Annotated in this window: 53 protein-coding genes, 2 tRNA genes and 2 pseudogenes (2 of these 57 only partly in view); 44 read left to right on the top strand and 13 right to left on the bottom strand. The window is 54.3% G+C overall.

Features of this window, described 5'->3' with window-relative positions:
* The 4 genes in view from hslU to PS2015_RS13505 are tightly spaced (at most 59 nt apart) and all read right to left on the bottom strand, a layout consistent with a single transcriptional unit that may run on beyond the window.
* Positions 1 to 750: the 5' portion of an ATP-dependent protease ATPase subunit HslU gene (gene hslU / locus PS2015_RS13520; RefSeq protein WP_058022723.1), read on the bottom strand. The gene continues 591 nt to the left of window position 1, outside the view; the window shows 750 of its 1341 coding nt (coding positions 1-750); the start codon lies at positions 748 to 750; the stop codon falls past the left edge of the window.
* A 4-nt stretch (positions 751 to 754) separates the two neighbouring features.
* Positions 755 to 1312, bottom strand: a complete 558-nt coding sequence (gene hslV / locus PS2015_RS13515) for an ATP-dependent protease subunit HslV (RefSeq protein ID WP_418054911.1) — start codon at positions 1310 to 1312, stop codon at positions 755 to 757.
* A gap of 47 nt (positions 1313 to 1359) precedes the next feature.
* The gene (locus PS2015_RS13510) at positions 1360 to 2064 is read right to left on the bottom strand and encodes an SPOR domain-containing protein (RefSeq protein WP_058022721.1); all 705 of its coding nucleotides are present in this window, start codon (positions 2062 to 2064) and stop codon (positions 1360 to 1362) included.
* Between the two features lie 59 nt (positions 2065 to 2123).
* Positions 2124 to 4157: a primosomal protein N' gene (locus PS2015_RS13505; protein ID WP_237113333.1), complete on the bottom strand. Its 2034-nt coding sequence runs from the start codon at positions 4155 to 4157 to the stop codon at positions 2124 to 2126.
* Positions 4158 to 4285: 128 nt separating this feature from the next.
* On the opposite strand from PS2015_RS13505, the gene PS2015_RS13500 reads away from it, so the two are divergent.
* Together PS2015_RS13500 and rpmE are read left to right on the top strand one after the other, a co-directional pair.
* Positions 4286 to 4651, top strand: a complete 366-nt coding sequence (locus PS2015_RS13500; protein WP_058022720.1) for a chorismate mutase — start codon at positions 4286 to 4288, stop codon at positions 4649 to 4651.
* 167 nt (positions 4652 to 4818) lie between these two features.
* Positions 4819 to 5028 (top strand): 50S ribosomal protein L31, encoded by a 210-nt coding sequence (gene rpmE, locus PS2015_RS13495; RefSeq protein WP_058022719.1) that lies wholly within the window; start codon positions 4819 to 4821, stop codon positions 5026 to 5028.
* A 47-nt stretch (positions 5029 to 5075) separates the two neighbouring features.
* Here the strand turns inward: rpmE and PS2015_RS13490 are convergent, their stop codons facing one another.
* On the bottom strand, positions 5076 to 7412 hold the full coding sequence (locus tag PS2015_RS13490) for a penicillin-binding protein 1A (protein WP_058022718.1): 2337 nt from the start codon (positions 7410 to 7412) through the stop codon (positions 5076 to 5078).
* A 140-nt stretch (positions 7413 to 7552) separates the two neighbouring features.
* Between PS2015_RS13490 and pilM the strand changes: the two genes are divergently transcribed.
* The 9 genes from pilM (at position 7553) to PS2015_RS13445 (ending at position 15067) form a co-directional block, all read left to right on the top strand.
* Complete coding sequence (gene pilM, locus PS2015_RS13485) at positions 7553 to 8404, top strand: pilus assembly protein PilM (protein WP_058022717.1); 852 nt, start codon at positions 7553 to 7555, stop codon at positions 8402 to 8404.
* The gene (locus PS2015_RS13480) at positions 8376 to 8945 is read left to right on the top strand and encodes a hypothetical protein (RefSeq protein WP_058022716.1); all 570 of its coding nucleotides are present in this window, start codon (positions 8376 to 8378) and stop codon (positions 8943 to 8945) included. The genes pilM and PS2015_RS13480 overlap by 29 nt, the downstream gene beginning before the upstream one ends.
* A complete protein-coding gene (locus tag PS2015_RS13475; protein ID WP_156412747.1) occupies positions 8935 to 9612 on the top strand; it encodes a hypothetical protein in 678 nt (225 codons plus the stop codon). Before PS2015_RS13480 ends, PS2015_RS13475 begins: the two co-directional genes overlap by 11 nt.
* Positions 9609 to 10841: a secretin GspD/PilQ domain-containing protein gene (locus PS2015_RS13470; protein ID WP_058022714.1), complete on the top strand. Its 1233-nt coding sequence runs from the start codon at positions 9609 to 9611 to the stop codon at positions 10839 to 10841. The genes PS2015_RS13475 and PS2015_RS13470 overlap by 4 nt, the downstream gene beginning before the upstream one ends.
* 78 nt (positions 10842 to 10919) lie before the next feature.
* Entirely contained in the window at positions 10920 to 11486 is a 567-nt protein-coding gene (gene aroK, locus PS2015_RS13465) for a shikimate kinase AroK (protein WP_058022713.1), read from the top strand.
* The gene (gene aroB, locus PS2015_RS13460) at positions 11479 to 12567 is read left to right on the top strand and encodes a 3-dehydroquinate synthase (RefSeq protein WP_058022712.1); all 1089 of its coding nucleotides are present in this window, start codon (positions 11479 to 11481) and stop codon (positions 12565 to 12567) included. Before aroK ends, aroB begins: the two co-directional genes overlap by 8 nt.
* A gap of 60 nt (positions 12568 to 12627) precedes the next feature.
* Positions 12628 to 13692 carry a uroporphyrinogen decarboxylase gene (gene hemE, locus PS2015_RS13455; RefSeq protein ID WP_082628140.1) on the top strand — a complete coding sequence of 355 codons (1065 nt, stop codon included), beginning with the start codon at positions 12628 to 12630 and terminating at the stop codon, positions 13690 to 13692.
* A complete protein-coding gene (folK, locus tag PS2015_RS13450; RefSeq protein WP_058022711.1) occupies positions 13664 to 14215 on the top strand; it encodes a 2-amino-4-hydroxy-6-hydroxymethyldihydropteridine diphosphokinase in 552 nt (183 codons plus the stop codon). Before hemE ends, folK begins: the two co-directional genes overlap by 29 nt.
* A 66-nt stretch (positions 14216 to 14281) precedes the next feature.
* Positions 14282 to 15067: a TonB-dependent receptor gene (locus PS2015_RS13445; RefSeq protein ID WP_058022710.1), complete on the top strand. Its 786-nt coding sequence runs from the start codon at positions 14282 to 14284 to the stop codon at positions 15065 to 15067.
* 1 nt (position 15068) lies between these two features.
* Here PS2015_RS13445 and bioA read toward each other — a convergent pair whose 3' ends face one another.
* Together bioA and PS2015_RS13435 are read right to left on the bottom strand one after the other, a co-directional pair.
* A complete protein-coding gene (bioA, locus tag PS2015_RS13440) occupies positions 15069 to 16382 on the bottom strand; it encodes an adenosylmethionine--8-amino-7-oxononanoate transaminase (protein ID WP_156412746.1) in 1314 nt (437 codons plus the stop codon).
* A 20-nt stretch (positions 16383 to 16402) separates the two neighbouring features.
* Entirely contained in the window at positions 16403 to 17056 is a 654-nt protein-coding gene (locus PS2015_RS13435) for a ComF family protein (protein WP_058022708.1), read from the bottom strand.
* A 194-nt stretch (positions 17057 to 17250) separates the two neighbouring features.
* On the opposite strand from PS2015_RS13435, the pseudogene bioB reads away from it, so the two are divergent.
* From bioB to PS2015_RS13415, 4 genes and pseudogenes are all read left to right on the top strand, one after another.
* Positions 17251 to 18204, top strand: a pseudogene (gene bioB, locus PS2015_RS13430) (biotin synthase BioB); the annotation flags it as partial.
* A 41-nt stretch (positions 18205 to 18245) separates the two neighbouring features.
* On the top strand, positions 18246 to 19466 hold the full coding sequence (gene bioF, locus PS2015_RS13425) for an 8-amino-7-oxononanoate synthase (protein WP_237113332.1): 1221 nt from the start codon (positions 18246 to 18248) through the stop codon (positions 19464 to 19466).
* A 29-nt stretch (positions 19467 to 19495) separates the two neighbouring features.
* Positions 19496 to 20188 (top strand): dethiobiotin synthase, encoded by a 693-nt coding sequence (gene bioD, locus PS2015_RS13420; protein ID WP_058022706.1) that lies wholly within the window; start codon positions 19496 to 19498, stop codon positions 20186 to 20188.
* Between the two features lie 109 nt (positions 20189 to 20297).
* On the top strand, positions 20298 to 22088 hold the full coding sequence (locus PS2015_RS13415) for an acyl-CoA dehydrogenase C-terminal domain-containing protein (protein ID WP_058023376.1): 1791 nt from the start codon (positions 20298 to 20300) through the stop codon (positions 22086 to 22088).
* Positions 22089 to 22139: 51 nt separating this feature from the next.
* Here the strand turns inward: PS2015_RS13415 and PS2015_RS13410 are convergent, their stop codons facing one another.
* Positions 22140 to 22877 carry a DUF3379 family protein gene (locus tag PS2015_RS13410; protein ID WP_058022705.1) on the bottom strand — a complete coding sequence of 246 codons (738 nt, stop codon included), beginning with the start codon at positions 22875 to 22877 and terminating at the stop codon, positions 22140 to 22142.
* 55 nt (positions 22878 to 22932) lie between these two features.
* A pseudogene (locus tag PS2015_RS13405) lies at positions 22933 to 23505 on the bottom strand (sigma-70 family RNA polymerase sigma factor); the annotation flags it as partial.
* A gap of 120 nt (positions 23506 to 23625) precedes the next feature.
* On the opposite strand from PS2015_RS13405, the gene dapB reads away from it, so the two are divergent.
* The 4 genes from dapB (at position 23626) to greA (ending at position 29641) form a co-directional block, all read left to right on the top strand.
* On the top strand, positions 23626 to 24438 hold the full coding sequence (gene dapB / locus PS2015_RS13400; RefSeq protein ID WP_058022703.1) for a 4-hydroxy-tetrahydrodipicolinate reductase: 813 nt from the start codon (positions 23626 to 23628) through the stop codon (positions 24436 to 24438).
* A gap of 162 nt (positions 24439 to 24600) precedes the next feature.
* The gene (gene carA, locus PS2015_RS13395; protein ID WP_058022702.1) at positions 24601 to 25749 is read left to right on the top strand and encodes a glutamine-hydrolyzing carbamoyl-phosphate synthase small subunit; all 1149 of its coding nucleotides are present in this window, start codon (positions 24601 to 24603) and stop codon (positions 25747 to 25749) included.
* Positions 25750 to 25785: 36 nt separating this feature from the next.
* On the top strand, positions 25786 to 29013 hold the full coding sequence (carB, locus tag PS2015_RS13390; protein ID WP_058022701.1) for a carbamoyl-phosphate synthase large subunit: 3228 nt from the start codon (positions 25786 to 25788) through the stop codon (positions 29011 to 29013).
* 151 nt (positions 29014 to 29164) lie between these two features.
* The gene (gene greA, locus PS2015_RS13385) at positions 29165 to 29641 is read left to right on the top strand and encodes a transcription elongation factor GreA (protein WP_058022700.1); all 477 of its coding nucleotides are present in this window, start codon (positions 29165 to 29167) and stop codon (positions 29639 to 29641) included.
* 51 nt (positions 29642 to 29692) lie between these two features.
* Here the strand turns inward: greA and yhbY are convergent, their stop codons facing one another.
* A complete protein-coding gene (gene yhbY / locus PS2015_RS13380; RefSeq protein ID WP_058022699.1) occupies positions 29693 to 30028 on the bottom strand; it encodes a ribosome assembly RNA-binding protein YhbY in 336 nt (111 codons plus the stop codon).
* Positions 30029 to 30341: 313 nt separating this feature from the next.
* Between yhbY and ftsH the strand changes: the two genes are divergently transcribed.
* The 17 genes from ftsH to PS2015_RS13295 all read left to right on the top strand — a co-directional run bounded on the left by ftsH (position 30342) and on the right by PS2015_RS13295 (position 48460).
* Entirely contained in the window at positions 30342 to 32267 is a 1926-nt protein-coding gene (ftsH, locus tag PS2015_RS13375) for an ATP-dependent zinc metalloprotease FtsH (protein WP_058022698.1), read from the top strand.
* Between the two features lie 19 nt (positions 32268 to 32286).
* Positions 32287 to 33183 (top strand): dihydropteroate synthase, encoded by an 897-nt coding sequence (folP, locus tag PS2015_RS13370; RefSeq protein ID WP_058022697.1) that lies wholly within the window; start codon positions 32287 to 32289, stop codon positions 33181 to 33183.
* A 26-nt stretch (positions 33184 to 33209) separates the two neighbouring features.
* On the top strand, positions 33210 to 34568 hold the full coding sequence (gene glmM, locus PS2015_RS13365; RefSeq protein ID WP_058022696.1) for a phosphoglucosamine mutase: 1359 nt from the start codon (positions 33210 to 33212) through the stop codon (positions 34566 to 34568).
* Between the two features lie 109 nt (positions 34569 to 34677).
* A complete protein-coding gene (gene tpiA, locus PS2015_RS13360; RefSeq protein ID WP_058022695.1) occupies positions 34678 to 35433 on the top strand; it encodes a triose-phosphate isomerase in 756 nt (251 codons plus the stop codon).
* 3 nt (positions 35434 to 35436) lie between these two features.
* Positions 35437 to 35808 carry a preprotein translocase subunit SecG gene (gene secG / locus PS2015_RS13355; protein WP_058022694.1) on the top strand — a complete coding sequence of 124 codons (372 nt, stop codon included), beginning with the start codon at positions 35437 to 35439 and terminating at the stop codon, positions 35806 to 35808.
* 8 nt (positions 35809 to 35816) lie between these two features.
* Positions 35817 to 35903, top strand: a tRNA-Leu gene (locus PS2015_RS13350).
* A gap of 95 nt (positions 35904 to 35998) precedes the next feature.
* Positions 35999 to 36075, top strand: a tRNA-Met gene (locus PS2015_RS13345).
* Positions 36076 to 36268: 193 nt separating this feature from the next.
* Entirely contained in the window at positions 36269 to 36718 is a 450-nt protein-coding gene (gene rimP, locus PS2015_RS13340) for a ribosome maturation factor RimP (RefSeq protein ID WP_058023375.1), read from the top strand.
* 36 nt (positions 36719 to 36754) lie between these two features.
* A complete protein-coding gene (gene nusA, locus PS2015_RS13335) occupies positions 36755 to 38239 on the top strand; it encodes a transcription termination factor NusA (protein WP_058023373.1) in 1485 nt (494 codons plus the stop codon).
* Between the two features lie 32 nt (positions 38240 to 38271).
* A complete protein-coding gene (infB, locus tag PS2015_RS13330) occupies positions 38272 to 40854 on the top strand; it encodes a translation initiation factor IF-2 (protein WP_058022693.1) in 2583 nt (860 codons plus the stop codon).
* On the top strand, positions 40854 to 41312 hold the full coding sequence (rbfA, locus tag PS2015_RS13325) for a 30S ribosome-binding factor RbfA (RefSeq protein ID WP_058022692.1): 459 nt from the start codon (positions 40854 to 40856) through the stop codon (positions 41310 to 41312). The genes infB and rbfA overlap by 1 nt, the downstream gene beginning before the upstream one ends.
* A 4-nt stretch (positions 41313 to 41316) precedes the next feature.
* Positions 41317 to 42237 carry a tRNA pseudouridine(55) synthase TruB gene (gene truB / locus PS2015_RS13320; protein ID WP_257721205.1) on the top strand — a complete coding sequence of 307 codons (921 nt, stop codon included), beginning with the start codon at positions 41317 to 41319 and terminating at the stop codon, positions 42235 to 42237.
* Positions 42238 to 42311: 74 nt separating this feature from the next.
* The gene (gene rpsO, locus PS2015_RS13315; RefSeq protein WP_058022690.1) at positions 42312 to 42581 is read left to right on the top strand and encodes a 30S ribosomal protein S15; all 270 of its coding nucleotides are present in this window, start codon (positions 42312 to 42314) and stop codon (positions 42579 to 42581) included.
* Positions 42582 to 42685: 104 nt separating this feature from the next.
* On the top strand, positions 42686 to 44800 hold the full coding sequence (gene pnp, locus PS2015_RS13310; RefSeq protein WP_156412745.1) for a polyribonucleotide nucleotidyltransferase: 2115 nt from the start codon (positions 42686 to 42688) through the stop codon (positions 44798 to 44800).
* A 92-nt stretch (positions 44801 to 44892) separates the two neighbouring features.
* Positions 44893 to 45489, top strand: a complete 597-nt coding sequence (locus PS2015_RS13305) for a tRNA-uridine aminocarboxypropyltransferase (protein ID WP_058022688.1) — start codon at positions 44893 to 44895, stop codon at positions 45487 to 45489.
* Complete coding sequence (locus PS2015_RS13300) at positions 45489 to 45827, top strand: zinc ribbon domain-containing protein YjdM (RefSeq protein WP_058022687.1); 339 nt, start codon at positions 45489 to 45491, stop codon at positions 45825 to 45827. The genes PS2015_RS13305 and PS2015_RS13300 overlap by 1 nt, the downstream gene beginning before the upstream one ends.
* Before the next feature lie 62 nt (positions 45828 to 45889).
* On the top strand, positions 45890 to 48460 hold the full coding sequence (locus PS2015_RS13295) for an EAL domain-containing protein (RefSeq protein ID WP_058023372.1): 2571 nt from the start codon (positions 45890 to 45892) through the stop codon (positions 48458 to 48460).
* 12 nt (positions 48461 to 48472) lie between these two features.
* Here the strand turns inward: PS2015_RS13295 and PS2015_RS13290 are convergent, their stop codons facing one another.
* Entirely contained in the window at positions 48473 to 49195 is a 723-nt protein-coding gene (locus PS2015_RS13290) for a YebC/PmpR family DNA-binding transcriptional regulator (RefSeq protein ID WP_058022686.1), read from the bottom strand.
* Positions 49196 to 49298: 103 nt separating this feature from the next.
* On the opposite strand from PS2015_RS13290, the gene PS2015_RS13285 reads away from it, so the two are divergent.
* From PS2015_RS13285 to phnE (PS2015_RS13265), 5 genes are all read left to right on the top strand, one after another.
* The gene (locus PS2015_RS13285) at positions 49299 to 49835 is read left to right on the top strand and encodes a gluconokinase (RefSeq protein WP_058022685.1); all 537 of its coding nucleotides are present in this window, start codon (positions 49299 to 49301) and stop codon (positions 49833 to 49835) included.
* 121 nt (positions 49836 to 49956) lie between these two features.
* Positions 49957 to 50877, top strand: coding sequence for a phosphate/phosphite/phosphonate ABC transporter substrate-binding protein (gene phnD / locus PS2015_RS13280; protein WP_237113331.1), 921 nt, complete (start codon positions 49957 to 49959; stop codon positions 50875 to 50877).
* A 9-nt stretch (positions 50878 to 50886) separates the two neighbouring features.
* The gene (gene phnC / locus PS2015_RS13275) at positions 50887 to 51717 is read left to right on the top strand and encodes a phosphonate ABC transporter ATP-binding protein (RefSeq protein WP_058022684.1); all 831 of its coding nucleotides are present in this window, start codon (positions 50887 to 50889) and stop codon (positions 51715 to 51717) included.
* Positions 51714 to 52547: a phosphonate ABC transporter, permease protein PhnE gene (gene phnE, locus PS2015_RS13270; RefSeq protein ID WP_058022683.1), complete on the top strand. Its 834-nt coding sequence runs from the start codon at positions 51714 to 51716 to the stop codon at positions 52545 to 52547. Before phnC ends, phnE (PS2015_RS13270) begins: the two co-directional genes overlap by 4 nt.
* The gene (gene phnE / locus PS2015_RS13265; protein WP_058022682.1) at positions 52547 to 53359 is read left to right on the top strand and encodes a phosphonate ABC transporter, permease protein PhnE; all 813 of its coding nucleotides are present in this window, start codon (positions 52547 to 52549) and stop codon (positions 53357 to 53359) included. Before phnE (PS2015_RS13270) ends, phnE (PS2015_RS13265) begins: the two co-directional genes overlap by 1 nt.
* A 4-nt stretch (positions 53360 to 53363) precedes the next feature.
* Here the strand turns inward: phnE (PS2015_RS13265) and PS2015_RS13260 are convergent, their stop codons facing one another.
* Together PS2015_RS13260 and PS2015_RS13255 are read right to left on the bottom strand one after the other, a co-directional pair.
* On the bottom strand, positions 53364 to 54554 hold the full coding sequence (locus PS2015_RS13260) for a sensor histidine kinase (protein WP_156412743.1): 1191 nt from the start codon (positions 54552 to 54554) through the stop codon (positions 53364 to 53366).
* A gap of 71 nt (positions 54555 to 54625) precedes the next feature.
* A complete protein-coding gene (locus tag PS2015_RS13255; protein ID WP_058022680.1) occupies positions 54626 to 55975 on the bottom strand; it encodes an amidohydrolase family protein in 1350 nt (449 codons plus the stop codon).
* A 162-nt stretch (positions 55976 to 56137) separates the two neighbouring features.
* Between PS2015_RS13255 and PS2015_RS13250 the strand changes: the two genes are divergently transcribed.
* The 3 genes in view from PS2015_RS13250 to PS2015_RS13240 are tightly spaced (at most 43 nt apart) and all read left to right on the top strand, a layout consistent with a single transcriptional unit that may run on beyond the window.
* Positions 56138 to 56965, top strand: a complete 828-nt coding sequence (locus PS2015_RS13250) for a mechanosensitive ion channel family protein (RefSeq protein ID WP_058022679.1) — start codon at positions 56138 to 56140, stop codon at positions 56963 to 56965.
* Between the two features lie 43 nt (positions 56966 to 57008).
* A complete protein-coding gene (locus tag PS2015_RS13245) occupies positions 57009 to 57398 on the top strand; it encodes a PA2779 family protein (RefSeq protein WP_058022678.1) in 390 nt (129 codons plus the stop codon).
* Positions 57398 to 57671 carry the 5' portion of a PA2778 family cysteine peptidase gene (locus PS2015_RS13240; RefSeq protein ID WP_058022677.1) on the top strand. Its footprint extends 584 nt past the window's final position, so 274 of the gene's 858 nt are visible here — the first part of the coding sequence; its start codon is at positions 57398 to 57400; the stop codon falls past the right edge of the window. The genes PS2015_RS13245 and PS2015_RS13240 overlap by 1 nt, the downstream gene beginning before the upstream one ends.

The raw sequence follows: 57671 nt of genomic DNA, 5'->3' as shown, positions 1-57671 counted from the left end.
GGTCTGCTCAGTAACCTCAATGGCCTGATTTTTGATTTCCTCTTCATTGATCAGCTTGGCTGCTTCCTCGTCCTTCAGCATTCGGAAAGCGGCTTTGATGGGCAGGCGTCGATTTTTTTTGCGTCCGGTGTTCATGGACGAGAACATGTTTTTGAGCTGGCTCGTCATTTCTTCCAGGCCGGGCGGCGCCATGATTTCAACACCGGCAATATTGTCGCTGACGCTGATCTCGATTTCTTTGTCGTCCAACTGACCTTCACGCAATTTTTTGCGGAACATCTGGCGAGTGGCGGAGTTGTCCGGCGGAGTGCTGTCGTTGCCGGCGACACTGCGGGCCGGCGGCAGCAGGGCATCCAGTATGCGCTCTTCGGCTGCGTCTTCGGCTCGGTGCTGTACCTTTTTTATCTGTTCTTCCCGCAGCATTTTGACGGCAATGTCGACCAGGTCACGAATGATCGATTCCACATCGCGGCCTACATAGCCCACCTCAGTAAACTTGGTAGCTTCAACCTTGATAAAGGGGGCATTGGCCAGCTTGGCCAGGCGGCGGGCAATCTCAGTTTTGCCCACACCGGTCGGGCCAATCATCAGAATATTCTTGGGGGTGATTTCCTGACGGATATCAGCGCCCAGTTGCATGCGTCGCCAGCGATTCCGCAGGGCGATGGCAACAGCGCGCTTGGCTTTTTGCTGGCCGACTATGTGGCGGTCCAGCTCGGAGGCGATTTCTCGCGGGGTCATGGTTGTCATGCGATTAATACTCGAGTTCTTCAATGACGTGTTGATGGTTGGTGTACACGCAGATATCCGCGGCGATACCCAGGCTTTTGTCGACGATGTCGCGGGCTGGCATATCGGTGTTGAAATACAGGGCACGGGCGGCAGACAGTGCAAAGGAACCACCTGAGCCAATGGCCATAAGACCATCTTCAGGCTCAATCACGTCGCCGTTGCCGGTAATGATCAGTGACGCATCTTTATCGGCCACCACCAGCAGAGCTTCCAGTCGGCGCAGCGAGCGTTCGGTGCGCCAGAGCTTGGCCAGCGCGACAGCCGCCCTCACCAGTTTGCCCTGATGTTTTTCCAGTTGCTCTTCGAAACGTTCGAAAAGGGTAAAGGCATCCGCTGTGCCGCCGGCGAAACCGGCGATTACCTGATCTTTGTAGAGACGTCGCACTTTCCGGGCATTGCCCTTGAGCACGGTATTGCCCTGCGAGACCTGGCCGTCACCACCGACAACCACTTTGTTGCCGCGACGTACTGATAATATGGTTGTTCCTCGGAATTGCTCCAAAACCGCTTCTCCTGTCATCGGCGGATTGATGTGAAAGACTGTTATGGGGTCCGGGCGCCGGGGTTTCAAGGCCGGTTTAGTGTAATCCGCATCGTGTCGATGTTATTGCTGCGCAGTGTGTTTTCGGCACGCAGCATCTGTTCTCGTGTGTCATAGGGACCGGCCTGGACCAGATACAGGGTTCGGCCTGGCAGATTTTCCTGACGGATGCGAGCATCCAGACCCAGTGCCAGCAAACGGTTCAATTGTCCGCTGGCCGCCGATTGCTGCTGGAAGGCGCCGGCCTGCAATAAGAAATTGCCTGTCGACAGGCTGGCAGGTGTCGGTGCCGCTTGTGTCTCTGCTGCACCGGGCGCTGAGATGGTGGTTGCGGTGTTATTGCTTTGCTGTGCGACGGTTTCTTCTGTTTCGGCAGGCGGCGAGCTGACACGCGGCTCCGGCGCGGCCACTGGCGTCACATCAACAACCACTTCGTAATTGGGCAGCTCCTGATAAAACTCCAGCTGAAGGCGGGCGGCTTCCCGTTCCAGCTCTTCAGTCAGAGTCTGCTCATCACTGAGAAATTGCGACTCGCGCGTCTCGGCGCTGCTGGTCTGTATTGGCGGCGCTGGCAGCAGGCCGCTCATGTAAATCAGCAGGCCAATAAACAGCCCGATCACAACGCCGGTGGCAATGCCAGTCAGCAAAAGAGCCAGGCCAGAGGCGCGCGGTGGCGGGCTGGGTTCAGCTAACGGTGTGCGTGCGCGGCGTTTTGCAAAATCGTGTTCCATACTGTCCATTATCCTGTTGAGTGATCGCCCGGGTCAATTTGCCATTTGATCTCATTCGATCAGATCATATCTTGCGGGTCGACGTCTATCGACCAGCGCACTTTGCGCCCGCTGTTTTGGCCGTCCAGGCTGATGCACAATTCGCCCAGCAGGTGCTGCAGGGCGCTGCGCGAGTTGCTGCGCAGCAGCAGTTGTTGACGGAAACGATTGGCCCGGCGCTCCATCGGTGCGGGGAAAGGGCCGTTCACTTCGATGGTGTTTTGCAGGCCGTTGCTGGTGATCAGTTGCCGGGCGCTTTGGCAGATCTGATCCAGGAATCTGGCGGGTGCCAGCGCGTCGATGGCTTCGGCCCGGATCATCGCCAGATGGCCAAAGGGCGGCATGCCGACGGATTGACGTTCTGTCAGCAACTGCTCAGCCAGCGCATGGTAACCCTGTGTCACCAGTGTCTGCAGGTTCTGGTGAGTGCTGTGACGAGTCTGGATCATTACCTCCCCGGCCTGTTCTGCTCGCCCGGCACGGCCGGCTACCTGTATCAGCAGTTGCGCCATAAACTCCTGGCCTCGAAAGTCGGCGCTGAACAGGCCGCTGTCCGCATCGAGCACGCCGACCAGCGTTACGCCGGGAAAGTGATGCCCTTTGGCCAACATCTGGGTGCCGACCAGAATACAGGGGTCTCCCTGGTTGATTCGTGTCAGCAGATTGTCCAGCTCGTCTTTGCGGCGAGTCGCATCGCGGTCAACCCGGATCACCGGTGTCTCCTTGAAAATTTGTTGCAGCGCCGCTTCGCAGCGCTCGGTACCAGCGCCTGCCGCATACAGGTTTTTGCCCTGGCAGTCCGGGCAATGCTGGTTAACCGGATCGCGCCGCTCACAGTGATGGCAGCGCAGATGCGGCGGAAAGCGATGCAGTGTCATGCGGGCATCGCAGTGCCGGCATTCGGCCGTCCAACCACAATCCTGACACTGCAACACGGGAGCAAACCCGCGGCGGTTGATGAAAATCAGAACTTGATTGCCGCGCTGCAGATGAGCACGGATGCCGTCCAGCAAGGCGTCTGAAAAACCATCGGCCAGCCTTTGATTGTTAGTGTCGACCAGAATGTAGCGAGGCATTTGCGCCTGGCCAGCGCGCATGGTCAGGTGCAGGTGGGTGTAACGTCCGCTGCGGGCGTTGTGCAGGCTCTCCAGTGAGGGTGTGGCCGAGCCCAGAATGATAGGCCGTTTTTCGCGTCGTGCGCGCATCACGCCCAGGTCACGTGCGGAGTAACGGAAACCATCCTGCTGTTTAAAGGAGTTGTCGTGCTCCTCATCGATGATGATAAGGCCGGGTCTTGCCAGCGGTGTGAATATGGCTGATCGGGTGCCGATAATAATGTCTGCGCTGCCCTGAGCGGCTTCCAGCCAGGCATTGAGGCGCTGGCGTGGTGTCAGGCCAGAGTGCATGACCGCAACCGGGACATCAAAGCGCTGGCGGAAACGGGCCAGTGTCTGGGGTGTCAGACTGATCTCCGGCACCAGCACCAGGGCCTGGCGCTTCAGCTCCAGGGTGCGGCCAATGGCCTGCAGGTAGACTTCTGTCTTGCCGCTTCCGGTTACCCCGTCAAGCAGAAAGCAGGTAAATTTTCCCTGGCTGGCATCAATGGCGGCCACAGCGGAGCGCTGCTCCTGATTGAGTTCCGGTGGCTGGTCGGGCGTCAGTGGCGGCAAAATGGTGTCACTCTTTCGCCGTTTAACGGTTGCATTGCCCTTGCTGCGCAAACCGGCTGGCATCAGGGTATGCATGACTTCGCCAATCGGGTGTTGATAATACTGCGCTGCCCACTGCCAAAGAGACAGCAAATGAGGCGGAATCAGTGGTTCTTCATCCAGTAGGGCCAGCAGGGGTTTGAGCTTTTCAGGACTGACGGTGGAGTCATGATCAACAGCAACCACTACGCCAGTCAGTTCACGTCGGCCAAAAGGCACTCTGACCCGTGCGCCGGGTGCAACACGAATGCCCTCATCGGGCAACAGATAGTCGAAACTCTGGCGCAGCGGCGAAGGCACGGCAACTCTGACAATTGTGGGTTTGGATGAGCTGTGAGCAGGCACGCAGAGATCCGGACAGTGGTGTCTTACAGAATGGTCTGTTGATTATAACTGGTTTTAGAGGACCACAGCTTGCTTTATACTGAGAGCGTTGGTCAAGGCAGTAACTGGACGGCAGGGTGGGGAAAGCGATGAGCGAGCGATCAGAAGTGACTGGCATGCCGGATGCACAGCAACAATCAGTCGAGTGGACTCCGGCAGAATGGCAGGCGGAGCTTCTGGAGTTGCGCAAGCAGATTGACAGGCTGGATCAGTCACTGGTGCTGATGCTGGCCAATCGATTCGCTCTGACCAGGCGGGTTGGCAACATCAAGGCGCGAGTGGGACTGCAGTCGTTTGACCCTCAGCGAGAGGCTGAAAAACTCGATGATATTCGGCGGCAGTGTGAATTGCATGGTCTGAATGCCGACCTGGTGGCAGAGATTCTGGCCCAGATCATGCGTGAAACAGTCAAAAACCACGACAAGATGCGTTCGGGCATCAGTTCTGGAGCCTGATTGTGGCTATCCGGCTTGCGCGGTGTAAATTCTCTGCTACAATAGCGCCCCTTTTTCCATAGTCCTGTTGTGCATTATTAACGTTGCACAGCTACTGATACAGGTATGGTGCACGGCTGACGATAGATGCGGCTGTGTGGCGATGCCGGTAAATACGAGGTAATACCATGAAGGCCGATATTCATCCGAACTACCAGGCAGTTAAAGCCACTTGCAGTTGCGGCAACGTGATTGAAACACGTTCTACCATCGGTAAGGATTTCCTGGTTGACGTCTGCGCAGCCTGCCATCCTTTCTATACCGGCAAGCAGAAGATTCTTGACAGCGCCGGCCGTGTTGATCGATTCAACAAGCGCTTTGGTAACCGCAAAGTCTGATTATTCACCAGTCTATCGACTTAAAAAGACCCTGTCAGTCGAACTTCCTAGAAGAGGATTTCGGTTGACAGGGCGTCGTCGCAGTCCGCTTCCAGTGATTCGTCGCAAGCCGTTTCTTCGTTGATGCCGCTACTCAGTGACGGAGCATTCTCTGCCATGAACACCTCGAACATAGTATTGGACTGGCCGGGGCGGGCTATCCCTCCGGTATCGCGATCAATCAGGCGATCCACCAGGCCTGCTGGCCGGTCAACGCCATGCTCCGGCTTATCCTTGAGAACCTGGCTCATGTAGTCAATCCAGATGGGTACTGCAACGGTTGCACCCTGTTCCGACTCGCCTAGCGGCTCTGGCTGATCCAGGCCGACGAATACACTGGTAGCCACATCGCCGTTAAAGCCGGTAAACCAGAGTTCGGCCGGCCCGTTGGTGGTCCCGGTTTTGCCCATCAGATCCCGGCGATTCATTTCGCGGTTGATGCGCCGACCGCTGCCTTCTTCAACAACAGAGCGCAGCAGGGTGCTCAGGATATAGGTGACCCGAGGATCCGTGACGGTTTCAACGGGGCATTCGGGACAGTCTGGAGATTCTTCTTCCTCATAAATCACACCACTGAATGTTTCGATGCGTTTTATAAAGGACGGGCTGATGGGTCTGGCGCCATTGGCGATCATGGCATAGCCGATGGCCATTTCCAGTGGTTGCACATCCTGACTACCCAGCGCCAGTGTCAGGTCGCCGCGCGGGAAGTTGCCGGTGTCAAAACCGAAGCGTCCGGCAAAGTCGATCACCTTCTCCCAGCCCACCTGATCAATCAGTCGCACGGCGGGTACGTTACGGGAGTCCTTGATGGCGTGCCGCAAGGTGATGGGTCCCAGGAAGTTGCGTTCATAGTTCTGTGGCCGATAATTGCCGCGGGCGAACGGTGCATCGTTGATCAGCGTAGCCGGGGTATAACCATCCTCCAGAGCGGCTCCGTACAGAAAGGCCTTGAAACCGGAACCCGGCGGTCGGCTGCTCAGGGCACGGTTGACCTGACTATGACGGAAATCGTAGCCGCCTATCAAGGCCAGAATGTCGCCATTATCGGGCGAAACGGAAACCAGAGCGCCCTGAATTTCCGGGATCTGTCCCAGTTGCCAGCCGCCTGTGCCACGTCGCACACGTATGCGATCTCCGACTTCCACGATGTCACTGGCTTGCTGGGGAGGTGGCCAGGCGTTGTTGCGTGTGATAAACGGGCGAGCCCATTCCAGACCGGTCCACTCTACCGTTGCTGTCTGACCGTCCCGCAGAAGAATATCAATTGAACGCTCATTGACCTGCGTGACAAAGGCCGGTTGATGATTGCCCAGAGTTGGCACCACATTTAACTCAGTTAACCAGCGCTCTGTGGGATCTTCGCCGATCGGCGGAATATGTGCTTCCGGTCCACGATAACCGTGGCGGCGGTCGTAATAGTTTTCCAGGCCATTCTGCAAAGCCTGATTGGCGGCCACCTGCATATCGCTCTGAATAGTTGTGGTGACCTCGATTCCCAGGCGGTAGATGTCTTCACCATATTCGTCAAATAATTGCTGACGGACCATTTCTGCCACGTAAGGGGCGCTGACTTCGATGGTGCGCAGATGGCGTCGGGCGACGACAGGTTCAGCCAGTGCTTCGGCGTGCTGTTGACGATTGATCATGCCCTGCGCCAGCATTTTGTTGATAACAACATCGCGGCGGGTTCTGGCGCGCTGGGGATTGGTGACCGGGTTGCATACCGAAGGGCAGGGTAGCACCGATACCATGGTTGCCATCTCGCCGATGGTCATCTGGTCTACGGTTTTGTCGTAATAGACTGCTGCGGCAGCACCAATACCTTCAGCGCCTTGCCCGAAAAACACCAGATTCAGGTAGAGCTCAAGAATTTCTTCCTTGCTCAATTCCTGCTGCAATCGTATCGCAAAGGGTATTTCTTTGAGTTTTCGCGCGTACACATTATCGCTGTCAAACGAGATATTGTTGGCCAGCTGCATGGTAATGGTGCTGCCACCACCCAGGTTGACGCCGCGCACAAAGCCGTAGAAACCTCTCACCAGGCCACGAAAATCAACACCAGGATGTGAATAAAAGCGGGAGTCCTCGCTGGCGATGACAGCGTTGATCATCATCGGGGGGATGTCTTGATAACGCAACGGATCGCGGCGGACACCGATTTCTTCAATCAGTTTGCCGTCGGCGGTGAGGATTCGCAGTGGCGTCTCCAGCTGTACGTTGCGGTATGTTTCGGCCGGCGGCAGTTGAGGCGACAGGTACAGATAGGCGGCAGAGGCCACCATAAGAACGCCACTGAAGCAAAAAATGCCAAACCAGAACAGAATTTTGACGACTTTTTTCATAAAACCTGTGCCTGCCTGCGATCCGACAGTATATACCGCCTGCGTTTTGATTTCCTTCCCAAAATATCAGGCATTTAGTTGGGCAAAAGGCGGAATAAGCAGCTAAAACTATTATTGAATACAGGGAGGTGATCAAATTTATGTTGGGATTGGAAATCAGTGACTCTGCGGTCCGTGCTGTGGCGGCGGTTCAGCGAAAGCAAGGCTGGCAGTGTCTTGCGACATCAGAAATGGCAAAAATCGATGGTGCTGAATTTGAGGTTGGCACTGCCATAAAGCAATGTGTGAGCGAGATCTTGCCGATACTGCCGCGAAAACGACAGAGCCTTGTTGTTACATTGTCGGCTGGCCATATCCATGCCCAGAAGGTCAGTGTTCCTGGCGCACTTGATGACCGTGAAGTGCTGGCCTATCTCTCAGCTCCGGGCGTTCTGGATTGTTTGCCAGAGTCTCCGGCGCTTTTTTCACTTGATTTTGTTCGTACGCGATTACAACAGTCGAGTGATCATTGTGATCTCCTGGTGTTCGCTGCCAGGCGCGCAGAGATTGAGCGACAGTTTCAGTACTTTTCCGGATTGCCCTGGGCGCCAGCGGTAGTGGACTGTGAAGCTATTGCTCTGCAGCGTGCCTTTGCCTGGCAATGCCGGAGTGAGCTGCCGGATATTTTTCTTCATTGCCGGTCAGACAGTGTGTCGCTGCATGTTTTCGATTCTATGTCTCTGGTTTTCAGTCGGCAGTTTCCTGTTGCGGGCTCTGTCGTAAGTCCGCTGGATGTCAAAAGGGCATTACAGGTACTCAGCGTGACTGCCACTCTCCCGGCAGAGCCCAGTATCGCGGTTTCAGGCGATTATGGCTCAAAGGCGGCGCTCGGTAACTTGTTGCAAGGTCTGGGTTTGCAGACAGTTTTTTTCCCCGATCCACGTCATGCTGTCGCAGCGGGCGCCGCGATCAGGAAAGGTATTAATGGATCTGAGCGATCTTATGTTGATTAACTTTCTGCCCTGGCGGGAAAAGTGGCATCGGCAGAGACTGATCCGCCTGGTCTTGGTCAATGTGTTGATGTGTTCTCTGGTTGGAGTTCTGCTTGGTGTGAGCGTAATGATGCTCAGGTCCGGGGTGCTTGCGGCGAGTGCTGAGCTGCAGTGTTTACAGGATGAAGAAAGCCGATTGCAACTGCTGTTGGGGGAGTTTTCAGATTCGCATATGCTCTGGCGTGCATGGCGTGTGCAGGCTGAGCAACTCATCAAGGGGCAGATGATGCTGGGAACGCTGGCCGGTCTGTTGAATATGTCTGCGGAGTCAGCACAGGTGCCCGGACAGTTAATTGTTATTGAAAATCTGAAATTCAGTCAGTCCGGGTTGCTTATTGACGGCAGGGGTGGTCTTGCCTCAGACATTGACGTCTTTGCCCGGCAGTTGCGGTCGGCGCTGGCTGATTCGGATTGGCATATTGAATCTTTACAGCAGCATTACCAGGCTCAACGTGGGTATACGTTTGGCCTGCGCGCTGCTCCGGTGAGCGATGATGTTTAGTGCTGCACGAATTGCACACTTATCACCGTTACGCTACCGCCTGCTGTGCTTTTTGCCAGCCATGATTTTGCTCTGTATCGGTTTGATTATTGTGCTGGGCGGGCATCACTGGCAGCGCGGCAACATTCAACAGGCTTTGCAGCGACACTCAGGCAGCAATGAATTGATCAGAGAAGAATTGCAGAAATCAATGCTGCATCACCTCGGCCAACTTCCCATGATGCACCTTGTGATGGCGATTAATGGTGTTGATGAAAAAGAGTCCTATCGCGGTGATCTTTTGACACGATTGCATGACATCGCAGATGTTTCAGGTCCGGAGCTGCAATCGATCACTGACATTGGCGATCCGGCTATTGCGGCCCCTGCTTTTCAGCTTGAGCTGACAGGCCGGTTCGGTCAGCTCGTCGCCTATCTGCAAGCTTTGTCTGTCCACCTGAAAAGTTTGCAGAACCTGGACCTGGCGATTTCAAGGGAGCGTGGCCAGTCTGACCAATTCACAATGACAGTGAATTTGTCACAGGAAGTGCTTCACCTGATGCGCACAAGTCCGGCGGCAGTCTCCCCGGATAAATCTGATCTGGGATTTCTGCTTATCGATGGGACGGGCTGGCGTGTGTTGCGTAAGCTCGACGGAACGTTACGCCTGCAAGAGCTCGGGCCATGATGACATCCAGATCAACCATTTTGGTGCGAGTCACTTTAGTGATATTTTTTATAATCTTGTCCGTTGAACAGGCATTGGCCGACTCACGTGACTATCGGTTCCAGGTTCAGGATGTGCAACTGTCAGAGGCAATGAACCTGTTAGCCCGACAACTAGGGCTGGAGCTTGAATTTGATGTTGATCAGCAGCCGTTTGACGGGTTGCGGTCGTTCGATGTTGACGCTGATACCCTGAATGAGCTGTTGGATGCCTTGCTTGTGCCATTAGATCTCAGCTATGAGATGCGCGGCCAGCAGTTGCTGATCCGTGAATCGTCGGCGGCTGAAAATGGCGATTCCGGCGATGCAATGCAGACTCGATATATTCAGATAAAATACGCGGATGCTGATCAGCTCCTGCAACTCATCGGGGTTGGTGGTACGGGTGGATTTTTGTCCGAGGCGGGCAACGCCTGGCTGGATGAAAGAACAGCCACATTGATTATCCGGGATACTTCGACCCGTATCAAAGACGTAGAGGTCCTGCTGACAGAGTTGGACGTGCCGGTCAGTCAGGTCTTGATCGAGGCGCGAATTGTCAGCGCATCGCTGGAAACCGGTCGTGAACTGGGTGTGCGCTGGGGTATCAGCGCTGCCGGGAATACAGATAGTGATGTTGGCTTTGAAATGGCATTAACACACCAGTCCCCTGGGACGATACGTAACGGATTGGTGCGAAACAGCCGATTACTGGAGTGGGAGTTGAGTCTGTTGCAGAATCGCGGTCAGGCTGATCTGATTGCCCGCCCAAGAGTGATGACGCAGGATAATAAAGCGGCCAGTATCCGCTCTGGTGTCAGGATTCCCTACCAGGCGCAGGCTGGAGGTACTGCCGGCGGTTCGATTACGGAATTTGTTGATGCAGTTTTATCCCTGGAAGTAAAACCCAAAATCACCCCGGATGGACGAATTCTGCTTTCTCTGCAGATTCGCCAGGATTCAGTCGCCTCCGGTTCCGCCGAGGTGCCGGCCATCAATACCAATACGATTGATACGCAGGTGCTGATCGACAACACCGATACCCTGGTTCTGGGAGGTATTTTCCGCGAAGAGCAGACTCAAACCCGCACTGGCACGCCGGTGTTGCAGTCTGCTCCATTGATCGGCGGTTTGTTCCGCCGCACCCTGGATGCGGACCGTCGCACAGAGCTGCTGATATTTATCACCCCGCGCATTATCCCCTCTCCCTGACAGTCGCGCTTTTACTTGAGTTTTTATACCTATGCGGGTTAGATTGCGCGCTTGCGCGTCAAAGGTCTGTGAAATTCCATGAAAAAGCCGAACAATGTGTTCCTGATTGGTCCGATGGGTGTTGGTAAAAGCACCATAGGGCGGATGCTGGCGCAAAGTCTCGGACGTCCTTTTCTGGATTCCGACAGGGAAATTGAGGCCGTGACTGGGGCCGATATTCCATGGATTTTCGATGTGGAAGGTGAGCCGGGTTTCAGGGTTCGCGAAGAGCGTATGATCGATTCCCTGACGCAGCAGGACGGTATCGTCATGGCGACCGGAGGCGGAGCAATCCTGTCGGAGGCAACCCGCCGACGCTTGCAATCCCGTGGAGTGGTGGTCTACCTGAAAGCCAGCATCGCGCAGCAGTTTGAGCGCACCAGCAAAGATCGTAACCGACCCCTGTTGCAGACGGCCGACCCACTGGGACGGATCAAAGAGTTAATGCGTGTCCGGGAGCCGCTATACCTGGAAACAGCAGATCTGATTGTTGAAACCAGTCGGCGAGGCCCCCGTAATGTAGTCAATGAGATCGTGAAACGCCTGCAACAATTGGATGCCTCGCAACGATCGACCGGAGAGAATAAAGAGAGTTCGCATGATTGAATTAACAGTGGCCCTGGGTGAGCGCAGTTACCCTATTCTTATAGGCGCCGGCCTGCTCGGCACTCCCGGATTGCTGACACCCTATGTGCCAGGCGGTCGGGCGTTGATTGTCAGTAATGAGGTTGTAGCGCCTCTGCATCTGGCCAGCTTGCAGCGGTCTCTGGAGGGCGTGCAGTGTGACACGCTGATTCTGCCAGACGGCGAACATACAAAAACGCTGCAAACCCTGAATCTGATTTTTGACCGGCTGCTCGAGTCCAGGCACGAGCGCAGCACCACTTTGATTGCCCTTGGCGGTGGTGTGACTGGTGATCTGACAGGATTTGCAGCAGCCAGCTACCAACGGGGTGTTAACTTTATTCAGGTTCCAACCACTCTGCTGGCGCAGGTTGATTCATCGGTGGGCGGTAAAACAGGCGTTAATCATCCGCTGGGCAAAAACATGATTGGTGCATTTTATCAACCCAAAATTGTGCTGGCGGATATTGATGTGCTCAAGACCCTGCCAGAACGGGAGCTGCGCGCCGGGCTGGCAGAGGTGATCAAATACGGCTTGTTGGGCAATGCTGAATTTTTTGCCTGGCTGGAGATGCACATTGATGCGCTGCTGGCGGGAGATTCTGAGCTACAGGCGCAGGCCGTCAAAATTTGCTGCGAAGAAAAAGCCCGTATTGTTGCCGCCGACGAGCGCGAAGGTGGTAAGCGTGCACTGCTCAATCTGGGGCATACCTTTGGCCACGCGATTGAGTCAGCCATGGGGTATGGTGTCTGGTTGCACGGCGAAGCCGTTGCCACCGGAATGGTGATGGCCGCTGACTTGTCGCACCGCCTGGGTTGGATATCGGCTGAGGAGGCGTCACGCGCCAGAGCCTTGATAGAGCGCGCCGGCCTTCCGGTTGTGCCTCCGGAGCAAATCAGTTCCGGACAGTTCATGACATTGATGGCAGTAGACAAAAAAGTCCAGGGCGGCAAAATTCGGTTTGTTTTGCTGAGGCAGATTGGCGATGCCGTCGTTGAGGCCGATGTTCCGGCATCGCTGTTGCAGCAGACCTTGTGTGCGGGAGCCGCGCTTTGTCGCTGAATTGCGTGTAAAATGCCCTGTCTGAATTGCTGAGCCCTCTGATATTTGCAGGAGTTTTTCGTGGTACCTCTAAAAAATGACCGATTTTTACGCGCATTGATGGGTGAATCCGTTGATGTAACACCTGTCTGGATGATGCGTCAGGCCGGTCGTTATCTGCCGGAATATCGGGCTACCCGCGAAAAGGCGGGTGATTTTATGAGTCTGTGTCAGTCTCCGGAGCTGGCCTGCGAAGTGACGCTGCAGCCTTTGCGTCGATATGCATTTGACGCGGCCATCCTGTTTTCTGACATTTTGACTATCCCTGATGCCATGGGACTGGGGTTGTATTTTTCGACGGGCGAAGGTCCACGGTTCCGCAAAACCGTCAGGAATCAGCAGGACGTGGCGGCGCTTCCCATTCCAGATATGGGCAGCGACCTGAAATATGTGACCGACGCAGTGTCGCTGATTCGCCGGGAACTGAATGGCTCGGTGCCATTGATCGGTTTCTCCGGAAGCCCCTGGACGCTGGCAACCTATATGATTGAAGGCAGTGGCAGTAAAGATTTTCGTCATGCCAAGGCTCTGATGTATAACCAGCCCGAGGTCATGCACGCCCTGCTGGATAAGCTGGCCAGCGCTGTTACTGTCTACCTGAATGCCCAGATCGAGGCGGGTGCGCAGGCCGTGCAGATATTTGATACCTGGGGGGGCATCCTGACAACGCCGGCCTATGAAGCTTTCTCGCTTTCTTATATGCGGAAAATCATCAGTGGTCTTCACAAGGAGTCAGAAGGGCGACCGGTGCCTGTCATCGTATTCACCAAAAATGGTGGTTTATGGCTGGAGTCCATTGCGGCGTCTGGCGCCAACTGTGTGGGCCTGGACTGGACCATTGAAATAGGTCAGGCACGCGCCCGCATTGGCGACAAAGTCAGCCTGCAGGGCAACATGGATCCGGCAATTCTTTATTCTTCGCCAGCCAGCATTCGCGCCGAAGTTGCGCGCATTCTGGAGTCGTTTGGCAGCGGTAACGGTCATGTGTTTAACCTGGGGCACGGTATTACGCCGCATGTAGACCCTGACAATGTGTCAGCATTTGTGGATGCGGTACATGAGTTGTCGGCCAGCTATCATCGATAACTGGCTGGCCGCTTGCGGTGAGAAGCCTTCGATCCTGGCATCAGTCGCGCTGATAGCGCTTGGCTCCAATCTTGAGTCTGAACACGGCAGCCCTGTCGAGGCTGTAAAGAGTGCCTTTGCCAGTCTTCAGGAGCTGAGCAATAAGCCAGTGCTGTATTCATCGATAATCAGCAGCCAACCGCTGGAATGCCCGCCAGGTAGTCCGGATTTTGCCAATGCCGTGCTTTTGCTGATACCTCGCGAAGGCGAAACAGCCAGATCATTGCTGGCTTGTCTGCATCAAATTGAAGCTCAGTTCGGGCGTAAACGCTCTGGCCTGGTGAACGAGCCGCGGGTTCTGGATCTGGATCTGATCGCATTTGGTCAACAAACCAGCAGCGATAAAAACCTGCTCCTGCCGCATCCTCGGGCGGCGCGGCGCGAATTTGTCCTGCAACCCTTGTGTGAGTTGTGGCCACAGTATTCGTTTCCGGATGGCAGTGGGACAGCCCAAATCCTGTTGAATCGACTGCGGGCGGCTTGATACAGTTGTTGAATTATGTATACTGAAGGGCCGTCCGTTACAAGAATGCAGATAATCGGCAGGAACATGACGCAACATCAACCCACAAGCTTGAATCTGGCAGCGCTGATTGCGGTGCTGGCTATGGCGTTTTCGCCAATAGCCCTGGCTGATGATGATGCGGATATTGCGGATATCGCTGATCTTGATACAGCCCGACTGAATATTCCCGACCCCGGGTCACTGAATCTGAGACTTGGGCCGGAGCTGCGTCTTGAGGCTTTTCCAGCTCTCTCGGCATCTGAAGATACGCTGGAGCTGGTTGATGTCAGTCACGAACACGCGCTGCTGGTTGGTAGTGGTCAGGTACCGGGGCTGGATGTCAGTGCATCCTATGTCTGGGAGTCTTCCCGCTTTGGTCAGTTTGTGCTTAGCACAAATACAACCTACGTGTATAACACGCGAATCACCGATGCCGTTAGTGATACGGTTGCAGCCACTGCGGTACCGGAGTCATCCACACTTCTGGGTAAACTGCCGGAGTTGCAGAGTAGCGTGACCTTCACCTGGCAATTTGGTAATCACACTGCAACAGCCGTAACCAGTTACAGCGATGCCATGGAAAGCGTTGGCAGGTTGGGTCTGGATCGTATGAATGTTGATCAATTGAATGAGCTGGTGGGGCAGATTACTACTCTGGACCTTCGTTACGGCTATAATGTGCGCGCCGGTCGTCAGGGCAATGCCTCGTTCTCGCTTGGTCTGCGTAATAATTTTGATCGACGCCCTGTTAACGTCATCGACGCGGCGGGTACGCGAGTTGGCGACACCCCCGATCGCGTTGCCTACGGTACCATCAAGTACCAGTTCTGAATTAACAGCCGGGGTTCCGGGCTTCCTGATTTTCAATTTCCCTCACGACACTGATGACTGCCGCTGTCAGCCTGTAAAGCTCTGCTTTGCTGATGATGAAGGGCGGCATCAGGTATATTAATCGTCCGAATGGTCTGATCCACACACCCAGCTCGACAAAGCGTTGCTGAACCCAGCACATGTCAACCGCTTTTTTCATCTCCACAACGCCTATCGCACCCAGTACCCTCACGTCAGCGACTGCCGGGGACCGGCGGCACACAAAAAGCTGTTCAGTGAGCGTTTGCTGGATGTTGGCCACCCGTTGTTGCCATGGACTGTTTAACAACAGCTCCACGCTGGCGCAGGCCGTGGCGCAGGCAAGCGGGTTGGCCATGAAGGTTGGGCCGTGCATGAATGGCAATCCTGCACCACCAATGGTGTCAGCAACAGTGTCGTTTGTCAGAGTGGCGGCGAGAGTCATATACCCGCCGGTAAGCGCCTTGCCCAGGCACATGATATCCGGGGAAATACCGGCATGCTCGCAGGCGAACAGTTTGCCGGTACGACCGAAGCCGGTAGCGATTTCATCGACGATCATCAGTACACCAAATTCATCGCAGAGCCGGCGCAGTTGCTGCAGGTAAGCCGGTGAGTAGAAACGCATGCCACCTGCTCCCTGCACAATAGGCTCGACAATCAATGCTGCGATCTCAGTGTGATGAGATTCAAACAGATGTACAGTCTCGGCAAGATGCTCCGATAGGCAGATCTCATCAAAACGGCAGTCTGGTGCCGGCGCAAACAGTTGTTGTTTCAGTGTGCCAGAGAACAGGCTGTGCATGCCGGTGACCGGATCGCAGACAGACATGGCGGCGAAGGTGTCTCCATGATAAGCCTGGCGCAGGCTGATCATGCGGTGCTTGTCTGGTCGACTCCGGGCCTGCCAGTATTGCAACGCCATTTTTATGGCCGCTTCAACCGCGACTGAACCGGAGTCACAGAAAAATATCTTGCTCAGTCCGGAAGGGCAGATCTGCAGCAGTTGCCGCCCCAGCTCGATAGCCGGCATATGGGTGAGGCCGCCGAACATGACATGTGACATCTGCTGGATTTGTGCGCTCACGGCTTCGTTCAATACCGGGTGATTATAGCCATGAATAGCGGCCCACCAGGAGCTCATGCCATCGACCAGCTCGGTGCCGTCTTGCAGATACAGACGACATCCGCTGGCGTTACGCACCAAATAGGCGGGCAGGGGTGCGGTCATTGATGTGTAGGGGTGTATCAGGTGCCGTCGATCCCAGCGGAGGCTTTCATCAAAATCCATTGTCATGAGGAAGTGTAGTCAGATTTTTAATTTCGCCGGGCCAGGGCCCAGACTTCAATGTGTTCACAACCTGCCTGGCGAAAGATGTCGGCAATATCCCGGGCCGTGGCAGTGGTGGTAATGACGTCGTCGATGATGGCGATGCGTCGGCCCATTGTCAACTTTGTATTGCTATTTATGGTAAACAAGTGACCGATGTTTGCCAGCCTGCCTTGGGCATTGAGCTTCCGTTGAGCCAGGTTTGTTTGCATCCTTGTGCAGCCTTCCATCAGCACAGGTATCCGGGTGAATTTATGAACGGCGTCAGCCAACAGCTTCGCCTGGTTGAAGCCCCTGCGCCTGAGCCGGTCAGTGTGAAGTGGTACGGGCACCAGCAGATCGGGTGGTTGAAGGCTGTTGATCCGGTAATGAGACTTAAAGCTGATAGCCAACAGTTCACCCAGCGATCTGGCTGCCCGAAACCCCTGTAGATCTTTAAATTGCCGTATTTGTGAGTCTATCGGCGATTCGTAACTGAACACGGCGTGACAACTGTCGAATGCCGGACTCTCCTCGGCGCAGCGATTACAGAGCGGGGCGGCACTGGTGCTGTCAGGGACGATGACGGCGCATCGGATGCAGCCGGGTGGTTGCCAGGGCAGGATATCCAGGCAATGTCTGCAGACGCCGCAGGCTGTCACGGCACTCTCCAGGCAAATCAGGCAGGGTTCGCCTGACAGTCTGTGCAGTCTTTGACGGAGGTTTTTGGGCCAGAATTTGTCGGGCATATTGTAAACTTAAATGGCTATATAAAAGTTGACATAAAGGTCGTTATGACTAGAATGTCGACGCTCTATGAGTATAGATTGCCCTGAGAGGCGATACAGGAAAAACAATGCAGCAAGTCGTTACTCGCCATGACTGGCGCCGAGATGAGATCCACGCGTTATACACACTGCCCTTTATGGATCTGGTTTTTCAGGCGCAGTCCGTACATCGACAGTTCTTTGACCCCAACAGCATCCAGTTGAGCACCCTGATGTCGATAAAAACCGGCGCCTGCCCGGAAGACTGCAAGTATTGCCCGCAAAGTGGCCACTACAACACCGGTCTTCTAAAGGAAAAGCTGGTTGCTGTAGAACGTGTTGTTGAGCAGGCCAAAGCCGCTCGTGATCATGGGGCCGGGCGTTTTTGCATGGGCGCGGCCTGGAAGCAGCCTTCAGAGCGTGATTTCCCGATGGTGCTGGAGATGGTCAAGCAGGTCCGGGCATTGGGGCTGGAAACCTGCATGACGCTGGGTGCGCTGTCGGTGGAACAGACACAGGCACTGGCTGAGGCCGGGCTGGATTATTACAACCATAATCTGGACACCTCGCCTGAGTATTATGGCGACATCATCAGCACACGCAGCTATCAGGATCGCCTTCAAACTCTCTCTAATGTGCGCGACGCTGGTATGAAGGTGTGTTGCGGTGGGATTGTGGGTATGGGCGAAGTTGAGTCGGACCGCATTGGCCTGCTGCAGCAACTGGCGAATTTGCCCGTACACCCGGAAAGCGTGCCCATAAACAGTCTGGTCAAGGTAAAAGGCACGCCTCTGGAGAGTGTTGATGATATCGATGCATTCGACTTTATACGTACCATTGCTGTCGCCCGAATCATTATGCCGCGCTCCTGTGTGCGATTGTCGGCAGGTCGTCAGCAGATGAATGATCAGATGCAGGCTCTGTGTTTTCTGGCAGGCGCCAATTCCATTTTTTATGGAGAGAAGCTGCTGACCACCCCGCTTCCGGAAGAAAGCAGTGATCAACAGCTTTTCCGCCGTCTGGGTTTGCGGTCGCAAAATAAATTTGCACCTGAAGCTTCTTATTATTCGGCAGTTACGGGCGAGTGAGCGAAAATTTAGTGCCCGGTGTCACAATTTTAGGTGAGCGTTTGCGACAATCGCTGACAGAGCGTCACTCCCGTCATCTGTATCGCCAGACCTTGCTGCGCGATCCGGGCTGCGGGCTTGAGCAGGTAATTGATGGCCGGCTCTTTGTGAATTTTTGCAGCAATGACTACCTGGGTCTGTCTCATCATCCTGATGTGGTGGCGGCCTTGATCAGAGGTGCCAAAGAGTACGGTGTGGGCAGTGGCGCCTCGCATCTGGTGACCGGTCATTGCCGCGTTCATGAGCAACTGTGCGAGGAGCTGGCCGATTTTTGCGGGCGTGATCGGGTGATGTTGTTTTCAACCGGATACATGGCCAATATCGGGGTGATTAATGCACTAACCCGGCCCGATGACCTGGTGTGTCATGACGCATTGAATCACGCCTCACTGCTCGATGGCGGCTGGCTTAGTCGGGCGGAGTCAAAACGCTATCCCCATGTTGATCTCGAATCGCTGTCAAACATGCTTGGCAACTTTGACCGCAGGCGAACCACCGAAAGCATGGCGCTGGTAGTCACTGATGGCGTTTTCAGCATGGACGGTGATTGCGCTCCGCTGGCCGATCTGGCTGACCTCGCATTGCATCATGATGCCGTGTTGATGGTTGATGATGCCCACGGTATCGGATGTTTGGGGCCGCAAGGCCGCGGGGTTGTGGCGGATGCCGGATTGACGCAGCAGCAGGTGCCGGTGCTGGTTGGAACTTTTGGCAAAGCGTTTGGCACGGCAGGCGCTTTTGTGTCCGGAGACGATCTGCTGATTGATTATCTCACTCAGTTTGCGAGAACCTATGTCTTCACAACGGCGATGTCGCCTGCCTTGGCCGAAGCCACCCGAACCAGTCTTGCGCTATTGAGGCAAGAGCATTGGCGCCGTGCACGACTTCAGGAATTGATCGAACGTTTTCGCACAACGACGCTGATGCTGGGCCTGAAACTATTGCCGGGCAATTCGCCGGTGCAGGCATTGATGCTTGGTGATGCCGCAACCGCCCAGGCGGTCAGTCAATTACTCAAGCAGCGTGGGCTGCAGGTCAGTGCAATCAGACCACCCACTGTGCCGGTCGGACAATCCAGGCTGCGCATCACGCTGAGTGCGGTGCACAGTGATGAGCATTTGCAACGCCTGCTGGACGCACTGGCAGAGGTAGCGGAATATCTGCAGGATCGTGCATGACGTGACTGGCTAATTTAACAGGAGCTGTAATGAGTTTACCCAAGGCCGTGTTTGTTACTGGCACTGACACAGAAGTTGGCAAGACGCATGTGTCATGCGCATTGCTTGCTGCGGCCAGAAAGGCCGGCTTGCAAACGGCAGCCATGAAACCGGTAGCGTCAGGATGTGAAAGCACAGCTGAGGGTTTGCGTAATGGTGATGCGCTGGCCTTGCAGGCACAATGCTCAATTGATTTGCCCTACGAACAGGTTAATCCGGTAGCCCTGCAGGCCGCTATTGCACCGCATCTGGCAGCCGCCTCGGAAGGTCGTCAGTTGTCCCTTTCACGCTTGGTGGGTATGGCCCGCGCCGTGCTCATGGCGCGCGCAGACTTCACGGTTCTGGAGGGAGCCGGTGGTTGGCGGGTGCCATTAAACAATCGCGAAATGCTGTCCGGGCTGGCTCTGGAACTGCGGTTGCCAGTGGTGCTGGTAGTGGGAATCAGGCTGGGCTGCATTAATCACGCACTACTGACGGCGGAAGCCATTCAGCGAGATGGTTTGCAACTGGCGGGCTGGGTAGCCAATCATTTGGGTGAGGGCTCTGCGGTTGACCGGCAGAATGTTGAAACGCTGCAGGGCATGCTGCAAGCGCCGCTGCTGGGGGAGTTGCCGTTTGTTCCGGCGCAGTCACCTGACGAAACAGCCGCTTATCTTGATCTTGCTGCACTGGCTGGCAACTGACTACCTGGTGCATGTTGACGTTGACGTTAACGTCAAGTGGCGTTAACTTACTCGCAGTTAATTTCCTGGATTTATCTGTTTTTGCTGTGTGAGCAGCCGGAGTATGACTGTGTCAGATTACAAGGCCCCCGTTCGAGATATGAAATTTGTGCTGAATGAAGTGTTCAATGTGGAACAGCTTCTGGCCTCAATGCCCGGCACCGCCGAGGTAAATGCTGAACTGATCAATAGCGTGCTGGAAGAAGCGGGCAAGGTGGCTGAAGGTCTGTTGGCACCACTGAACCGTCAAGGCGACGAAATCGGCTGTCAGTTCGACGGCGGCAAGGTGACGACACCGGGTGGTTTCAAAGATGCTTATCGCACCTTCGCTGAAGGCGGTTGGATTGGTCTGGCAGGTGACCCCCAGTACGGTGGCCAGGGTATGCCCAAGACACTGGCCGTGTGTTTTGAGGAAATGATCATGGCGGCCAATAGCTCGCTGGCGCTTTACGCCGTGCTCAGTGCCGGTGCCTCGCTGGCCATCTCCCGTCACGCCTCTGATGATCTCAAACAGGCGTATCTGCCGAAACTGTATGACGGGAGCTGGAGCGCCACCATGTGTCTGACCGAGCCGCATGCCGGCACTGACCTGGGTATGATCAAGACCCGGGCCGTACCGCAGTCAGATGGCAGTTATAAAGTCAGTGGCACCAAGATCTTTATCACCGGCGGAGAGCACGATCTGAGTGAAAACATTATCCATCTGGTGCTGGCCAAGTTGCCGGATGCACCAGCCGGGCCGCGGGGAATATCGCTGTTTCTGGTTCCTAAATTTCTGCCCGATGGTGATGGTAATGTCGGCGATTCTAACGGGGTGAGCTGCGGGTCCATCGAACACAAAATGGGCCTGAAGGGCTCGGCTACCTGTGTCATGAATTTCGACGATGCCACCGGCTACCTGGTTGGTGAAATCAATAAGGGTCTGGCCTGCATGTTTACCATGATGAATTACGAGCGTCTGACGATTGGCCTGCAGGGGCTTGGCCTGGGCGATGCTTCGTATCAGACTGCGGCCGCTTATGCGCGCGAGCGCATTCAGGGGCGCTCACCGGCGGGCCCTGCGCAGCCGGACAAAGCGGCCGACTCCCTGTTGGTACACCCGGATGTGCGGCGGATGCTGCTGAATATGCGAGCCAATACCGAAGCCGGTCGAGCATTGGCGGCCTATGTCGGCAATCAGCTGGATATAGTGTATTTTCATCCGGACGAAGAGCGTCAGGCGCGGGCCGCAAAGCTGGTTGCGTTGTTGACTCCAATCACCAAGGCAGCGTTTACCGATCGTGGCTTTGAGGCTTGTGTGCTGGGTCAGCAGGTGCTGGGCGGACACGGCTATGTGCGTGAATGGGGGCAGGAGCAGCATGTGCGTGATGCTCGGATCGCACAGATTTATGAGGGCACCAATGGTATTCAGGCGCTTGACCTGATGGGCCGCAAGGTAGTGTTTGACCGCGAAGGCATGCTGGAAGAAATGCTGGACGAAATGCGCCAGTTCATCGATCAGGAAAAGGATGGCCGGGTTGCAGCTTTTGTGGCCGCTTTGGACAACGCGCTGGACTGTCTGGTGAGGACAACCGATCTGATTCGCCAGGCTAATACGGAAAACCCCCACGAGGTGGGGGCGGCCTCGGTGCCATATCTGGATCTGATGACGCTCATTCTGTACTGTTATATGTGGGCAAGAATGGTGAAAGTGGCCGAAGATGCGCTGGCTGCCGGTACTGAAGACAGTGACTTCTATCGCGCTAAAATTCAGGTCGGTTGCTATTTTCTGGATCGCATTATGCCGCGCTACAAATCATTGGCCGAGGAGATCAGTGCGGGTAGCGATGTGGTCATGGCGCTGGATGAAGCGCTGTTCTGACGACCGGGGGTAATGCGCTGCCGGTCGCGCCATGCTGCCGACAGCGCTGCATCAGATGGACCAGTGCAGATTATCAGTCAACAGTTTCTCGTAACGATCGAGCTGTTCCGACTTCTCCCCGATGACGGCCATGTTGCCCTGCTCAGTTGGGATAATCTGCCCCTGGAAACGGCTATCTTTGATGGTGATGCGCTTGCTGACGGGTGTATTTTTGATAAATACAATGGAGACCGGCCCGTGCTCGCCAATTGTCACCAAATGAGCGCCCTGTTGATCAGTGCCCAGGTTGCAGTAATTTGCAAATTGCATTTTCAGCGCCATCAACTCCGGGGTGGCAGTCAGTTCGGCGCCTGCTGCCGCCGACACGCTCATGACGTCTGACCAGTCGGGGCTGGTCGATGAGTAGTAACGGGGCTCTTCATGGTACAGGTGTTCGACTAGCGCATCGTGAAACTCCAGATCCTGTGCGCTGGGACGAGACTGAACCAGATTGATGCCCAGAAATACACCAAGAACCACTGTCGCGGCGGCTGCATAGGGCAGGCGTCGAAATGAAGAGTGTTTTGCAGCGCCCTCCTGGGATGTATCATTTGCATGTGCCAGCAGCTTTTCTCGCAGATCTCCGGGCACCGGTGTTGCATTAAGACTTTCTTTGAGTTGATGCTCCATAGCCTTAAGCTCATGGACTAATTGTCTGCGAGCCGCATCGGTCTCTGTCGCTGAAATGAAGTCAGCCTGGTCATCCAGCGGATTGCTGAATGCCCGGGTCCGGAATTCCAAATCATCCATTATGTCAGTCGCTCTCTGGTGTGGTCGTTGTGCTGATTTTTATAATAACTGCCTGTTAATCCGTCACTTCTTCAGATGGCAGATCATTCTGTTCTATTGTTTTATCGGGCTCGTCGTGCAGCATATCTTTAAGCTTGCTACGGGCCCGAAACAGCCGTGTCATCACGGTGTTGTTATTGAGATCGAGAATTCCGGCAATTTCTTTCCCGCTGAACCCGCCGATTACCTGCAAAAGCAGTGGATCGCGGTATTCTTTTTCCAGTTTGAGTATGGCCTGGTGTAATTCTGCCTGCCGACGTCGTTGTTCCGGCTCCATGTTGCCTTCCTCAGCCACGGCCACATCATCAATGTCCACCAGTTCGGGGCGGTAGCGCTCATACATGCGCGCGTTTTCGCGTCGCAGGATTGTAAAAAGCCATGCCTTGGCGGCACCCTCACTTTGCAGGCTGTCAAAGGAACGCCAGGCGCGCAGGAAGGTCTCCTGCACCAGATCTTCAGCAACAGTCGGGTTGCGGGTTAACCAGAAAGCATAGCGATAAACGTCCTGATAAAGCTCATCGACCATGGCCTGGTAACGCCGGGTTCGCTCTGATTCGTGGCCTGAGACCGGGGATTTACTCATTTTGTTTCGTACTGACTCCTGTGTTGCCTTAAGCTTAGCTGAGTCTGCTGCTGTTGACCATTGTCATAACACGCTATACTGCCGCCTTTCAATTTTCAAAAATCCCAACAGAGAATTCGTAAACTGATGATTCGTATTGCAATTGCCGGGGTCGCCGGGCGTATGGGCCGGACTCTTGTGCAGGCCGTGCAGGATAAATCCGATCAGGCACGGGTAACGGCCGGAACCACTTTGCCCGATGATCCACAGGCTGGTATTGATGTAGGCCTGGTAGCCGGTGTCGGGGCGCTTGGTGTGTGTTCCAGTACCTCGCTCAAAGCCTGTCTGGATGATTTTGATGTGTTGATCGATTTCACGGCACCGGAGTCGACATTACAACACTTGATGCTGTGTCAGGCCGTCGGCAAGGCTGTTGTTATTGGTACAACAGGTTTTACGTCGCAGCAAAAGCAGCAGATCAGCGCTGCAGCCGCAGATATTCCGGTGGTTATGGCGCCGAACATGAGTGCCGGTGTCAATATCAGTCTGAAATTACTTGAGTTGGCCGCCAAAGCCATGGGGGATGATGTTGATATCGAAATCGTCGAAGCTCACCACCGTCATAAGAAAGATGCGCCGTCGGGGACTGCCCTGCGCATGGGAGAGGTCATAGCCGACGCGTTGGGACGCAAGCTGGAAGAGGTCGCTGTTTACGGGCGTGAGGGAGTCGGCGAGGAACGTGACCGCAAGACCATCGGTTTTGCAACGATACGCGCCGGTGATATCGTCGGCGATCATACCGTCATTTTTGCAGGTAACGGCGAACGGCTGGAGATTACACACAAAGCCAGCAGTCGCATGACCTTTGCCAGCGGCGCAGTGCGGGCTGCGACCTGGTTGGCAGGCCGTACGCCCGGACTGTACTCGATTGACGATGTGCTGGGCTTGAATGTTACATAAAGACGGTATTCGTCGTAGACAGTTGCAGGTCCGTTTGCGTATAATTTCGTCTCAGTATGAACATGACTGAGCACAACACAAGACAGCATTTTTAAAAAGGCGGAATGAGAGGCAGCTTTCATTCCGCTTTTTTTCGCCTGTCTTATCATCCGGGAGATCACATTGAATAATCCAGCAGTTCTGGCCCTTGAAGATGGCAGTGTCTTTCGGGGCAAGGCTATCGGTGCCCTGGGTCTGACCAGCGGGGAGGTCGTTTTTAACACGGCCATGACCGGCTACCAGGAAATCCTGACCGATCCGTCTTATGCCAGGCAGGTCGTGACTTTGACTTATCCGCATATCGGCAATACCGGCGTCAATGCCGAGGATAACGAATCTGATCGTGTCTGGGCGGCAGGCCTGGTGATCCGCAATCTGGCGATGACGGTCAGTAACTGGCGCAGCGAGCAAAGCCTGGAAGAGTTTCTGAAAGATCAGAATGTGGTATCGATCGCCGAAATTGATACCCGGGCGCTGACTCAGCTATTAAGAGACAAGGGGCCATTAAATGGCTGCATTCTCAGCGGCGAATTATTAGCCGAAAAGGGAGAAGCCTTCGCCATTGAGCAGGCCAGGGCTTTCCCGGGCCTGAAGGGCATGGACCTTGCCAAAGAAGTCTCAGTGGCGGCGAATTACGAGTGGACGCAGGGTGAATGGTTGCCGGGTGGTGTCGGTTATCCGGAGCCGCAACACGAAAACCCCTTCCACGTAGTCGCCTATGACTATGGAGTCAAACGCAATATCCTGCGGATGCTGGCGCAGAGAAATTGCAAAGTGACTGTCGTGCCCGCACAGACACCGGCGGCTGAGGTGCTGGCGATGAACCCTGATGGGGTATTTCTTTCCAACGGGCCGGGTGATCCCGAGCCCTGCGACTATGCCATTGCGGCAATCCGTGAAGTGCTGGAAACAGACATTCCGGTTTTTGGTATCTGTCTGGGCTGTCAATTGCTGGCGCTGGCCTGTGGTGCGCGCACTGTCAAAATGCAACTTGGGCATCACGGAGCAAACCACCCGGTACAGAACCTGGATGATGGCACAGTCCTGATCACCAGTCAGAACCATGGTTTTGCTGTTGATGAGAAGACACTGCCAGCTAATTTACGGGCAACCCACCGATCGCTGTTTGATGGTTCCCTGCAGGGAGTGGAACGCACGGATAAGCCAGCATTTGCATTCCAGGGGCATCCCGAGGCCAGCCCTGGCCCACATGATATTGCACCCCTGTTCGATAAATTTGTGAGCTTGATGGAAAAACGCGCTGCCCGTTGATCCGGTGGCCAACTCATATTCAGACACGGTTAAGTTATGCCTAAACGTACAGATATTAATAGCATCCTGATTATCGGCGCTGGCCCGATTGTAATTGGTCAGGCCTGTGAGTTTGACTATTCAGGTGCCCAGGCCTGCCAGGCGCTACGCGAAGAAGGTTACCGGGTGATTCTGGTGAACTCCAATCCGGCAACCATCATGACCGACCCGGCAATGGCTGATGCAACTTACATTGAGCCGGTTACCTGGCAGATTGTCGAAAAAATCATAGAAAAAGAGCGTCCTGACGCTATTTTACCAACCATGGGTGGCCAGACAGCGCTTAATTGTGCGCTGGACCTGGAGCGCCATGGCGTGCTGGCCAAGTACAATGTGGAAATGATCGGCGCGCGCGCCGAGTCGATTGATAAGGCGGAAGATCGCGAATTGTTCGACGACGCGATGAAGGCGATTGGCCTGGAAACACCGCGTCACGGCATCGCCCGCTCAATGGATGAGGCGTTTGCGGCGCTGGATCTGGTTGGCTTCCCCTGTATTATCCGCCCCTCGTTTACCATGGGCGGCAGTGGCGGCGGCATTGCGTATAACAAAGAAGAATTTGTTGAAATATGCACTCGCGGCATGGAGCTTTCCCCCACCAATGAGCTGTTGATTGATGAATCACTGATTGGCTGGAAAGAATATGAGATGGAAGTTGTGCGTGACAAAAACGACAACTGCATCATCGTCTGTACCATTGAAAATTTCGACGCCATGGGTGTACATACCGGCGACTCAATTACCGTCGCGCCGTCTCAGACGCTGACTGATAAAGAGTTCCAGATTCTGCGTAATGCTTCCATCGACGTGCTGCGCGAGATTGGCGTTGAGACGGGTGGATCCAATGTGCAGTTCGGCATGTGTCCCAAGACTGGCCGCCTGGTCGTTATTGAAATGAATCCGCGCGTGTCCAGATCATCCGCGTTGGCATCCAAGGCCACAGGCTTCCCGATTGCCCGGGTTGCTGCCAAGCTGGCGGTTGGCTTTACACTGGATGAGCTGAGTAACGAAATCACCGGAGGTGCAACACCCGCATCTTTCGAGCCGACTATCGACTATGTCGTTACAAAAATCCCGCGTTTTACCTTCGAAAAATTCCCTGAAGCCAATGACCGTATCACCACCCAGATGAAGTCTGTGGGTGAAGTGATGGCCATTGGTCGCACTTTCCAGGAATCCCTGCAGAAAGCGTTGCGCGGCCTGGAAGTGGGTATCAGCGGTTTCGACCCGATACTCGATACCGGGCTAAGTGACGCCATGGACATTCTGCGTGGCGAGCTGATGGATGCCGGCAGTGACCGTATTCGTTATATTGGCGACGCCTTCCGTCAGGGTTTGTCCCTGGAAACTGTGACTGAACTGACTGGTATCGACCCCTGGTTCCTGGCGCAGATTGAAGACCTGATTAAAGACGAAGCGCAACTGGCAGGTCAGGCACTGAAGGCCTTGACCAAAGATCAGATGTTTGCCCTCAAGCGCAAAGGCTTTTCAGATGCCCGGCTGGCCACCCTGCTGGACGAGCCGGAACAGAACGTGCGTGACCATCGTCACGCCCTGGGTGTGCGCCCGGTTTATAAGCGGGTCGATACCTGCGCTGCAGAATTCAAATCAACAACAGCCTACATGTATTCCTGCTACGAGGAAATCTGCGAGGCGCAGCCCAGTGATCGCAAGAAGATCATGGTGCTGGGCGGCGGGCCAAACCGCATCGGTCAGGGTATTGAGTTTGACTACTGCTGTGTACACGCTGCCCTGGCGATGCGCGAGGATGGTTATGAAACCATCATGGTCAACTGCAACCCGGAGACAGTATCGACTGACTATAACATCTCTGACCGCCTGTACTTTGAACCGGTGACGCTGGAGGATGTGCTGGAAATCGTTGAGCTGGAAAAGCCGGCCGGTGTGATTGTTCAGTTTGGCGGGCAGACACCGCTGAATCTGGCAACTCGCCTGGAGCAGGCCGGGGTGCCGGTGATTGGGACCAAGCCCGATGCCATCGATCTGGCTGAAGACCGCGAACGCTTCCAGCAATTAATTCTGAAGCTGGGTCTCAAGCAGCCACCGAACTGCATCGTGCGCAGTGTTGAGCAATGCATCACCGAGGCCGAGCGTATTTCTTACCCGCTGGTTGTGCGCCCTTCCTATGTGCTGGGTGGTCGCGCCATGGAGATCGTCTATAACGAGGAAGAACTGACCCGTTATATGCGCACTACGGTCAAGGTGGGTAACGACAGTCCGGTGCTGCTGGATTACTTCCTGAATGCAGCTATTGAGATCGATGTTGATCTGGTCAGTGATGGCAAAGATGTAGTTGTTGGCGCCATCATGCAGCATATTGAGCAGGCGGGAGTGCACTCAGGCGACTCGGCCTGTTCGCTGCCACCCTATAATCTGCCTGCGCAAGTGCAGGACAAAATTCGCCAGCAGGTCACCAGTCTGGCAAGAGAGCTGGGTGTTGTTGGTCTGATGAACGCGCAGATGGCCTATCAGGACGGCGAAGTTTATGTGATCGAGGTTAACCCGCGTGCTTCAAGAACCGTTCCATTTGTCTCCAAGTGTATCGGTGTGTCTCTTGCCAAAGTGGCTGCCCGTTGCATGGTGGGCAATACGCTGGCCGAGCAGGGTTTTACCAAAGAGATCATTCCTCGCACTTATGCGGTCAAGGAAGCTGTGTTCCCGTTTAATAAGTTCCCGGGTGTTGATCCGATTCTGGGGCCGGAAATGAAATCCACTGGTGAGGTGATGGGGGTTGGTGAAACATTTGCCGAAGCCTTTGCCAAATCCCAGTTGGGAGCGGGTGAAGAGATTGCCAAGTCCGGAACGGTATTCATCAGTGTGCGAGAAACTGACAAGCCGCGCGTGGCTGAAGTGGCCAGTCGATTCCATCAACTTGGGTTCAGCCTGGTAGCAACAACAGGTACGGCAGCCATCATCGAGGCTGCCGGTCTGCCAGTGAGGCGGGTTAATAAGGTCATGGAAGGTCGGCCGCACATCGTTGATATGATCAAGAATGACGAGATCGCACTGGTGGTCAATACCACAGAGGGCAAACAGGCGATTGCCGATTCCTCTACCATCCGCCGCACGGCGCTGCGCCATGATGTGTTCTGCACAACAACGCTGGCAAGCGCCAGTGCGGTATGCGATGCGCTGCAGTTTGGTGACCAATTGTCTGTCTATACCATCCAGGAGCTTCATCAGCGACTGGATCAGGCGGTCTGAAACAGCAAACTCGCTTGTCCTATGGACAAGTGTCAATAAACTGTCCATTATATAGATTCAATAAGGTGCTGGCGGGATTCCCTAAGCAGGGGATCCCGCCGGTATTTTTTTTATTCTTTGATTAAGGATCTTCAGGATCTGCGAGAGTGATATGAGAAAAGTGCCTATGACCATTGGCGGAGCGGAGCGATTGCGCGCTGAGCTCAATGAGTTGAAAACGGTAAAACGACCCGCGATTATTCAGGCAATCGCTGAAGCCCGGGAACATGGCGATCTGAAGGAGAACGCCGAGTACCATGCGGCTCGCGAGCAGCAGAGTTTCTGCGAGGGGCGTATAAAGGAAATTGAAGGCAAGCTGGCTGACTCGGAGATTATTGATGTCACCCAGATCCCTGCAACAGGCAAAGTCATCTTCGGGGCAACAGTGACGCTGCTGAACCTGGATACTGAGGCCACTATGCGTTATCAGATCGTGGGTGAGGATGAGGCCGATGTTAAGGCCGGTAAAATCTCAGTGGCATCACCGATTGCGCGCGCCATCATGGGCAAAGAGGAAGGTGACGAAGTGGTTGTGAAGGCACCTTCCGGCGAGATTGAATACGAAATCGACAAAGTGGAGCACCTGTAATCCTGCTACAGACGCGGCTGCCACAGGCGCAGTCGCGTCAATTCCCTGTTTTCAATTCCCTGTCTGGCCGTGACGCAGCAGATTCGACAGTTTAGGATCGGGTTGACGGGCCGCACGAAACAATACTGCGATATTTCCGATACTCTGCACGCGTTCCGCGCCACTGAGACTGCAAATCTCAGTAATTGCCTGCTGGCGCAACTCCCTGTCACCTACCTGCACTTTGACTTTAATCAGTTCATGCTGGGTCAGGGCGCGGTCAATTTCTTTCATGACACTTTCTGCCAGGCCATTCTGGGCAACAGTGACAACCGGTTTTAGGTTGTGGGCAATGCTTCGAAATTGCTTAAGCTGTTGATTGCTAAGTTTTTGTGCTTTGTCGGTCATAATGATTCCAGCGCAGGTGGGTGATCGCGAAGGTATCTTCTGATACCGGGGGGCGAATTGTAGGACAGCAATTCTTGGACAATCAAGAGTTCTATCTTGTAATATCACAGCTAACCCCCATCTAGGATACAGACTCGTTAAGTGAATCACAGACTGGCTAAGGGCGGTCGTCTCCACCCGTCGATAAAAGACAAGCGTGACGGGTATCAGGATAAAAATATAATGATTCCGGGGTTTGAGGGAATGGCAAAGGCCGTTTTTGCGGTCTTATCTGTTTGAAATTGACACATGAAGGGGGTTTCCCTTGAACGATATGGCGAAGAATTTACTGCTTTGGATGGTAATTGCGGCGGTTCTGCTGACGGTATTCAACAATATCAATCAGGAGCCGACGAGCTCGCAGGTTAACTACTCTGACTTTATTCGAGAGGTCAGGACCGGGCAGGTGAGCTCAGTCAATATATCCGGAGTCTCTGTCGCCGGTGTGCGAACCGATAACACCCGCTTTACCACTACCATCCCGATGATTGGCGACGATCAGCTGATGGATGATCTGTTTAACAATGGTGTACAGATTCGCGCCTCAGAGCCGGAGCGGCAGTCGCTCTGGACTCAGTTGCTGGTCGCCAGTTTCCCGATTCTGATCATTATTGCCCTGTTCTTTTTCTTTATGCGGCAGATGCAGGGAGGTGCTGGCGGCGGCAAGGGCGGTCCGATGTCCTTTGGCAAGAGCAAGGCCAAGCTGCTGGGTGAAGATCAGATCAAGGTCACCTTTGCCGACGTGGCGGGTGTCGAGGAAGCCAAAGAGGATGTCAAGGAGCTGGTCGACTTCCTGCGGGAGCCGGACAAATTCCAGCGCCTGGGCGGCAAAATCCCACGCGGCATTCTGATGGTAGGACAGCCTGGTACCGGTAAGACTTTGCTGGCCAAGGCAATCGCCGGCGAAGCCAAGGTACCGTTTTTCTCGATTTCCGGTTCGGACTTTGTGGAAATGTTTGTGGGTGTGGGTGCGTCGCGAGTTCGTGACATGTTTGACCAGGCCAAGAAGCAGGCACCCTGCATTATCTTTATCGACGAGATTGATGCCGTGGGTCGGCATCGTGGCGCCGGTCTCGGTGGTGGCCACGATGAGCGTGAGCAAACCCTGAACCAGTTGCTGGTTGAGATGGATGGCTTTGAGGTAAATGATGGCATCATTGTGATTGCTGCCACTAACCGTCCCGATGTGCTGGACCCTGCGCTGCTGCGGCCGGGCCGCTTCGACCGTCAGGTTGTGGTCGGGTTGCCGGATATTCGTGGCCGCGAGCAAATTCTGAAAGTACACATGCGTAAAGTGCCGATAGCCGACAATGTTGATGCCGGCGTGATTGCGCGCGGTACACCGGGTTTCTCGGGTGCGGATCTGGCGAACCTGGTTAACGAGGCGGCACTGTTTGCGGCTCGTTCCAGCAAGCGTCTGGTAACCATGGAAGAGTTTGAGAAAGCTAAAGACAAGATCATGATGGGTACTGAACGAAAGTCCATGGTCATGTCTGAAAAGGAGAAAACCAATACAGCGTACCATGAGGCCGGACACGCGATTGTTGGCCGCCTGGTGCCTGAGCATGACCCTGTCTACAAAGTAAGCATCATTCCTCGGGGTCGCGCACTGGGTGTCACCATGTTCCTGCCCGAAGAGGATCGCTATAGTTTGAGCAAGCGGGCCATTCTCAGTCAGATCTGCAGTCTTTACGGTGGTCGAATTGCTGAAGAAATGACCCTCGGAGAAGAGGGTGTGACGACGGGTGCGTCCAACGATATTCAGCGTGCTACAGAAATGGCCCGCAATATGGTGACCAAGTGGGGGCTGTCTGAAAAACTGGGTCCGCTGATGTATGCGGAAGATGACGGCGAGGTCTTCCTGGGTCGCTCGGCCGGCAGTTCACAGACGCATCACTCCGGTGAAACGGCCAAACTGATCGACGAGGAAATCAAAAGCATCATCGATTACTGCTACGGCACTGCGAAGCGCCTGCTTGACGAAAACCGCGACAAGCTGGAACTGATGAAAGATGCTTTGATGGAGTACGAGACCATCGACGTTGAGCAGATCAACGACATAATGGAAGGGCGCAAACCACGTCCACCGGCCGATTGGTCTGATGATAATGGTGGGTCAGGAAGCGGAGTGCGATCAGTTCCGGCTGATGAGGAGCGCACCACTGAGAAGCCCATAGGCGGCCCTGCCAGTGAGCATTGATTGACGCGTGCCATTCGCCATGGACGATGTGCAGGATGACAGCGTGACTCCCCGGCGGGGGCTGCAGTGCGGCTCCCGCTGGCTGGATCTTTCCCTTCCTGCCGTTATGGGAATTCTGAATGTAACTCCTGACTCCTTTTCGGACGGTGGTCGCCTCTCTGGCAGCTCCGATGCTGCGCAGTTTCAAATCTCTCTGGATAAAACCCTGACTGTCGCTTCTTCCATGATTGATGCGGGCGCAGTCATTCTCGACGTGGGTGGTGAGTCAACCCGCCCGGGTGCGGTGCAGGTCTCTGAGCAGGAGGAACTGGACCGTGTCCTGCCTGTTGTTGAGGCGCTTCAGGCTGAGTTCGACGTGATTGTTTCTGTGGACACCAGTACGCCTGCGTTAATGCGGGCTGCAGCGTCGGCTGGAGCCGGTATGATCAACGACATCCGGGCTCTGCAGCGCACGGGCGCTGTACAGGCGGCGGCTGACACTGATATGGCCGTGTGCCTGATGCATATGCAGGGCGAGCCAGGCACTATGCAGCAGAACCCCCAGTATCAGGATGTTGTTGCAGAGGTGCGATCTTTTCTGGAGCAACGTGTCGATATATGTCGTGCCGCCGGCATTGGCGGGCAGCGAATATGCATCGACCCGGGTTTCGGGTTCGGGAAAACCCCGGCTCATAATTACCGGCTGCTGGCGCGGCTATCCGATTTTGCGGCTACTGGCCTGCCAGTATTGGCCGGCATGTCACGGAAATCGATGATTGGCAATATTATTGGAAAAAGTGTCGACGAACGCCTTGCCGGCAGTCTGGCAGCAGCGGTATTGTCGGTCATAAATGGGGCAAATATCGTGCGTGTGCACGATGTGGCCGAAACCGTCGATGCTTTGCGCATCGTCGAAACAATGCAACATTATTGCTAGAGAGTTGTCAGATAATCGAGAGTGTCATGGAAGCAAATAACAAACAGGAAAAGCGCTATTTTGGTACCGACGGCATTCGTGGTCATGTTGGACAGTATCCGATAACCCCTGATTTTATGCTGAAACTGGGCTGGGCGGCCGGCAAGGTGTTTGCCTGCACTGAAGGTCAGCGCAGCAAGATTCTTATTGGTAAGGACACCCGGGTTTCCGGGTATATGTTCGAAGCCGCGCTGGAGTCGGGTCTGGCCTCTGCCGGCGTTGATATTCACATGCTGGGTCCGATGCCGACACCCGCTGTCGCTTACCTGACCCGAACATTCCAGGCGCAGGCCGGCATTGTTATCAGCGCCTCACACAATGCCTTTGCCGATAATGGTATTAAATTTTTCTCCGGTGACGGCAGTAAGTTGCCGGATGAGACAGAGCTGGCCATCGAGTCCTATCTGGAGCGTGATATCACAACAGTCAGTTCGCAGCAGATTGGCAAGGTTTCCCGCATTACAGATGCTGCCGGACGTTATATTGAATATTGTAAGGGTACGATTCCGGGCAGTGCGGTGCTGCGCGGTCTGCGCATTGTAGTCGATTGCGCAAACGGGGCCACTTATCATGTTGCAGCGAATGTATTCTCTGAGCTTGGAGCCACGGTAAAGGCTATTGCGGTTGCCCCCAATGGCATGAATATCAATGAGGGTTGCGGGTCAACCGCGCCTGAGCGGCTGGTCGAAGAGGTGCTTGCCGAGCAGGCTGATTTGGGCATTGCCTTTGATGGCGATGGTGACCGCGTGGTAATGGTGGATCATCTGGGCAATCTTGTTGATGGTGACGAGATACTATACATCATTGCCAGGGATCGTCATCGGCGCAAGCGTGGCTTTGGTGGAGTGGTTGGAACGCAAATGAGCAACCTGGGTCTGGAGCTTGGGCTGGATGCATTGGGAATTCCATTCGTTCGCACCAAAGTGGGTGATCGTTACGTCATGGAAGCGCTCAAGACGCATGGCTGGCTGCTGGGTGGTGAGTCATCAGGGCATATTGTATGTATGGATGTCGCGACGACCGGCGATGGGATCGTCTCAGCGCTGCAGGTTCTTGCCGCGATGGTGCAGGGCGAATCCAATTTGTACGAGTTGCGCAGTCACATGCAAAAAATGCCACAATGCATGATTAATGTGCCGGTCTCCGACAGGAAAAGCGTTATGTCGGACCGGGCTGTGCTGGCTGCGGCAAAGGCGCTGGAGCAGAAAATGGCCGGTAAGGGGCGGGTGTTGCTCCGGCCTTCCGGAACCGAACCGCTGGTGCGGGTGATGGTTGAGGGTCAGGATGACGATCAGGTCAGGCGCTACGCTGCTGAGCTGGCTGCTGTAGTTGAGTCGGTCAAATAAGGTCGTTGAATAGAGTGGCGTGCTGTCTTGCAAGCCGAATGTAAACTGGTTATAGTGGCGCCCCGATTTTCGATAGCCGGGTTGCCGGGTGACAGAGGACAATCCGCACATGCGTCGGGCATTGGTAGCCGGAAACTGGAAGATGAATGGCAGTCGCTCAGATATCGGGGAGTTAATCTCTTCTCTGGTGGCTGAGCTTGGTGACGGGGTTAATGGTGTTGATATCGTGGTGTGTCCGCCATTCCCTTATCTGAACCAGGTGGCTGATGCCGCGCACGGCAGCGAGCTGGTGCTGGGTGCCCAGAATCTGAGTGAATATTCGTCTGGTGCTTATACCGGCGAAGTATCAGCCAGCATGTTGCAGGACTTTCGGGTTCGCTATGTCATTGTGGGGCACTCCGAGCGACGCAGTCTGTTTGCCGAGAGCAACCAACAGGCAGCGTCCAAGTTTGTGGCGGCCCGTGAGGCTGGTCTGACACCCATTCTTTGCGTTGGCGAGACAGGCGAGCAGCGCTCCGCCGGTCAGGCCTTGCAGGTTGTGGCCGATCAGATAGATTTTGTAGTCGGTGTCGCGGGTATTGCAGCGATGGCTGAGGCGGTAATTGCCTATGAGCCGGTCTGGGCAATCGGGTCTGGAGAGTCTGCCACCAGCCAGCAGGCTCAGGAAATGCATGCGCATATTCGCGGGCTGCTTGCGGCTCACGATGAGGATGTGGCTGCGGCAGTGCAGATCCTTTACGGCGGTAGTGTATCAGCTGCTAATGCCGAGGAGTTGTTTGCCTGTCCCGATATCGATGGCGGCTTGGTGGGCGGTGCGTCGCTGGACGCGCAGTCCTTTATACGAATTTGTAAAAGTGTGAGTTGAATTATGGAAACGCTGGTTGTGATAGTGCACGTCATTGCAGCGATCGCCATCATTGCGCTGGTGCTGCTGCAGCAAGGCAAGGGTGCTGATGCGGGTGCGGCATTTGGTAGCGGAGCGTCGCAGACTGTCTTTGGTGCTTCGGGATCGGGAAATTTTCTCACTCGCACCACAACAATTGTGGCCGTTGTGTTTTTTGTAACCAGCCTGGTCCTGGCAATTTTTGCCAGGCAATACAGCGTTGGTGCTGGTTTTGACAGCGATGCGCCGGTTGTGAATCCTGCGTTGCTGCAGGAAATGCAGCAGCAGTCCGATATACCGCAAGTCAGTGCGCCAGCATCAGGGTCTGATATTCCGGTGGTACCGGACAGCCAATAAAAGTTTTAGCCGAAGTGGTGGAATTGGTAGACACGCTATCTTGAGGGGGTAGTGACCGTATGGTCGTGCGAGTTCAAGTCTCGCCTTCGGCACCAAATTAGATTTGACAGATGTCTGGGTGGTTAAGTAGAATACCCACCCTCAGATGACGGCAAAGCCAGAAGTCGTCGTACTTAATTGAAGTTTTTGTTGCGGGGTGGAGCAGTCTGGCAGCTCGTCGGGCTCATAACCCGAAGGTCGTAGGTTCAAATCCTGCCCCCGCTACCAATTCGCAGTTGCTGAGCTTTGCGGCCAGTGCTGTTTCAAAAGGCCCCTTGATGGGGCTTTTTGTTAGGTGGTCTGAAAATCCGCAGGCTCTTTCGGGTATGCGTTGATTGGCCCTTGCTGACAGTGATATGTGTTATACGTAGTGGGCCACAGGCCCACTTTTTGTTTGTGCTTTAGTCAGGGTGTGTTGGATTTGACAACATCAGCAGACAATATTGCAGAGATGCTGCGTCCGACCGTGCAGGCGCTGAACCTGGATCTGTGGGGAGTAGAGTACCTGACCAGGGGGCGTTCAGCACTGCTGCGCATATATATCGATGGACCCGAAGGGGTCACCATCGATGATTGTGAGCGTGTGAGTCGGCAGGTTAGCGCTGTGTTGGATGTCGAAGACCCGCTGCCCGGTGAGTATACTCTTGAGGTCTCATCCCCGGGGCTGGACAGACCACTGTTTTATTTTGAACAGTTCGGTCAGTTTGTGGGTGAAGTTGTGAATCTGCGTTTGCGCGGGCCACTGAATGGTCGCCGCAAGTTTAAGGGTGTTCTGGAAAAGGCAGACGCCGGCATCATTAGCATGACAGTGGATAATGAACAGATTGAAATTCCGTATGATCAGGTTGAAAAGGCCAACATTGCGTTTTAGCGGCGCGTGTTCCGTTTGTAAGGTGACACTACTATGATGAGTAAAGAAATTCTGGCAGTTGCAGACGCGGTCTCGAATGAGAAGGGAGTGTCACGTGACGTTATATTCGAAGCCATCGAAACCGCTCTGGCAACGGCTACCAAGAAACGCTTTGAGGGTGAAGAAGCAGAGTGCCGTGTTGCGATCAATCGCAAGACCGGTCAATACGAGTCGTATCGCGTCTGGACGGTGGTTTCCGATGAAGATTTCGAAGAGCCGGGTCACCAGCTGACGCTGGAGCAGGCTCGTGAAAAAGACGCAAACCTGGATATCGGTGATGTCTGGGAAGAGAAGATCGACAATGCCGAGTTCGGTCGGATTGCCGCCCAGACTGCCAAGCAGGTTATTGTACAGAAGGTTCGTGAGGCTGAGCGCGACCTGGTTGTAGCCGAATACCGTGACCGCATTGGTCAGCTGGTATCGGGTACCGTCAAAAAAGTGACCCGCGAGAGCGTGCTGGTTGACTTGGGTGGTAATGCAGAAGCCGTGTTGATGCGCGACCAGATGATCCCGCGCGAAATGTTCCGCACGGGCGATCGCATTCGTGCGCTGTTGCAGGATGTGCGTCATGAAGTGCGGGGTCCGCAACTGTTTCTGAGTCGCACTGCACCGGAAATGCTGATTGAGCTGTTCAAAATTGAAGTGCCCGAGATCGCCGATGGTGTGATTGAAATTCGTGCGGCTGCCAGAGATCCGGGTTCACGAGCCAAAATCGTGGTCAGTACCAACGATGGTCGAATTGATCCGGTTGGAGCCTGCGTGGGTATGCGTGGTTCGCGCGTCCAGGTGGTATCCAATGAACTGGCCAATGAACGTATCGACATCATTTTGTGGGACGATAACCCCGCGCAGCTGGTTATCAATGCCATGGCGCCCGCGGAAGTTGCCTCAATTATCATGGACGAAGACAGTCATACCATGGATGTGGCGGTCGAAGAAGATAATCTGGCACAGGCCATAGGCCGCAGTGGCCAGAATGTTCGTCTGTCAGCCGAGCTGACAGGATGGGCGATCAATGTAATGAGCATTGATGAAGCCCAGGAAAAGCAGCAGCAGGAGGCCAGCACCTATATCATGGCTTTCATGAACAAGCTGGATGTGGATGAGGATGTTGCCGAGCTGCTGGTCAGCGAAGGTTTCACCTCTCTGGAGGAAATCGCTTATGTCCCCATGGATGAGCTGCTGAATATAGATGGTTTTGACGAAGATATTGCCAGGGAATTACGTGACCGTGCCCGGGATGCGCTGTTGACACAGGCCATCGCTTCCGAAGAAGGCCTGTCCAGTGCCAATCTGGAAGCTGACCTGCTGAATATGGAAGGCATGGACGATACACTGGCAATGGCTCTGGCCGGAAAAGGGATTCTGAATATGGAAGACCTGGCCGAACAGTCAATTGATGAATTGATGGATATTGACGGTATGGATGAAGAACGTGCCGGCAAACTGATTATGACGGCTCGTGCACCGTGGTTTGAGTAAATCGGGCAGCAAGAGCAGACAGGAGTAACTAGATGGCAGATGTAACAGTCGGCGAACTGGCCAAAGTGGTTGGTGTGACCGAAGAACGGCTTCTGGCCCAGATCAAGGAAGCAGGCCTTCCGCATAAACGTGCGGATGAGCTGATTTCCAATGAAGACAAGAACACATTGTTGTTGTTCCTGCGGCGCAGCCACGGGGCGACAGCGGCTGCCGACGCTGCTCCCAAGAAAATTACGCTGAAACGCAAAACGGTAGAGACCCTGAAGACATCGTCCGGCCAGGGGCGTGGCAAGACCGTCAGTGTTGAAGTGCGAAAAAAACGCACCTATGTAAAACGCAGCGAACTGCAGCCAGAAAAACCTGAAGAGCAGGTCGAGGTTGAAACCAGCGTCGAGCAGGAAGTGGCGCCGGTTGAAACAGCAGTTACCGAAAACACAGCGCCAGAGCTTGCAGCGCAACCACCAGCTGCAGAACAGGCCGCTGAGCCTGTTGCAGAATCTGCGCAAACAGAAACAGAAGCGGCTCCGGAGCCGGCTCCTGAAGAAAGCAAAGAAGCGCCTGCCAAACCGACAGCGCCCAAGCTGGCAGCCGTGCCGGAAGCCGCTCCGGCGCATCCGGGTAAGAACAAGGCACCTGCCAAATCCGGCCGCAAGGGTGGCATGGATGATAAGGATGAAGACAAAAAGCCCAGTTTCAAAAAGAAAGCAGCTGCCACCAAAAAAGGCGGCAAAGCGCGGCTTGATGACTTTGTACTTGAGGATGGCGAGTTTGACGGTGGTGGTCGTGGCCGCCGTGGTGGCCCGCGCAAGAAACCCCGCAGCAAGCAGCATGGCTTTGAGAAACCGACCGAATTCATCTCCCGTGAAATAATTATCGGTGAGGCCAACACAGTGGGTGACCTGGCACAAAAGATGTCGGTCAAGTCTGCAGAGCTGATTAAAGCACTTTTCAAGATGGGCGTTATGGCGACCATCAATCAGGCCCTGGATCAGGATACGGCAACGCTGTTGATAGAAGAAATGGGTCATACAGCCCGATTCGTTTCGGCCGATGCGATTGAGGATGATCTGTACGAATCCCTGGCTTACGAAGGCGGTGATGAAGCCATTACCCGAGCACCGGTTGTGACTGTTATGGGGCACGTTGACCACGGCAAAACTTCCTTGCTTGACTATATCCGCAAGGCATCCGTTGCGGCCGGTGAGGCGGGCGGCATTACCCAGCACATTGGTGCTTATCACGTAGAAACCGACCACGGTATGATCTGCTTCCTGGATACGCCGGGACACGCTGCGTTCAGCGCTATGCGTTCTCGTGGTGCCAAGGCAACTGACGTCGTAGTGCTGGTCTGTGCGGCTGATGATGGTGTCAAACCGCAGACCGAAGAAGCTATTCAACACGCTCGCGCAGCGAATGTGCCCATTGTTGTGGCTATCACCAAAGTTGATAAAGACGGTATTGATATCGACAAGGTCACCAGCGAACTGGCGGCCAAAGATGTGATCCCGGAAAGCTGGGGTGGCGACGTGCAGTTTGTGCAGGTGTCTGCCCACACAGGGCAGGGCATTGATGAGTTGCTGGAGTCGATTCTGCTGCAGGCCGAGTTGCTGGAATTGAAGGCTTTTGTTGATGCGCCGGGTAAAGGTGTGGTGATCGAATCAAGGCTGGATAAAGGCCGCGGCCCGGTTGCCTCGGTCCTGGTACAAAATGGCACCTTGAATGTCGGTGATACTATACTGGCCGGTTATGAATATGGTCGAGTTCGTGCTCTGATCGATGAGGCGGGGCGGCAGGTCAAATCCGCCGGTCCTTCTATTCCGGTAGAAGTGCTGGGCTTTAATGGTGTGCCTGAAGCCGGTGATGAGTTTGTGGTTGTTGCTGACGAGAAAAAAGCCCGCGAAGTGGCCGAATTCCGTCGCGAGAAACACAAAGACAAGATGGCCGCGCTACAGCAGGGCAACAAGCTCGAAGCCATGTTTGCCGGTATCGGCAAGGCAGGCAAGAACATTCTCAACGTGATTATCAAAGCCGATGTGCGTGGTTCCATGGAGGCGATTGTTGGCTCCCTGCAGAAGCTGGGCACTGATGAAGTTGAAGTTAATGTGGTGGCGTCCGGTGTCGGTGGTATCTCAGAGACGGATGCCCATCTGGCGGCGACGTCCAGCGCCATGCTGATTGGTTTTAACGTCCGTGCGGATAAGTCTGCCCGTGAGGTTATTGAAAACGAAGGCATTAACCTGCGTTACTACAACGTCATCTACGATGTGATTGATGACGTGAAAGCCATCCTGGGCGGCATGCTGGAGCCCGAATTACGTGAAGAGATTCTGGGCGTGGCAGAAGTACGTGACGTGTTCAATTCGCCCAAGTTTGGTCAGGTGGCCGGCTGCATGGTGGTTGAAGGCACGGTCTACCGCAGCCGCCCGATCCGTGTATTGCGTGACAACGTGGTGATTTTTGAAGGCGAGCTGGAATCATTGCGCCGCTTCAAGGATGACGCCAGCGAAGTCCGAAATGGCATGGAGTGTGGCATAGGCGTGAAGAACTACAATGACGTAAAAGTGGGCGACAAGATTGAGGTGTATCAGACCACTGAGGTTGCCAGAACACTCTGATGACTAAACCATCGCCTCGGACACAACGGGTAGCCGACCAGATTCAGCGAATTCTGGCGGACCTGATTATGCGTGAAATCCGTGATCCGCGCCTGGGCATGGTGTCGGTGACTGGCGTTGATGTGAGTCGCGACTTTGCCTACGCCACGGTTTACGTGACCGTAATGATGCGTGATGGTGGCGGTCTGGATGTGCAACTGGCTGACATGGGTGAGCTGGACAGAAAGCAGATTGAGGACAGTCTGGCAGTGCTGAATCATGCGGCCGGGTATTTGCGCAGCCTGTTGGGCAAAGAGTTGAGCCTGCGCACCACGCCAGCGCTCAAGTTTCGTTACGATGACAGCATTGCCCGCGGACGTTACCTGTCCAGTCTTATCGATCAGGCTCTGACCGAAGACAGCAAACATCCGCACGATGACAGTCAGGCCGTCGACGACTCAAGTCACGAGGGCCGGTAGATCAGTGGCACGAAAGCAAAAAGGCCGCCCGGTCAGCGGCATACTGCTGCTGGATAAGCCGCAGGGGATGAGCTCCAACGCCTGCCTGCAGCAGGCCAAGCGTCTTTTTCAGGCGTCCAAGGCGGGTCATACAGGTGCACTGGACCCGCTGGCTACCGGAGTATTACCCCTGTGTTTTGGGGAAGCGACCAAGGTTTCACAGTTTTTGCTGGATGCGGACAAGTGTTATCTAGCCCGCATCAAGCTGGGGGAAAGAACCGATACCGCTGATGCTGAAGGTGAGATTATCAGCCGCCGGTCTGCTGAGCACGTGACAAAGGAATTGCTTGTCAAAACCCTGTCACGGTTCAGAGGTCAAATTGAGCAGCTGCCGCCCATGTATTCGGCGCTTAAACATAAAGGGCAGCCCCTGTACAAGCTGGCCAGAGCCGGTCAGGAAGTGGAGCGCAAGCCGCGGTTGATTACCGTTCATGAACTGATTCTAAAGGAATTTGGCGGGAATGAGCTGGTATTGGAAATTCGCTGCAGCAAGGGCACCTACATACGCTCGATAGCCGATGACCTGGGTGAACTGCTGAATTGCGGTGCACACGTCACCGAGCTGCGACGCTTGCAGGCTGGCTGCTTCGGACTGGAAGAGTGTATCACGCCGCAAGCCTTGCAGCAGTGTTATGATACGCAGGGTCTGGCGGGTATCGACGCTTTGCTGAGACCGGCCGATGAGGCGATTGACCATTTGCCGGCCGTGATCATGCCATCTGCAACAGCGGCATATATCCGGCAGGGACAGGCCGTGATGATCCGGCATCTGCCACCGCAGGGGCTGGTCAGGCTGTACGATGAAGAAGAATTCATCGGTATTGGTGATGTACTCGACGATGGTCGTGTGGCACCACGCCGATTAATGAGGGAAGACACCAGGTAACTGTAATTATGCACGGTTATGCTGGCTGACAGGATGTTATTAATTACTAATGCATATTGATTTGGAGATTTAAAATGGCTTTAACAACCGAACAGAAACAGACAATTGTCAAAGAATATGGCCGCGGCGAAAACGATACCGGTTCACCGGAAGTACAGGTTGCGCTGCTGACAGAAAACATCAACCTTCTGCAGGATCATTTTCGTGCCAACAAACACGACCACCACTCACGCCGTGGTCTGATCCGCATGGTTAACAGCCGTCGCAAGCTGCTGGATTACCTGAAGCGCAAAGATGTTGAGCGTTATGCCACTTTGATCAAGCGTCTGGGCCTGCGTCGTTAAGACGCACACCAGTTTCAAGACGATGAGCAAGTGAGAAGAGACTCTTGGTAAAAAGGATGTTGCTGCAATGCTGCCCGGGTCTCAATTAAAAACAGGAAATGAGTATGTTTAATATTGTTAAAAAGACATTCCAGTATGGTGACCAGACGGTGACCCTGGAAACCGGCAAAATTGCACGACAGGCGACTGGCGCGGTTGTTGTCACCATGGGTGGCTCTCAGGTGCTGGCAACGGTTGTAGGAAAAAAGTCAGCGGCTCCGGGCGCTGACTTTTTTCCGTTAACAGTCAACTACCAGGAAAAGACTTATGCCGCCGGTAAGATTCCCGGTGGTTTTTTCAAGCGTGAAGGTCGTCCGACTGAAAAAGAAACACTGGTTTCACGGTTGATTGACCGCCCGATTCGTCCGCTTTTCCCGGCAGGATTCAAAAATGAAGTACAGGTGATCTGTACAGTCATTTCTGCCACTAAAGACGAAGATCCGGACGTCGCAGCGCTGATTGGCGCTTCTGCGGCGCTGGCTATTTCCGGCATTCCGTTTGATGGCCCGGTGGCGGCGGCACGCGTTGGTTTTGATGTTGAGCAGGGTTACGTGCTCAACCCCGGCACCAAGCAACTGGAAAGCTCTGCACTGGACATGGTGGTTGCAGGTACTGAATCAGCCGTGTTGATGGTTGAGTCAGAAGCCAAAGAGCTGACTGAAGATCAGATGCTGGGTGCGGTGCTGTTTGGTCACGATGCCATGCAGTCTGTCATCCAGGCGATCAAGGAACTCAAGGCGGAGGCAGGTAAGCCAGTTTGGGATTGGCAGCCTGAGGCAACCAATGAGACGCTGACACAGGCTGTCAGTGATGCGTTTGCAGCTGGTATTACAGAAGCTTATCAGGTGTCTGACAAGATGCAGCGTTATGACGCGCTGGGTCAGTTGCAGGAGCAGGCGGTGGCACAGTTCGCCACAGAAGAATCCGGTGTGACTGCTGATGAAGTGAAAGGCGTCTTCTCCAAGCTGGAAAAGAAAGTGGTACGTAACCGCATTCTGGACGGTCAGCCCCGAATTGATGGCCGTGACACCAAAACTGTGCGCCCGATTGAGATTGAAACCGGCATTCTGCCCAAGGCACACGGTTCAGCACTGTTCACCCGTGGTGAAACTCAGGCGCTGGTTGTGACTACGCTGGGTGCTGTGCGTGATTCCCAGATGATCGAGGGACTGGAAGGCTCCAAGAAAGAAGCCTTCATGTTCCATTATAACTTTCCGCCCTTCTGTGTGGGTGAAACAGGCTTCATGTCTGGACCTAAACGTCGCGAGATCGGTCACGGCAAACTGGCCAAGCGTGGTGTTCAGGCGGTCATGCCTTCAGAGGAAGACTTCCCTTATGCGATTCGGGTGGTGTCTGAAATCACTGAGTCCAATGGCTCCAGCTCCATGGCATCGGTGTGTGGCAGCTCACTGGCGATGATGGATGCCGGTGTGCCCCTGTCAGCGCCTGTAGCCGGTATTGCCATGGGTCTGATCAAGGATGGCGAGCGCTTCTCCGTGATTACTGACATTCTGGGCGATGAAGATCACCTGGGTGACATGGACTTCAAAGTGGCCGGCACCAACAAAGGTGTCACGGCACTGCAGATGGATATCAAGATCCAGGGTATCAACGAAGAAATCATGGAAATCGCCCTGAATCAGGCGCTGGAAGCGCGTCTGCACATTCTGGGTGAAATGAACAAAGTGCTGCCCAGGGCGCGTGAAACTGTCTCTGAGAATGCACCTTCCATGGCCACCATGAAAGTCGACTCAGACAAGATTCGCGACGTTATCGGTAAGGGCGGTGCAACTATCCGCTCCATCACCGAAGAAAGCGGCGCCTCTGTTGATATCGATGATGACGGCAATATCCGTATTTACGGTGAAGATGCCGAGTCGCGTGACAAGGCTATTGAGCTGATTCAACGCATTACAGCAGAGGCCGAAGTTGGTCAGTTGTATATGGGCAAAGTAGCCCGTATCGTTGATTTCGGTGCGTTTGTGACCATTCTGCCGGGCAAAGATGGCCTTGTACATATTTCGCAGATTTCCTCGGATCGTGTTGAGGATATCAGTGAGTATTTGAAAGAAGGTCAGGAAGTGCTGGTAAAAGTGATGGATCTGGATGCCCGCGGTCGTATCAAGCTGAGCATCAAAGAAGTCACGGAAGAAGACAAAGAGGCATTTGCAGCGCAGTAATTGCGCTACTGGTGCCAGACCTGAAAAAAAAGGCCGGGACTCCGATGGGACTTCCGGCTTTTTTTATCTGATGTCGCGGAGAGCTGCCAGACATGAGTCGTGAGTTATGTGCTGCCTGCCAGCGACCGGTTGGCTACTGTTACTGTGCGGACCTTGTTCAGTTACGTAATCACTGGCCCGTGCATATTCTGCAGGATCAGCGTGAGGCCTCGCACCCCTTGGGTACAGCTCGAATTGCCGCATTGTCCCTGCATAATTGCCAGTTGCATACGCTGGCGCTTGACAGTCAGCAGGTGTTGCCCGATCTGGCCGGCGACGCTGCGCTGATCTATCCATCGACCCGTGCCACTCCTGTATCTGAGCTTAAACAATCAGGTGTCAGACCACTGATTTTCCTGGATGCCAGTTGGCGCCGGAGTCGCAAAATGTTGCACTTGTGGCCTCAGCTTGGCGATTTACCACATTACTCTTTGCATAAACCTCCCGCTGGTCGGTATCGCATCCGGAAGGCGCCGACTGCCGAGGCTCTGTCGACACTGGAAGCAATTGCTTTGGCGCTTGATGAGCTGGAGGGAAGTCCGGAGACCTTTATGAGCATGCTGGATACCATGGATCGGATGATCGATCGACAGATTCAGCGTATGGGAGCTCATACTTATCACCACAACTACGTTAATAAGGATAAATGATGTCTGCTCTACCGCCATGCCCGCTCTGTCAGTCTGAATACACTTACGAAAACGGACCCCTGTTTACCTGCCCGGAATGCGGGCACGAGTGGACCGCAGCGGAAACTGAGAAGGCCGAACAAGAGGCCAGAATTATGGACGTCAATGGCAATGAGCTCAAAGATGGTGATACGGTGACCGTTATCAAGGACCTTAAAGTAAAAGGGTCATCCCTGGTTGTGAAAGTGGGCACAAAGGTCAAGAATATCCGTTTAACAGATGGCGATCATGATATTGATTGCAAAATAGACGGTATCGGTGCTATGAAGTTGAAATCACAGTTTGTAAAGAAATCCTGATAATGCGCGCTGCCAACGGCAGAAACAAACACACACATCGAGCATGCGGACCTGTTGTCAGCATGTTTGGCTTTTTATTGTTTCTGACGGTGGTGTTCTCATCTGCCACCAATGCACAACAGGTGCTGCGTGTTGGAGTCTACGATAATCCACCTAAACTGATGACGGGTGCAAACGGTCAGTTGTCCGGCATTCTGGGCGATTTGCTGACACAGATCGCGGATCGTGAGAACTGGCAATTACAGGTAATCAGGTGCCAGTGGGCTGATTGTCTGCAAATGCTCGAAAATGGCGAGTTGGATTTGATGCCGGATGTCGCCCTGGATAGTGCCCGGGGGCTGCGTTTCGATTTCCATCAGGTGCCTGCTCTGATCAGTTGGTCGCAAATATACGAGGCGCGAGGGCAGAGCATCCTCAGTGTGCTTGATTTGCAGGATAAACGCATTGCGGTCCTGGACGACTCGATTCAGCAGGATTATCTGCTGTCACTGGTCGAGAGCTTCGACCTGAGTGTCGACTGGGTGTTGTTTGATAATTTTGAACAGGCATTTCTGAGCGTACAGTCCGGTGCATCCGATGCTGTTGCCTCAAGCCATCATTACGGCGATATTCAGGCCGCCAACCTGGGGTTGGTCAGTACGCCAATTTTGTTTAGTCCCAGTCAGCTGTACTACGCGGCTCCTGCAAACTCCAATGCCGATATTCTGGCAACACTGGATAGTTATCTGTCCAGCTGGATCAACAACGAGCAGTCTCCCTACTATGAGATTATGCAGCAATACAATGCTGAGTCCACGCTTTTAGCCTTGCCGACCTGGCTGGTTTGGGCGGCGGTGGCGATGGTACTGGCATTGCTGCTGGCAATTGTCTTCAACCTGATGCTGCATTATCAGGTCAGTCAACGCACTCAGAGCCTGGCGGCCAGCGAAAATCGTCTGGATACCATTCTGAATAGCGTAGAGGCTTATATTTTCATTAAAGACCGCCAGCTTCGTTATCAATATGCAAACCGCAAAGTCTGTGAGCTGTTTGGTATCGAACCTGGTGAGATCATTGGTAAAACCGACGCTGAGTTTTTTGATGAGCAGACTTGCGCAAGGTTGCAGGCTAACGATCGTCGTGTCATCGACGAGGGCGAGAGGGTTGCAGACGAAGAAATCAATACGATCGCCGGCTACCCCGAAAAACACACTTTTTTATCGGTCAAGTTGCCTCTGAGAGAGCCGGATGGCTCAATCTATGCGCTGTGCGGGATTTCCACGGATATTACAGAGCATAAACAGATCCGCAATCAGCTGCATCAATTGGCGTACTTTGATCCTCTAACCGGGCTTCCGAATCGTCGTCTGATTCTGGACAGGCTGGAGCACGCCGTGGCAACACATAGCCGTACTGGCTTCCAGGGTGCCCTGATTCTGATCGATATTGATAATTTTAAATTTATCAATGATGCCCTGGGTCACCATACGGGTGATGCTCTGTTAAAAAAGGTCGCGCAACGACTGGAGCGTGGTCTGCTGAACACTGACACAGCAGGTCGCCTGGGTGCCGATGAGTTTGTGGTGATCGTAGAAGACCTGGCGCTGCAACTCAATGATGCCCTCGATCGGGTTCACTCGCTGGCCGACGCTTTTAGGCGCCAATTGAGTGAGCCGTTTGATCTGGATGGCAAATCGACCAACTGTTCTGTCAGCATAGGTGTGGCGCTCTTTTCAGATGGCCGCGGCAATACCGACGAGCTGTTAAAGGCGGCCGACCTGGCTTTGGCTGCCGCCAAGGAGTCCGGGCGCAATTCTGTATCCTTCTTTGATCCGCAGATGCAACTGCAGGTCTCGCGTCGCAGCGCGCTGGAAACAGCTATGCGCAGGGCGCTGCAAGACGGTCTGTTTACCTTGCATTTTCAGCCCCAGGTTGACAGTCAGGGGTGTCTGATTGGTATGGAGGCATTGCTGCGCTGGCACGATGAGCAGCTTGGCACGGTGGGTCCCGATGAGTTTATACCGGTCGCTGAGTCAAGCGCATTGATTGTCCCGCTGGGTGCGTGGGTGATCACTGAGGCGTGCCGTATCCTGAGTTCCTGGCGCGATCATCCGCAGCTTGCGCAGATAAGCCTGTCGGTCAATATCAGTCCGCGTCAGTTCCACCATCCGGATTTTGTTCCGCATGTCACCCACCAGCTTAAAGCTTTTGCCATCAATGCCCATCAACTGGAGCTGGAGGTGACCGAGAGCCTGTTTATTGATGATATTGATAATACAATCAGTCTGATGAATGAGCTGATCAATAGCGGAGTGATGTTTGCACTCGATGACTTCGGGACGGGCTACGCCTCTTTGAGTTATCTGAAAAAGTTGCCCATTTCGAGACTCAAGATTGATCAGTCCTTTGTGCGAGACCTGCTGGATGATCCCAATGACGAGGCCATCGTCAGAACCATCATTGCACTGGGTAACAGTCTGGAGTTACAAGTGATTGCTGAAGGTGTCGAAACGCCAGCACAACTGTCTCGTCTGCAGGAGATGGGTTGCCGTTTTTATCAGGGTTACTGCTTTGGCAAACCCATGCCTGACAGCCACTGGCTGTTGATGCTGCGCGACAGCCAGACGGTGCTGAGTCCGATGTCTACTGTCTGACGACTGTGTCAGTCAGTCAGGCAGGACAGCATTGTGGTAGACATTCTGAACATCGTCCAGATCGTTCAGCAGATCCATAAAGCGCTCGAACACGGCAACATCATCACCGCTCAGCTCCGTGTGTGTCTGCGGCAGAAATTGAATCTCGTCAGTTTCGAACTCGACATCCGGCCATCTGTCGCGCAGTGCCTGTCTGGCCTTGGCGTACTCGGTATGCGGCGCAAAAACGGTGATGCGACCATCTTCGTTCTCAATGTCTGTGACATCAACATCGGCATTCAATAATGCCTCCAGCACGGCTTCTTCATCATCGGAATTGATCGCCAGAATGGCGCAGTGGTCAAACATGTGGCTGACACTGCCCTGGGCGCCGATTTTGCACTTGGTTTTTGTGAAGCATTGTCGAACATCGCCAAAAGTTCTGTTGGGGTTGTCCGTCAGACAGTCCACGATAACCATGCAGTTACCGGGGCCGAAACCTTCATAACGCGCGGCCGAAAAGTCTTCGCCGCCGCTGCCCTTCGCTTTCTCCAGCGCTTTTTCGATCACATGGCTGGGCACCTGGTCTTTTTTGGCTCGTTCCAGCATGCTTCGCAGGCCCAGGTTGCCATCGGGATCAGTACCTCCTGATTTGGCACAGACATAGATTTCGCGCGCATAGCGGCTGTAAACTTTGGTCTTGGCGGCCGCTGTTTTGGCCATGGATTCTTTTCGGTTCTGGTATGCTCTGCCCATTTTACGTACCTGTAACAGATCTTCTGCAAAAGCCGAATAATACACGCAGCAGTGCGGTAAAATCCACGTTAAACGCAATATTGACTGCTATCGGAAGCGGATGATGGAAGATCAGAAAGGCAACAACAGCACAACTTCTGCATGGCTGTTGTTTGGATTGTCAGGCAGCGGCAAGAACTACGTGGCGGATGTGCTGGCGTCACACTACGGCTGGCCTGTCTATCATGCGGACGACGATATCACGCCGGCCATGCGCCGGGCATTGGCAGAGGCCAGGCCTTTTACAGAGCAGATGCGTGATGAGTTTTTTCAGTTGCTGGCAGACAAAATCAATGCGCGTTTGCAGGCCGCCCAGGATGGCAGCACACCAACGGGCCCGCTGCTGGTCACTCAGGGGGTTTACAAAAACAGACATCGCCACTATCTGCAGTCTCGCATACCCGGTCTGCGGCTGTTATGGATAGATGCGCTGCCGCAAGTGATTGACCGGCGTTTGGAGAGCCGCTGCGAAGGGATCTCGGCAGACAGCGCGCGTGCGCTGGTAAAAGATTTCGAGGCACCTGCAGTGGCTTGCGCAAGATTGCAGAATAACAGTGATGCAGAGAATATCATCAGCCAGTTCCGTGCCATTGTGAGTTGACCCGCCACCGCTAGCTGCTATGATCGTTGCGATATTGCGAATACCTGATGTAAGAGCACAAAAATAACGGATACGCTCACTTATGTTCGACAGACAGATCCTTCTGAGGTGCGCTTGCTCGTTGCTGCTGGCAGTGAGCTACGGATCACCGGCCATTGCACAACTGTCGCCACGTTACAGTGACGCTGATGGTGATCTGGTCGCTGACCGCCCTGCCGATTCAGAGCGTTGGCGCGACCCTCGGATTCTGGTGTTTGCATATACTCCGGTGGAAGATCCGGCATTGTATTCCAGGGTCTGGGATGAGTTTATTGTGCATATGGAGACTCTGACCGGGAAAGAAGTGCGCTTTTTCCCAGTGCAATCCAATGCTGCCCAGCTTGAGGCGATGCGCGCCGGACGTCTGCATGTGGCCGGTTTTAATACGGGTTCCACACCCGTTGCCGTCAATTGCACAGGTTTTGTGCCCTTCGCCATGATGGCCGCAAAAGATGGCAGTTATGGCTACGAGATGGAGATCCTTACCTATCCCGACAGTGGCATTAACTCCCCGGCCGATCTGGCCGGTCGCCAATTGGCATTCACCTCACCGACTTCCAACTCAGGATTCAAAGCGCCATCGACCCTGCTGGATCGCGAATTCGGGCTGGTGGCCGATCAGGATTACCGTACGGCCTTTTCCGGCAGCCATGACAACTCCATTCTGGGGGTGGTCAACGGGGATTATGAAGCCGCCGCTATTGCCAATGAGGTGCTGCGGCGTATGGAGGGACGTGATGTCGTCAGAGCAGATCAGTACCGGTCAATTTATACCTCACTGACGTTTCCGACCACAGCCTATGGTATGGCGCATAATCTGGTTCCTCACCTGGCGGAAAAAATCCGCGAAGCGTTTTTCAGCTTTGACTGGGAAGGCAGCGCATTACAGCGTGAGTTTGCAGACGCCGGCATGGCCAGCTTTATACCGATAACATATAAGCAGCATTGGCAGGTCATTCGTGATATCGACGAAGCCAATCAGACGATTTATAACTGTGATTGAGAAACATCTATGTTGACGATGACCGGCGTGAGTAAGCGCTACGATACCGGCGATCTGGCTCTTAATGATATTACTCTGACGGTACCTGCCGGTCAGGTCATGGCCCTGATAGGACCATCCGGTGCCGGCAAGAGTACGCTCATCCGTTGCGTGAACCGGCTAATAGAACCCTCTGCAGGCAAAGTGGTGCTGGATGGGGATGACATAACACGCGTGCGGGGCAGTGCCTTGCGTCTGTCACGCCGCAAAATCGGTATGATTTTCCAGAATTATGCGTTGGTCGAGCGTTTATCCGTCATGGAGAATGTCCTGTCCGGTCGTTTGGCTTACGTCGGCTTCTGGCGCAGTTATCTGCGTCGATATCCACGGGCCGATATTCAGCAGGCCTTTCATCTGCTGGAACGGGTTGGCCTGGAGAGCATGTTTGACAAGCGTGGCGACGAATTGTCCGGTGGTCAGAAGCAGCGGGTGGGTATTGCCCGAGCACTGATGCAGAACCCCAAGTTGCTATTGGTTGATGAACCAACGGCCAGTCTCGATCCGAAAACCTCCCGGCAGATTATGCGACTGATCTGCGAGTTATGCCGCGAGCAGAAGCTGGCAGCCATCATTAACATCCACGATGTCGCGCTGGCGCAGCAGTTTGTAGATCGGGTGGTAGGGCTGCGTGCGGGCAGCATGGTGTTTGATGGGCATCCCTCAGAATTAAGCCCGGCAGTCCTGACCAGTATATACGGTGAAGAGGACTGGTCCGTGCCGACTGACACAGACAATAATGATGATGACGACAGCGGCACCGACAAGCTGGTTGATACGCTTGTAGCGGGCAGTCATCCATGAGCATACCTCAAGTCCCGTTTGAGCAGCGTCTGGCTGATCTTCGTCAGGGACGCTGGCGTCCGCTGCCGCTGATTTCCAGGCGCTGGTTGCGTATCAGCCTCAACCTGGGTGTGCTGTGTTACCTGCTGGCGGCCTGGTTGAGTGTGGATGTGAACTGGGATCGCGTCGCTCAGGGTATGGATCGCGGTTTGGACTTTGTCGCGTCCTTCCTTACGCCTGATTTTGTAACCCGTAGTGGTGAGATATTTGTTGGTCTGCAGGAAAGTCTCACCATGACTTTCACGTCAACAGTTATCGGCGTGTTGCTGGCTATCCCGGTCGGCCTGGGTGCTGCACGCAATATCGCGCCGCGGCCAGTGTATTTTTTGTGCCGCGGTATTATTGCGCTGTCTCGCACCTTTCAGGAAATCATCATTGCCATCCTGTTTGTTGCGATGTTTGGTTTTGGTCCACTGGCTGGCGTGGTGACACTGGCGTTTGCAACAATTGGTTTTATGGCCAAGTTGCTGGCAGAAGATATTGAGGATACCCAGCGCGAACCATTGGAGGCGATCCGGGCAACCGGCGCTGGTTGGTTGCAGTGGATTAATTACGCAGTACAGCCACAGGTAATGCCGCGTCTGATCGGACTGTCACTGTATCGTCTGGATATCAACTTCCGTGAATCCGCGGTGATCGGCATTGTCGGTGCCGGCGGCATTGGCGCCACATTGAACACTTCCATCAACCGATACGACTACGATACGTCGGCGGCTATTCTGCTGCTGATTATCCTCATTGTTCTGTTAAGCGAATATTTCTCCGGATATGTTCGCAAGTGGACTCAATAATGCCGATAAAACAGATGGGTGAACAAAAAATATGGCAGCGGCGTGAGCCATTAAAGCAGTACGCTATCTGGGCTGGCTGGATGCTGGGTGGTATGTTGTTTGTTTTTTGCTGGGCTTTGATTTCGCAGAACACTATCTGGGAATTTCTATATGATGCCGATGAGCAGGCTGCCAGCCTGATTGGCCGGATGATACCGCCTGACTGGAGTATAACCGGCTCTTTGATGATGCCTTTGTGGGATACCATCAATATCGCTACTGTTGGTACGGCGCTGGGCATCGCTATTGCATTTCCCCTGGCTTTCCTGGCGGCACGTAATACCTCCCCTCATCCGGCTTTACGGGCAATTGCCCTGACAGTGATTGTGAGCTCGCGCTCCATTAATGCGCTGATCTGGGCCATGCTGCTGGTTACAATTGTGGGGCCTGGCATTTTTGCCGGCATGTTGGCTATAGCCTTGCGTTCAATTGGATTTATCGGGAAGCTTCTGTATGAGGCAATCGAAGAAATACATCCGACCCCTGTAGAGGCAGTGACAGCAACAGGTGCCACCAAATCACAGGTGCTTGCCTACGCCGTTTGGCCGCAGATAATGCCAGCCTTTGCCGGGATCAGCGTCTACCGCTGGGATATTAATATTCGTGAAGCGACTACTTTGGGGTTGGTGGGTGCTGGCGGAATAGGATTGCAGATGAATGCGGCCATTAATAATCTGGCCTGGGCGCAGGTTGCTACGGTCTTTGTGTTGATTTTTGCCACTGTGATTGTGTCTGAGTGGGTTTCAGCCAGGGTACGTCACGCCATGATTTGAGGTGTCAGGCAGCGCGGCACTCCGGCGTCTCGTTGCGATCTATCGGTATGCGGATTTCCAGGACAAAACCTGAATCAATATGCCAGGAAACTTTTCCGCCAGCCTCTTCAATACGTTCTTTGATTCCCTTGAGCCCATTACCCGGTACGATCGTGTCCCGGCAGTGCCCGTTGTCACGTATTTCCAGACGATAGCAGTGATCGTCACTGTCAAATGAAATGCGGCATCGCGACGCGCCACTATGGCGCAAAACATTGGTCAGTGCTTCACGTGTGCAGCGCAGCAATGTCTCCGCCTGATGCATTTCACCCAATGTAGAATTAAAATTCAGCTCAAATTCCACACCGGGTAAGCCGAATACCAGTTTTTCAACTGCATCACGGAAGTTGATGGGTTCATCTTCGCGCAGCTCACTCACCGCTGTCCGCAAGTCGCTCAGCAAAAGCTTGCCCAGCGCCAGGGCCTGTTCAACTTTCTGTTTGCCAGCCCCTTCTGTGATGTGGGTTGCAACCTCCAATTGCAATATTTGCGCGGTCAGGTGATGACCCAACAGATCATGCAGATCTCTTGCGATGCGCAGCCGCTCAGTCTGGCGCGAGTGTTCAGTCAGTAGCTCCCGGGTGGCCAGCAGTTCCCGGTTCAGTGCGGCCGTTTCCTGACGCAGCTCCTGTTCGCGCTTGGCCCGGTAGGCCGCGATCACAGCAAATAAATGGAACAGGCTGAGAGTGATAGACGCGGTAATTGCCATCAATAAACTGCTGTCGCTCCAGTGATAAATCTGGCTGGCCGAGAAGATTACCGCCGCACCGGTGAGCAGCCAGCTTGTGGCGCGAATATTGAACGCCTCTGTAACCTGCACAATCCAGATAATGCCCAGAATGGCAACCCAGCTAATGCTGACCAGAAAGTACAGCGCCAGAATGGCAGCGGCTTCGACCCACAGGACCAACAGCAGGCGGGTTCTTGAGCGCTCAACCCAGGCTGACGTGGTCAGAAAGAAGCAGACAATATCCAACAGAAACAGCCCGGCGATCAGACTTAGTTGCGGCGTCCATGCCGCCTCATTCTGGGCCAGCAGATAAACGGACAGCATGCTGACAATGACCAGCACAGCGGCCCCAATCAGGCTTTGTGTGCGATCGTTATTCCAGAAACTTTCCATATCATTCAGCCCTTTTACGGAATTATCGGTCACCTTGAGTATTCACTGTACTGCCGTTATCACTGCCGCTTTCCGGGAGTTGCTCCAGGTGTCTGACCAGTGTATCAGAACCCGGGGCGCGGCACGGCCTTGCCGGCAATCCAGACTTCTTCGATGCTGCGCGTATGGTTGATGTCCTGCAGCGGATTCTGACCCAGGATGATGAAATCGGCCCAGTTGCCCGGTTGCAGTGTGCCGATATCGGTCAGCCCCATACAGTTTGCTGCCGCGCCTGTGGCGGAATACAGAATCTGGGTGGGAGTCAGTCCGGCGTCCTGCATCATCGACATTTCCAGGTGTTCGAAGTAGCCCTGGAATCGTGCGGGCGGTCCACTGTCAGTGCCCATGGCGATAGTGACGCCGGCATCAGCCAGCAACTTCAGGTTTGCCATGGCAATGGGCAGAGAGGCCTTATATTGCTGCGCGGCGGCATTGTTGCGGGTCCGCTGCTGGCGTTGAGGGTCCCGCAGAGTATCCAGAATTTCTGGCTGATCCAGGCCAGCCAGAAAAAACGGATCGCTGAAAAAGGCTGGTTCGTCCTCATACACATAAGTTGACAGCTCGCGCGTCAGTGTCGGGGTGTAGCAGACTTCCCTGCTTATCAGCAATTGCGCAAACGCATCATCAACGTGTGTATCTCTGACGCTGTGAGCCACAAAATCACCACCGGCAGCCACAACGTCCCTGGTATCTTCCAGATAATAGGTATGCACGGCCATGGGAATATTATGGTATTCAGCGCGTTGTATGAAGGCGCGATAGACTTCAGGGCTCATTTTTGGAGTGCGTCCCAGGTTGTCATCGACGCGGATTTTCAGGAAGTCTGGTTGCAATGCTGCAGTCTCATCAACGAGTGTACGAGCCTGTTCCGGCGTTGCAGCGCTCAGCACCGGTCCGGCCACAAACAGTCGGCTGCGGTCCAGGCCGGGAGAGTTCTGAGCGTCGCGCAGTGCAAAGCCAGGGGCCTCATCATCGCCCAGGCTGACAACGGTGGTGACTCCATAACTGGCGTACAGTCGCAGTTGTCGCAGCAGGTTTTCGGTGCTGTAGTGGCCGGACTCCAGACCCCGGACGCCACCGGCATGGCCATGTGAGTTGATCAGGCCGGGTATGATGGTTTTGCCGGCCAGCGATCGGACGGCGGCATCGACGGGCACGTCGACCGCGTCAGACGGGCCTGCAGCCAAGATTCGGCCATTTTGGACAACAACAGTGGCGCCCGTGATCGACGGCTGCCCTGTACCGTCGATCAGGTGTAAGTCAGTCAGGACGACAGTGTCTGTTTGTGCGCTGGCGGCGGGCATCATCAGGCAAGATTGAGCCAGAAGCGCGCTGACGAGCAATGTGCGGGCGACAGGATTTTCGCCCAGTAACTTGAAAGACAGTCGCTTGAGCGTCGGGCGGGGGCATTGCATAAACGTTCACTCCTGTTCCGATTGTGCTTTGATTATGCGATTTCAATTTGAAGGCGGCAAGCGCCGAAGGAAATCGGAATTGACAGTTTTAAGCTGGTGTAGGTTAATGTGCAGCAGTCAGGAAATAAAACCAGCAGTTGGATTTGATCGATAGGGGACCTCATGGAATCTTTGCAGAGCATTAATGTTTCAGGTGATGTGCTGATGGAGTTGGGGCTGGCTTACGGGCCAAAGTTGCTCGGTGCGCTTGCCACACTTGTCATTGGTTTATGGGTTGTCGGCGTGCTGGTCGGCATCATCAAGAAGGTACTGGTAAAGAGCAAGGTCGACCCGTCATTGGGTTCGTTTTTGAGCAGCCTGGCTTCCATATTGCTGAAAGTGCTGGTCTATATATCAGCGCTGGGCGTGCTGGGCGTGGAAATGACCTCGTTTATCGCCATACTCGGTGCTGCAGGTCTGGCGGTTGGTCTCGCCTTGTCGGGAACGCTGCAGAATTTTGCCGGCGGCGTCATGATTCTGTTTTTTAAATACTTCAAGGTTGGCGACTTCATTGAAGCGCAGGGGTATATGGGTTCGGTAAAAGAGATCCAGATTTTTGTGACGGTACTGACCACACCCGACAATAAAACAATTATTATCCCGAATGGCCCGCTGGCGACAGGTTCGCTGACTAATTTTTCTGCGCAGGAAAAACGCCGTGTGGATTGGACTTTTGGTATTGCCTACGGTGACGATGTCGATAAGGCTTATGAAGTACTGGGGCGCCTGATTGCGGAGGATGAGCGCATCCTTAAAGACCCGGAGCCATTTATGGCAGTATCGGCTCTGGCCGACAGTTCAGTGAATATCGTTGTGCGGGTGTGGGTCAATGCCGCGGACTTCTGGCCAGTACATTTCCGAATGAATGAGCAGGTCTACAAAACCTTCGACAAGGAAGGGCTGACCATTCCATTCCCGCAGCGCGATGTGCACATTCATCAGGCCGGCTGAGGCAAGGTAAAATCACACTGACCACCATGTAGAGGGAGATCATATGAAATTTACATCAATTAAGCGTCACGTGACCTGGATGTTGCTGATGGTGTTTACGTTTGGCGTTTCATTTCAGGTACAGGCTGCGCCGCAGTCTATGGTGTCAACTGAGCAACTGTTGAACGAAGTCCGGCTTGCTGATCAGCGCGATACAGTACAAAGCTTTTTAAGTCGCAACGATGTGCAGTCACAGTTGACTCAGCGTGGTGTTGATCCGGCTGACGCGCAGGCGCGAGTGGCTGCCATGAGCGCTGCCGAACTGGCCGAGATCGCGGCTCATATTGATGAGTTGCCAGCGGGTGAAGGATTGCTGGAAACGGTGTTGTTTTTGTTGGTGATATTCATGTTGCTGGATGTGGCGGGTGTAACGGATATCTTCCCGGGTATCTGATGATTATGCGGACCGGTGCAGCCCTGCGATGGTCTGCTCTGGCCGGACTGTTTGTGGTGCTGGTCGCTTGTGCGGCCACGCCACAAACTGATCAGCTACCCCGGCAGTTCAGTACCGGACTGCCTGAGCGGCACATCATAAAAGATGTGCCGTTTTTTCCTCAGCAACAGTATCAATGTGGGCCTGCTGCTTTGTCCAGCGTGTTGAATTACGCACAACTGCAGATTCACCCTGATCAGCTGGTTTCTCAGGTTTACATCCCCGAGCGGCAAG

The organism is Pseudohongiella spirulinae (assembly GCF_001444425.1).
Lineage (GTDB): Bacteria > Pseudomonadota > Gammaproteobacteria > Pseudomonadales > Pseudohongiellaceae > Pseudohongiella > Pseudohongiella spirulinae.
This window is presented reverse-complemented; position numbering and strand designations above follow the sequence as displayed.

Coding starts and splice junctions, on each gene's coding strand:
- hslV (WP_418054911.1), bottom strand. CDS start 1,312: ATGACAGGAGAAGCGGTTTTGGAGCAATTCCGAGGAACAACCATATTA.
- PS2015_RS13510 (WP_058022721.1), bottom strand. CDS start 2,064: ATGGAACACGATTTTGCAAAACGCCGCGCACGCACACCGTTAGCTGAA.
- PS2015_RS13500 (WP_058022720.1), top strand. CDS start 4,286: ATGAGCGAGCGATCAGAAGTGACTGGCATGCCGGATGCACAGCAACAA.
- rpmE (WP_058022719.1), top strand. CDS start 4,819: ATGAAGGCCGATATTCATCCGAACTACCAGGCAGTTAAAGCCACTTGC.
- PS2015_RS13490 (WP_058022718.1), bottom strand. CDS start 7,412: ATGAAAAAAGTCGTCAAAATTCTGTTCTGGTTTGGCATTTTTTGCTTC.
- pilM (WP_058022717.1), top strand. CDS start 7,553: ATGTTGGGATTGGAAATCAGTGACTCTGCGGTCCGTGCTGTGGCGGCG.
- PS2015_RS13480 (WP_058022716.1), top strand. CDS start 8,376: ATGGATCTGAGCGATCTTATGTTGATTAACTTTCTGCCCTGGCGGGAA.
- PS2015_RS13475 (WP_156412747.1), top strand. CDS start 8,935: ATGATGTTTAGTGCTGCACGAATTGCACACTTATCACCGTTACGCTAC.
- PS2015_RS13470 (WP_058022714.1), top strand. CDS start 9,609: ATGATGACATCCAGATCAACCATTTTGGTGCGAGTCACTTTAGTGATA.
- aroK (WP_058022713.1), top strand. CDS start 10,920: ATGAAAAAGCCGAACAATGTGTTCCTGATTGGTCCGATGGGTGTTGGT.
- aroB (WP_058022712.1), top strand. CDS start 11,479: ATGATTGAATTAACAGTGGCCCTGGGTGAGCGCAGTTACCCTATTCTT.
- folK (WP_058022711.1), top strand. CDS start 13,664: ATGAGTTGTCGGCCAGCTATCATCGATAACTGGCTGGCCGCTTGCGGT.
- PS2015_RS13445 (WP_058022710.1), top strand. CDS start 14,282: ATGACGCAACATCAACCCACAAGCTTGAATCTGGCAGCGCTGATTGCG.
- bioA (WP_156412746.1), bottom strand. CDS start 16,382: ATGACAATGGATTTTGATGAAAGCCTCCGCTGGGATCGACGGCACCTG.
- bioD (WP_058022706.1), top strand. CDS start 19,496: ATGAGTTTACCCAAGGCCGTGTTTGTTACTGGCACTGACACAGAAGTT.
- PS2015_RS13410 (WP_058022705.1), bottom strand. CDS start 22,877: ATGGATGATTTGGAATTCCGGACCCGGGCATTCAGCAATCCGCTGGAT.
- dapB (WP_058022703.1), top strand. CDS start 23,626: ATGATTCGTATTGCAATTGCCGGGGTCGCCGGGCGTATGGGCCGGACT.
- carB (WP_058022701.1), top strand. CDS start 25,786: ATGCCTAAACGTACAGATATTAATAGCATCCTGATTATCGGCGCTGGC.
- greA (WP_058022700.1), top strand. CDS start 29,165: ATGAGAAAAGTGCCTATGACCATTGGCGGAGCGGAGCGATTGCGCGCT.
- yhbY (WP_058022699.1), bottom strand. CDS start 30,028: ATGACCGACAAAGCACAAAAACTTAGCAATCAACAGCTTAAGCAATTT.
- ftsH (WP_058022698.1), top strand. CDS start 30,342: ATGGCGAAGAATTTACTGCTTTGGATGGTAATTGCGGCGGTTCTGCTG.
- folP (WP_058022697.1), top strand. CDS start 32,287: ATGGACGATGTGCAGGATGACAGCGTGACTCCCCGGCGGGGGCTGCAG.
- glmM (WP_058022696.1), top strand. CDS start 33,210: ATGGAAGCAAATAACAAACAGGAAAAGCGCTATTTTGGTACCGACGGC.
- tpiA (WP_058022695.1), top strand. CDS start 34,678: ATGCGTCGGGCATTGGTAGCCGGAAACTGGAAGATGAATGGCAGTCGC.
- secG (WP_058022694.1), top strand. CDS start 35,437: ATGGAAACGCTGGTTGTGATAGTGCACGTCATTGCAGCGATCGCCATC.
- nusA (WP_058023373.1), top strand. CDS start 36,755: ATGAGTAAAGAAATTCTGGCAGTTGCAGACGCGGTCTCGAATGAGAAG.
- infB (WP_058022693.1), top strand. CDS start 38,272: ATGGCAGATGTAACAGTCGGCGAACTGGCCAAAGTGGTTGGTGTGACC.
- rbfA (WP_058022692.1), top strand. CDS start 40,854: ATGACTAAACCATCGCCTCGGACACAACGGGTAGCCGACCAGATTCAG.
- rpsO (WP_058022690.1), top strand. CDS start 42,312: ATGGCTTTAACAACCGAACAGAAACAGACAATTGTCAAAGAATATGGC.
- pnp (WP_156412745.1), top strand. CDS start 42,686: ATGTTTAATATTGTTAAAAAGACATTCCAGTATGGTGACCAGACGGTG.
- PS2015_RS13305 (WP_058022688.1), top strand. CDS start 44,893: ATGAGTCGTGAGTTATGTGCTGCCTGCCAGCGACCGGTTGGCTACTGT.
- PS2015_RS13300 (WP_058022687.1), top strand. CDS start 45,489: ATGTCTGCTCTACCGCCATGCCCGCTCTGTCAGTCTGAATACACTTAC.
- PS2015_RS13295 (WP_058023372.1), top strand. CDS start 45,890: ATGTTTGGCTTTTTATTGTTTCTGACGGTGGTGTTCTCATCTGCCACC.
- PS2015_RS13290 (WP_058022686.1), bottom strand. CDS start 49,195: ATGGGCAGAGCATACCAGAACCGAAAAGAATCCATGGCCAAAACAGCG.
- PS2015_RS13285 (WP_058022685.1), top strand. CDS start 49,299: ATGGAAGATCAGAAAGGCAACAACAGCACAACTTCTGCATGGCTGTTG.
- phnC (WP_058022684.1), top strand. CDS start 50,887: ATGTTGACGATGACCGGCGTGAGTAAGCGCTACGATACCGGCGATCTG.
- phnE (WP_058022683.1), top strand. CDS start 51,714: ATGAGCATACCTCAAGTCCCGTTTGAGCAGCGTCTGGCTGATCTTCGT.
- phnE (WP_058022682.1), top strand. CDS start 52,547: ATGCCGATAAAACAGATGGGTGAACAAAAAATATGGCAGCGGCGTGAG.
- PS2015_RS13255 (WP_058022680.1), bottom strand. CDS start 55,975: ATGCAATGCCCCCGCCCGACGCTCAAGCGACTGTCTTTCAAGTTACTG.
- PS2015_RS13250 (WP_058022679.1), top strand. CDS start 56,138: ATGGAATCTTTGCAGAGCATTAATGTTTCAGGTGATGTGCTGATGGAG.
- PS2015_RS13245 (WP_058022678.1), top strand. CDS start 57,009: ATGAAATTTACATCAATTAAGCGTCACGTGACCTGGATGTTGCTGATG.